The sequence below is a fragment of the Streptomyces sp. NPDC107538 genome (assembly GCF_055657445.1).
The window spans coordinates 456,337-513,106 of the sequence record NZ_JBVKAY010000003.1 but is presented as its reverse complement, the minus strand read 5'-3'; the positions used below and the strand labels follow the sequence as shown (position 1 = coordinate 513,106).

Below are 56,770 nucleotides of genomic sequence, written 5' to 3'. Positions count from 1 at the left end.
CGTGCTGCGCACCACCGCGGAGTGGTCACCGGCGTTGCTGCTGCTGATCGCCTCGCTGACCATCCTCGTGCCGGGCGCGCTGCTCTCCGCGGTGACGCCGATCGTCACGAAGCTGCGGCTCACCACGCTCGCCGAGACCGGGACGGTCGTCGGCCGGCTGTCCGGTGTCGGCACCGCCGGCGCCATCGTCGGCACCGTCCTCACCGGCTTCGTCCTGGTGTCACGGCTGCCGGTCAGCGGCATCCTGATCGGCCTCGGCTCCCTGCTGGTGGCCGGCTCGGCGCTGGTCGAGTGGCGCACCCGCGGCTGGCGCGGCACCCCCGCCCTGACCCTGGTGGTCGTCGCCGGAGGCCTCGGCACCGTGGTCGCGCCCGGTGCCTGCGACGCGGAGACCAGGTACCACTGCGCACGGGTCGTCACGGACCCCGACCGGAAGAGCGGCCGCACGCTCGTCCTGGACGGCCTGCGGCACTCCTACGTCGACCTCGACGACCCGACCCACCTGGAGTTCGCGTACGTACGCGCCATCGCCTCGGTGGTCGACAGCGCCTTCCCCGAGGCTGAACCCCTCGACGCCCACCATGTGGGCGGCGGCGGACTCACCTTTCCCCGCTACCTCGCCGCCACCCGGCCCGGGACACACAGCCTCGTGTCCGAGATCGACGGCGGGGTCGTACGCATCGACCGTGAGCGGCTCGGTCTGACCCCGGGGGCCGGGATCGACGTACGCGTCGAGGACGGCAGGCTCGGACTGCGGCGGCTGGACGACGGCAGCCGCGACCTGGTCGTCGGCGACGCCTTCGGAGGCGTGAGCGTGCCGTGGCACCTCACCACCGTGGAGGCGATGACGGACGTACGGCGGGTGCTCGACGAGGACGGGGTGTACGTCGCCAACCTCATCGACCACGGCCGTCTGGACTTCGCCCGTGCCGAAGTGGCCACCCTCGGCGAGACGTTCGACCATGTCGCCCTCCTCGGCGACCCCGACGACCTCGGGTTCGGCCCCGACCCGGACGCCACCCCCGTGGGCGGCAACCTGGTGGTGCTCGCCTCCGACCGGGCCGTCGACCTGCGCGCGGCACAGGAGGCGCTGGACGCCCGGCACACCGGCTGGCGGATCGCCACCGGCGACGACCTGACCTCCTGGATCGACGGCGCCCGACCGCTCACCGACGACTACGCCCCCGTCGACCAGCTCCTCCAGCCGTCCGCCACACGGCGCTGACCGGGCGGGCCGACGGTGACCGGGGGCGCCGTCAGAAGCGCGGGGCCCCGTAGCCCGTCGCGGTCAGGATGAACTGGGCGTAGGAGTCGGCGTTCATCAGGGCGCGCTTGCCGAGCATGGCCGCCTCGCGCTCCGCCGCCACATCGGGCCCGCATCGCGGGCGCTGTACCGGGACGGCGCGTCGCTGGGGGCGTGCGCCCCGGCTCACTGCGATGGCTCTTCCCATACAGGTGATTTATGTCAAGTAAGTCACTTCATGGGACCTACCATCCCCTCTCGTGACAGACAGTCAGACCCGCGGGACGGCCGACGTGGTCATCCTCGGCGCCGGACCGGCCGGGCTCGTGCTCGGCAATCTTCTTCAGGACAGTGGGATCGATTGTGTGGTGCTGGAGCGCGCCGAGCGGACGTACGTCCAGACGCGGGCGCGGGCCGGGTTCCTGGCGGCCAACACCGTACGGATCCTGGAGCGGCACGGGCTGGCCGAGGGGCTGCGGCGGCGGGGGCAGCCGCACAGCGTGTGCGAGTTCCGCGGCGCGGACGGCCGGTTCCGGCTCGACTACGGCCGACTCGGGCGAGGCGAGCGGCACACCGTCTACCCCCAACAGCTCCTGGTCACCGACCTGTTGACAAGGTTCCTCGCCGCCGGCGGACGTATCGCGTTCGGCACCGAGGCGGTGGCCGTCCTCGACGCCGACACCGACCGCCCCTCGGTGTCCGTGCGCGAGGCGGACGGGCGGCCCGGCCGCTGGGGCGCGCGGTACGTCGCCGGGTGCGACGGGCGGCACGGCGCGGCCCGGCGGTCACTGCCGGCCGGCTCGGTACGCCGGCACCACTGCGACCACGGGGTGACCTGGCTCGGCCTGCTCGCCGAGGCGCCGCCCAGCCTGGACGCCGTCGGCTACGCGGTGCACGAGCGGGGGTTCGCCGGGCACATGGCGCGCAGCAGCGAGATCACCCGCTACTACGCGCAGTGCGCGCGCGGCACCCCGGCCGACGCCTGGTCCGAGGAACGCGTCTGGGACGAGCTGGATCTGCGGATGCGGGGAGCGGAGTACGGCCCGCTGCGCCGCGGCCGGATCGTACGGCGGGCCGTCGTCGACCTGGAGTCCGATGTGCTCGAACCGCTGCGGCACGGTGCGCTGTTCCTGGCCGGCGACGCCGCCGGGCTGATCAGTCCCGCCGCGGCGAAGGGCGCCAACCTCGCGGTCCTGGAGGCGGAGATCCTCGCCGAAGCGCTCGTCGACGACCTCGTGCGTAACAACTCCGCGGGGCTCGACGCGTACTCCGCGCGGTGTCTGGCGTACATCTGGCGTGCGCAGGAGTTCTCGCACTGGATGATCCGGCTCCTGCACGGCGGACACGGCTCACCCGACACCGCCTCTCCCTTCCATGACTCCCTGCGGCGTTCCCGCATGGACTCGCTGCGGACCTCGCGCAGCCACCAGGACTGGTTCGCCGAGCACTACGTCGGCGTCTGACGTCCTGTTCTTCCGCCTTGTACTGATTGCTTGTACCGATGGAGAGTTCCCTCAATGATCACGACGTTGTCCCGCGACACGTCCCGCCTGCTCGCGACGGTCGACTTCGTCAAGGAGCAGGACACCGCCGCCCTGCTGCCGCTGCTGTTCCCCGGGCTCGACGGCCCGGAGCTGCGGACCCTCGTGGGGCACTGCCGTTTCTCGCACGCCGCGCTGCTCGTCTTCCCGTCGGGCGAGGCGGAGTTGCGGGCCCTGCTCGGCGACTGCGGACTGGACACGGTCGCGCCGCCGCGCCCCAGTGTCGTCGTACGGGAACGGCTGGCCGTACGGCACCGGCGGCAGGCGGCCGAGCTGGACGTCGGCATCCTGCGCCCCTCGGTGACCGGGGCGGACGGGGAGCGCCGTACGGTCGAGGTGTTCGCGCTGACGGTGGCGCCGGGATCGGGGCTGGACGCGATCGCCGCGGACGAGCGGGAGCGGGAGCACGAGACCCACGTGGCCTTCGACGTCGTGGCGCCCGACCCGCTGGTGCTGCGGGGCCTGTGCGCGACCTTCGCGCGCTACGGGGCCACCCCGGACGGCGGTGGCTACAACCCGCACGAGAACGGCACGGTCTTCTACTTCGGCGCCGCCCCGGAGGCCAAGGTCGGGTACCGGCGCGTGGAGCTGTACGTGCCCGGCGACCACCGGGACGTCCTGGCCGCCCACCTCGACGAGCATCGCGCCCGACAGCCTGCCGAAACGCTCCTGCGCCTGCTGACCGGGGCCTGGACGACCCAGGCACTGGCCGTGTTCGCGCAGCTGGGGGTGCCCGACGCCATGGACCGCGAGCGCGGGGCCGACGTGGCGGAACTGGCACGCGAGGTCGGCGCGGAGCCGCTGAACCTGGCGACGCTGCTGCGCTATCTCGCGATGCTGGGCACGGTGACGGAGGGCCGCGACGGCTTCCGGCTCACCGAGGTGGGCGCGCTGCTGCGGGAGGGTGCGCCGGGGTCGATGCGGGCGCTGGCGCTGATGTACGGCGGCCCGTTCTACGAGTCCTTCGCCGGGCTCGGGCACACCGTGCGCACGGGGGAGGTCGCGTTCGAGCATCTCTTCGGCGAGAACCACTTCGACCGCTTCGCGCGTGACCCCCGCCTCGCCGAGCTCTTCGACCGGTCCATGGCCGCCGGGGCCGCCATGTTCGACCCGGTGCCCACGCATCCGGTGCTCACCGCGGCGGCCGAGGCTCCCGGCGGGGGCACGGTGGTCGATGTCGCGGGCGGCAACGGGGAACTGCTCGGCCGAGTCCTCGCCGCGCATCCGCGCCTGAACGGGGTGCTGTTGGAACGTCCGCACGCCGTCGAGGCGGCCCGCCTGCGGCTGGGGGAGGCCGGTCTCGGCGCCCGTTGCGCCTTCCTGACCGGCGACTTCGCGGACGTACCGGCGGGCGGGGACGTCTATGTCCTCTCCCGCGTCCTGCACGACTGGGACGACGAGCGCTGCCGCGAGATCCTGCGCCACTGCGCCCGCGCGATGCCCGGGCACGCCGATCTGCTCGTCGTCGAACGCGTCCTGCCGTCCGACGGCTCGGTCTCGCTGGCGACCGCCTGGGACCTCCACATGATGTGCAACGTCGGCGGACGCGAGCGGCGGATCGGCCACTACGCCGACCTGTTCACCGACGCCGGCCTCACCCTGGTGGACCGCTCACCGCTGCCGCTGGACGGCCATGTGCTGCATGTCAGGAAGGCGGGAGCGGGAGCGGGAGCGGGTGCAGGTTCGGCTTCGACTTCGGTGTGACGGGGGGCGGGTACGGTTGGAGCCGGTTGGAGCCGGTTGGCACCCGTCGGGGCGCCAACCACCCCCGCCCGCTCCGGTGTTGCTGTGTCACCACTTTGCAACAGTGGTGTGCTGACGGGCGGACGGGTGTGACCTCGGGGCACCATTGCCCCTCTTGATCATCGCAAGACCGGGAGCCGGCGGAATCACCGCGGCCCCCACCACCCCCCTCGCACCCCCATTCACCCCCTCGGAAGGAACCACCCCGTGATCAACCGCCACCTGCGCAAGGCCATCGTCGTCACCGCCGCGCTCACCGCCGGACTGCTGATGACCGCATGCCAGAACGGCGACACCGACGCGTCGTCCGGCTCGTCCGGGTCGGGTGGTTCGGACAAGGCCGCGACCGCGGACAAGGCGTCGAACGCCAAGAACGCCAAGGGCGTCACCGGCTCGTTCGACAACGGCCAGGTCAGCTATCTGGCCCCGGGCAAGTACATCGTGTCCGTGCCCGGCAAGGACGACCAGCAGTTCTGGACCGCCGACGACACCAAGGTCTACGGCACCGGCACCATCTGCGGCGAGGCCGGGTCCAAGGTGGACGCGCCCTGCACGCTGGACCAGTTGGAGGCCGCCACCAAGAAGGCCGCCGTGAACGCCGACGTGGACATGAAGGACGGCATAGCGACCGTGGTGACCGAACGGCGCGCCGACCAGCAGGGCTCCGGCTCGGGGTCGTCGTCCGGGTCGACCGGCTCCTCGGGTTCCTCCGGCTCCTCCAGCTCCGGATCGAACTCGGATGAGCCCCCCGTCGACGAGGTCGACCAGGACAAGCTCGTCAACGGAACCTGGTTCGGGAACGTCTCCTACCTCGCCCCGGGCAAGTACACGGTCTCCGACTCCAAGGGCACCGAGCAGCAGTTCTTCACCTCCGAGGACACCAAGATCATCGGCTACGACGACATCTGCGAGGCCGTGAACACCGGCCCGGGCGGCGAGGGCGGCAAGGAGTGCACCGAAGCCGAACTGGAGGCCGCCGCCAAGAAGGGCTTCACCGCGGAGGTCGTCATCAGCAACGGCATCGCGACCAGCATCCGCGACGACAACTGAGCCTTGACATGCTCCTCGCCTGAAGGGCGAGGATTCTGGCCTTCCTTGACCGGTTGCTGTGCCGCTACGCGGCACAGTTTCCGGTCGGGAATCCATGGCTTCCTGTTTCTTCGCGCTGTGCCAGAACGGGTTCTGGTCTTACCGGCGCTCCGCAGGCCGTCACCGCCAGTCCGGCGGCCGTTTTGATGTTGAGTGCGGCGTTGGTGTCCCGGTCGTGGACGGTGCCGCAGGCGGTACAGGTCCATTCCCGCACGTTCAGGGGTTTGGGGCCATCCTTGACGCCGCAGGCGGAGCAGGTCTGGGAAGTCGGCTCGAACCTGCCGATCTTGACCAGGGTGCGTCCGTACCGTTCTGCCTTGTACGCCAGCATGCCGATGAACTGAGCCCATCCGGCGTCATGCACGGACTTGGCCAGCCTGGTGCGGGCCAGTCCCGCCACCGACAGGCCCTCCACGGCGATCCCTTGGTTCTCGGAGATCAGCTTCGTGGAGAGCTGGTGGTGGAACTCACGGCGGGCGTCAGCAACTTTGGCGTGGGCGCGGGCGACCTTGAGGCGGGCCTTGACGCGGTTCTTGGATCCCTTCTGCTTGCGGGACAGTTCCTTCTGGGCCTTCTTCAGCTTCTTCTCCGCGCGCCGCAAGAAGCGGGGGGAGTCGATCTTCGTGCCGTCGGAGAGAACCGCGAAGTGGGTGAGGCCGAGGTCGATGCCGATGGTGTTCTCGGTCTGCGGCATCCGTGCCGCGTCGGCGGCGGGGTCGGTGTCGATGACGAAGGAGGCGAAGTACCGCCCGGCCGCGTCCTTGATGACGGTGACGGAGGTGGGGGTGGCAGGCAGGGTGCGGGACCATTTCGCCTTCACCGCGCCGATCTTCGGCAGGTTGAGCCGTCCCCGGTCGGTGATGCTCCAGCGGGCGTTGGCGGTGAACCGGATCGACTGCCTGCTGTCCTTGCGGGACTTGAACCGGGGCGGGCCCAGTTTCGAACCCTTCCGAGTGCCCTTGAGGGAGGCGAAGAAGTTCTTGTAGGCGGCCTCGGCGTCCCGCAGGGACTGCTGGAGGATGACTGCGGACACTTCACCGAGCCAGGCGCGCTCCGGCGTCTGTTTCGCCTGGGTGATCAGGCGGGTGGACAGCTGGCCGGCCGTCGGGAGCGGCTGCCTGGCCTTACGGGCATCCTCGCGGGCCCGCACGGCGTCGTTGAACACGACGCGTGCGCACCCGAACGCCCTGGCCAGCGCGGCCTGCTGAGCGGCGTCGGGGTACAACCTGAAGGCGTACCGGAGCTGCATGACGATCACACTAGGCACATCGAACCTGCGTCGCCACCGGGAACATGTGAACGACCCGTCACCGTCACGAAGCGGGGTCCGGCTCCGCCGGAACGACACCGCGACGCTCCGCGCCGCGGCCACAAGATTCGCTCCACCTCCGGCCTGAAGGCCGGAGCACTACGAATGATTGCCGGTAGCCTCACGGGGCCCTGGTGCGGTCCCCGGGGCGGGAGTGCGGCCCCGGGGCGAGGGTGCGGTCCCCCGGGGCCGCACGGCGTCGCCGTCACCATCGGCCCATGACGTCAGGGCGGGCGAATGCCGCGTAGGGCGCCCCGCGCGGTGCGGGCCGGTGGGTCCGGCGGGCAGGGCGAGGGCGCGGTGAGCAACCTGCTCATCGGCGCCTGTCCCGGGCCTCCGGCGTGCGCCGCCGTCCACACGTACCTCTTCGTCGACGGCCTCGACCTGATCACGCGCAGCCACAGCGGCATGGCCGGTCTCGCTCCTGGGCGGCTGCTCCGCCCGGGCGGGCCGCTCCACCCGACGGACACGCCGCGCACGGTGGACGTGGCGACCCGGGTGCGGCCCGAGCCGGCCCCGGACACCCTGACCGTCCGGATCCGGCTCCGGGGGCACACGGTCGTCTGGTCCGGCCTGGCGTACCCGGGCCCCGACGGCGGGCCCGTCGAGGAGGTCCGCTTCCGCCTGGAGCGGTACTTGGGCGAGATCGAGCGGGCGTACGCGGCGCTGGTGGCCCGGCCCTGAACTCCGGGCACGGGTAGGGCCGTACCACCGCGGTCGGCCGGTTGCACGGCCGAACTACGATCGCCGGTCATGGACTGGATCGAGCGGGTCGCGAAGCTCAGGCAGTGGACCAGGAGTGGGACGCGAGCCCCGCACAAGCCGCTGCTGCTTCTGCACGCCCTGGGCCGGTTCCAGCAGGACCCCGGCGGTGAACTGCCGTACAGCGCTGTGGAGGAGGACCTCCAGCGGCTGCTGACCGAGTACGGCCCGCCCCATCGGACGTCGCCCGCCTATCCCTTCCACCATCTGGTCAGCGACGGCGTGTGGGAGGTGCGGACCGACCGCGGACCCGGCAGCCCCGGGACCGGGGTGCGGGACCTCCGGGAGTCGGGTGCCACCGGCCGGCTCGTACCGGAACTCAGAGCGGCGCTGCGCGACGAGCCGGAACTGCTGGGCCGGATGACGCGGTTGCTGCTGGATCTGCACTTCCCGCCCTCCTTCCACGCGGAGTTGTGCGAGGCCGTCGGTCTGGAACCGGAGCCGGCGGACACCCCGCGTCTCTCGGCCGCGCGGAAGCAGCGGGACCGGCGGATGCGCGAACTGGTGCTGACCGCCTACGAGTACCGGTGCGCCTTCTGCGGCTACGACGGCAGGATCGGCACCGTCCCGGTCGGGCTGGAGGCCGCACATGTGCACTGGTGGGCGTTGGGCGGGCCGGACGACGTCGACAACGGGCTGTGCCTGTGCTCGCTGCATCACAAGCTGTTCGACAAGGGGGTCCTCGGGGTCGACGGCGACCACCGCGTCCTCGTCTCCCAGCGCTTCGTCGGCCACAGCCCCGCCGCCCGCGAGCAGGTCCTCGCGCTGGCGGGCCGTGCGCTGACCGGTCCCCAGCCCGGCGTCCGCCCCGTCGCGGCCCGTCACCTCGACTGGCACCTCGACCAGGTCTTCCACGGCTCACCACGCCCCGCCGGCGCCGCATGACCGCTCCGGCCCCATGGCGTCAACCGCAGTGTCAACTACCGGGAGATGTACGGCAGTTGACCCCCGGATGTGGCGACGGCGACGACTCGGACGGGAGTGAGTGGAGAGGGCGTCCGGGGCCTCGTGCGTGCGTAGGTTGCCCTCGTGTGGGCGAAGCGGCAGGCAGGGAACGGTAGGGGCGGCGCTCGGGAGGGCACCCGGGGGCCGGAGGGGTCCGGGAGCGGGCTGCCTCCGCAGGCGTTGCTCGCGCTGCAGCGGACCGCGGGGAACGCGGCGACCACGCGGGCGTTGCGGCGTGGGGACGGGGCGGGGCGGCCGGCGGGCGGGCGGGCGCCGTTGTCCGGGCCGCCGCCCCGGATCGAGGAGGAGCACACCGACCCGGGGCTCGTGCTGCCGCCGTATCTGCTGGGGCTGGAGGCCGCCGGGCTGTCCACGGCGTACGGGCTGACCGGGCACGAGTTCGTACGGAACGCGGTGGCCGCGGTCGTCGGGCACGGGGACGGCACGGTCGCCGACATCGGCGCCGAGCTGGCCGGGCGGCCGGAGACCTTCTTCGGGCAGGGCCGCGCCTTCGCCGTCCGGGGGAAGGGGCCGAAGGGGGGCGAGGGGGGCGACGAGTGGTTCGACATCACGGTCACCGTGTCGCCCGCCGCCGACGACCTGCCTCCCGTCTTCCATCCCGGGGCCGCGCTCGCGAACACCGTGCCGGACCCGGGCGGGGCGCCGCTCGCCGAGGTGGACGACGCCGAGGGCAAGGAGACCAAGGTCGACGCCCAGCACAACTCCGCCGCGACCGTGTCGACCACCGCCGGCGGCTCGTCGACCAAGGGCCTGGGCGGCCTGGCCTTCGGGTTGGCCCCGGTGGCGCCCGGGTTCTGGATGGGCGCCGCGGGCATGGCCAACGCCCAGCCCTGGCAGTCCTCCCGGGAGTCCCGCGGCCAGCGCAACATCGCCGAACCGCGCGTGCTGCGCAGCGACAAGGGCTCGGTCGAGGTGCCGCGCAAGGTGCGGTACGGCGTACGGGTCGCCAAGCGCGGCGCCGGAGACGCGCGGGACGCACAGGGCGCGCGGGACGTGCGGGCCTTCGCCGGGTCGGGCACCCTCACCCAGCGGGTCCCGACCGAGCACCTCGTCCCGGCCGGGACCCGGGCACCCGGCGCGCCGGGGCCCGTGGCGGCCGACACCGCCCGGCGGGTCTCGCTCGCCGACTCCCTGGCCCCGGTCGCCGTCAGCGACACCGCCGCCCCGCACCAGGGCGGCGGCGGCCTCTTCGACACCGTCGCCTCCGTCCTGCACCCCTCGCTCACCGCGCCCGGCGCGCCCGGCCTCGCCCGGCTGTACGAGGCGACGTCCACGACGACCGTCCTGGAGGACATGCCCCGGCTGCTCGGCGACGGTGTCATGGGCGAGGATCTGCGGTCCAAGGACGGGAGCAGTGTGGGGAGTTACCGCATGCGGGCCGCCCTCACCGGGCTGTCGCCCGCCTGGAGCACCGGCAACACCCAGCTGCGCACCCATCAGCAGACCCAGCACTCGGTCACCGAGAGCGCGGGCAAGGGGCGTTCCGTCGCGGCCGGGGTGGGCCCCGCGGTCGGGGTCGGAGCCGCCGCGAACGCCGCAGTCGTCCGGGCCACGGCCATGCCGGTCGCGGCGGCCCGCAAGGCACGGTTCACGGTGACCGAGCAGACCGTGTCGAGCCGGCAGGGCGCGGAGGTCCGGGGCGAGAAGGCGCTCTATCTCGGGACCGTGAAGTTCACCGTGGAGGGGACGGGACCCCGGTCGGCGCGGCAGCTCCTGCGCCCCGGCACCCGGGCCGCCGAGCACTCGATGACGGTGTGGATGAGCCTGCGGGCCGACGAGGCCGCGTCCCTCGGACTGCCGGTGCCGCCCGGTGTCACGGCCGGGGAGTTCATCGAGAAGCCGAAGCGGACGGACGAGAACGGCGACGAGGTGGACGTCGAGCGGCATCTTCCCTTCGGCGCCATGGGGAACAGCGTCGCCCTCAGCCAGCTCGACACCGGGCCCATGGTGAAGGCCGTGGAGGAGCTGTTCGCGACCGACCCTCGGCTGGCCGGCTATCTGCCCGGCTTCGGCGCGGCCCCGCTCGGGACGCTCGTGAGCAAGGAGGAGGCGGAGGCCCAGCGGCGCAACTACCGCGAGCTGATGGCCGCCCTGTCGGAGACCAACCTCCGCGTCAACAAGGACCAGTTGCTGTCCACCGGCATCCGTGTGCGGCTGCGCCGCAAGACCACGATGCACGCCCACGACGTCCAGCTACGGGTCAAGGGCGCGCTCCGGGAGACCGGCTACCTCGGCGACACCGACGACTGGCTGGTGCGCAGCCACTCCGGCGTCGGCGCCAACGCGCAGAGCGGGCGCGGCAGTTCGCGCTCGGTCGGCGGGCTGGTCCTCGCCCAGGCCCGGCTGGTCCCGGGCATCCTGGCCGCCTCGGCCCGCCACGAGCGGCACAGCACCGGCACCCGCCGCAACCAGGCGGGCCCCACCACCCGTACGGACGTCCTCACCAACGGCTCCGAGAAGGCCGCCAACTTCGGGGCCGCCCTGCGGCTCGACGTGGACGTCACCATGACCTCCCGGCAGCGCAAGCTCGCCCGCGGTCTCACCCCCGGCTCCCCCGGCCGGGACACACCGGAGGCGGCCCTGGTGGGCGGGCTGCACCTGGACGAGCAGGACGTACGGCTCGTCACGCCCGCGGAGTTCACCCTCGACGAGGAGGGCAGGCAGCGCAACGACGCGGTGGTCGACCGGCGCCGGGGGCAGGCCGCGCGGCCCGAGCACGCGGTCACCGCCGAGGGCATCGGCGATCTGGCCACGCTCGTCCCCCGGCCGTCCACCGGGCGGGTGCTGCGGGACTGGCAGCTGGTGGAGACCGTCGGCGACGGCCAGGCCGTCCGCGACCTCGCCCTCCAGCTGCTCTCCCGGGCCGCCGCCCGCAACAAGGGTCTGCGCGAGGATCCCGCCCTGGCCACGGAGGGGCTCGCGCCGCGCCTGGCCGTCGAGGAACGGTTCAGCCCGCAGGCCGTCACCGCGTCGCTGCGGCAGGCCGCGTCCGCCGGGTGGGTGGTGAAGAACCTCCGCTACCCGCGCCGGCTCGCCGCACTGAACGGCGCGGTCGGCACCCGGCTCACCCTCGCCAACCCGAAGTACGTGCACACGGGCTCGGGCCCCGGTACGGAGACCTTCGTGCTCGGCGGCCACCAGTCCGCCGGACAGCGGGGGCACGGCACCACCCGTACGACACAGGTCGGGGTCATCGGCACGGAGAACGCCGCCGAGTGGCGCCTCGCCCAGGGCGTGTCCGGGAGCCGTACCCGGAGCGAGGGCGACGCCGGGTCCGCCGCGCTGTCCGGCACGGTCGAGCGCAACGCCCACACCCCCCGGAAGGCACCGCTCCACCTGGTCCGCTGCGATCTGCTGGTCACCATGGTCGCCGAGGTCAAGGTCACCGGCGGCGGTCCGTACGTGGCGAAGGCCGCGCGGACCCTCCCGGCGGAGGCGGCGGTGTGGCTGACCGAGGAGCAGCTGCCGGCGTCGATACGACGGCAGCTCGGCCTCGACGCCGCCGAGCCGGACGTGATGTCGCCGGGCCGGAAGGAGCCCACGCCCAAGGCAGAGACCAGGGCGGAGAGCTCCCGGATGGGCGCCGAGCGCGGCGAACGGGAGCGGGCCGCCGCCCGTGGTGCGGATACGGCCGGGTCCTCCTCGTCCACGCCCGGTGGTCCGGCGCCGTCCCTCGACCGTGGGCTTCCGCTCGGCTTCGGCGTGATCGAGAACCTGCCCGACTTCGTGCCGCTGCTGGAGCGGCTGCGCACACGCCTCGCGCGGAACGGACAGCAGTCGCTCGCCGAGGACCTGCTGCCCCGGCGGCAGTTGGCGGACCGCAACGACAACGTGCAGCGGCTGCTGCGGGTCCTGGACCGGGACGGTTCCGCCGGGCTGCTGTCCGGCGCGATGGACGGCGGGGTCACCGTCGAGCTGTTCGACGGCCGCAAAACCCCGTACTGGGCGGTGTTCAAGGTGAACCGCGTGGGCGACGCCACCTCCGGCGGGGCGGCGGGCGACGGCCGGGACATGGAGTACATCACCTCGGCCGTCGCCCAGCGGGGCACCTCCCACGACGAGGGCGTGACGACGGGCGCGGAGGGCGTGTTCGGCGGTTCCGGCAAACCGGAGGGCGGGATCGGCCAATTGAAGAGCACGGGCGGCTCGGCGGGCCTCGGCGGCGCGTCGAGCAAGTCGCGGCGCGACGGGACCGCCGGCCGTGGCCAGCTGGGCATGAAGACGGTCGCGGAGGCGAAGACCGCCAGGTCGACGAAGATGCGGGTGCCGATCGAGGCGACCCTCGAACTGCACCGGGGCGGCCGCCGGGTGGAGATCGTCTCCCTGGGCCGTCAGGCGCTGACCCATCGCGTCCTGGACAAGGATCTCGCCGCCCTCGCCCGGGTGACCGCGCCCCACGGGAACGCGCCCGCCCCCACCCCCGGTCCGCGGGGCGACGGCTCCTCCGCCGCCGGGCTGGGCGCCTGGCGCTCCGCCGGGGTGCGGCTGCCGATGGAGGCACAGGTCAACGGCTTCCAAGGGGCGCCGCAGGTAAGGGAGTTGGTGAACTCGGCGGTGCGCGAGGCGGGCGGCGGCGACCGTTTCCGGGAGAAGGGCCAGGCCGCCGCGTACGCCCTGAACGAGGCCGTCTCCACCGAGTGGATGATCGCCGCGCTGCCCCTGCTGACCTCCGCCGGCGCGGAACTGCCCCCGGTGCACGCCTCCGGCGCGGAGGGGCAGGATCTGCGCGCCTCCCTGCACGCGCGGCTGCGCGCCGGGCGGGTCCTGGGGGTGGGCGACAAGATGACCTTCGAGACGGTCGGCCAGAGCCACCTGGACGCGCCCCGGCCCACCCAGACGGACGGCCAGAGCTCCGCCGACCACGGCAGATCGGCGTACGGTCTGGCGGGCGCGGGACTGCTCAACGCCGACCAGTTCCGCCTGAACCAGCTGATGGGCAACGCGGGCGGCGCGGGCGGCGCGGCCGACGGCGCGGTGAACGCCTCCGGCACGATGCCCCTGCACAAGCCCAAGCTCGACTCGGCCCTCGTCCAGTTCACCCTGGACGTCCGGGTGGTGGCCCAGGTGACCAACCGGGTGCGCACCGGCCGCACCGGAACGGCCACCCGCGAACTCACCCTGCGCCGCCCGGTGGTGATCCGTATGCCCGCCCCGACCGTCCGCCGCATGCTGACGGCCCAGGGAGCCCAACTCCAGGACCCGGACGACCACTTGGGGCTGAGGGGGCGGGGGAAGGCGGTACCGCCACCGAACTTCTGACGACGACGGTGAACGGTGACGGCGAACGGTGGCACGGCGTTGACGCCACACGAGCCTCACCGAGCAGCGCCGGGCGTCCCGTCGGCGGGCGAGCCGTCTCCCCGGTCGGACGACGGCCAGACGTACGGCAGATCGTCCGGCACACCGGGGAACAGCGGCGCATAGACGGCCGGATCCTTGCGCACCAGCGCCGACCGGTGGCTGCGGTGGAAGTCCTCGTCGCCGAGCCAGGGCGGCAGTTCCCCGGCGGCCGCCAGGCGCGGCTGGTCGCGTACCGGCTCGTCGGGGCGGACCACGGCGAGGTCGGCGACCAGCGTGGCCGCGCAGCTGTCCCGGTGCCCCTGCTCGCACCACACCGCGCAGACGTCCAGGCCGTACCGGACCAGCGCCTCCTCGTATCCCGCCCACATCCGCACGGCCGGGTGCCGACGCCACCCGTAGCCCGGCACGACGAGGCCGCGCAGGACCTGCAGGGCCTCGACCCGCTGCTTGCCGAGCCGGCGCCGGTCCAGGAGCAGCGCGGACTCCCTGAAGCCGGGACAGGGCAGGAAGGTCTGCATACCGTCGCCACCTCCGTACGCCTGGTGGGCCTCGGTCCGCCTTCGCTCGTCGCGTCCACCGCCGGGTACCCGCGCTCGGCGGCACGCAGACACCGGCACCGGCTGCGGCTCCGGCAGGGGTCCAGCCTGCGGGTGCGGTGCGGCGGGGGCTGGGCAAGACTGGACGGAGGCATGACCTCATCAGGGGCGCGTGAGGAGGGTCCGGCGTGGGCTTCGACCGGCTGCCGCTCAAGTGGCTCTTCGCAGGCGCTGAGGACATGCTGCTGTCCGCCGTGGCGGACGCGCCCGGCGAGGTGCTGGAACAGGCCCACGAGTACGGCATCCTGCGCCGCGTCCTGGACGGTACGCCCGCCGCGGTGGCGGTCATGGACGAGCGGTTGCGCTACCGCTATGTCAACCCGGCCATGGCGCGGATGAGCGGGGTGCCCGCCGCGTCGTTCCACGGCCGGACCATGGGCGAGGTACTGCCGGGTATCCATCGCTCGGAGGAGATCCTGCGCATGGTCCTCGACGACGGCCGCCCCCGCGAGCTGTCCGTCACGGGCCGGACCCTGGCGGGCTCGCCGTTCCCGAACCGGCAGTGGAGCGCGGTCTACCACCGGCTGGAGGAGAACGGGCGGGTGACCGGCCTGTGCGGCATCGCGGTGGAGGTGAGCGGGCTGCGGCAGTCCATGGACGACCTGGAGCGGACGCAGCAACGCCTCGCCCTGCTGGACACGGCCACCACCCGCATCGGTACGACGCTCGGGGTGGAGGAGACCTGCGCCGAGCTGGCCGAGTTCGTGGTGCCGAGCCTGGCGGACCGGGCCAGCGTCTGCACGCTGGAGGAGGAGTCCGATGACGCCCCGCCCCCGGCTCCCGGGATCGTACGGCTGCGTGTCGTCGCCGTCGCCGGAGGCTCGGACGCCGACAGCAGCCTGGGCGCGATCAGGAACGTCGGGGAGTACTTCGACGCCCCCCGTGGCACACAGCCCAGGCTGTGCCTGGACGCCGGCCGGCCGTGGGTGGGAAACCTCGTCACGGACGACGTACTGCTCGACATGCATGTGCCGCCGTCCAAGGTGAAGGCGATGCGCGCCGCGGAGGTCCACTCCCTCCTCTGCGTGCCGCTGCCGACGAAGGGGCATCCGGTCGGCCTCGTCTCCCTGTTCAGGGCCGGGGACTCCGCGCCCTTCACCGACGAGGACGTCATCGTCGCGCAGGATCTCGCCGGCCGGGCCGCCGCCGCGATCGACAACGCCCGGCAGTACTCCTTCGAGCACGACATGGCCCTGGAACTGCAGCGCGCGCTGCTGTCGGAGCCCGGTAGCCCCCACCCGGACGTCGAGGTCGCCTCCCGGTATCTGCCGGCGGGGCGGCACGCGCTGGTCGGCGGCGACTGGTGCGACTCGATCGCGCTGCCGTCGGGGCAGACGCTCCAGGTCGTGGGGGATGTGATGGGCCACGGTTTCACCGCGGCCGTCGCCATGAGCCACTACCGCTCGCTGCTGCGCACCCTCGCCGTGTCCGGCGCCCCCGTCGAACGCGTCCTGGACGAGGCCGACCACCGGGTGGCCAGCATCGGCGTCGACCGGGTCGCCACCTGCCTGCTGGCCCTCGTCGACCCCGGCTCCGGCACCTGCACGATCTCCAGCGCGGGCCATCCCCCGCCCGTGCTGCTGCGCCGGCAGGGCCGTACCGATCTGGTGCCGGTCCCGGCGGGCCCGCCCCTCGGCACCGACCTGGGCGGGCACGAGGCGTCGACCGTGCCGCTGCCGCCCGGAGACGTGCTCCTGCTGTACACCGACGGGCTGGTCGAGCAGCGCCGGGTCGACATCGACGCCTCGCTGCGCCGCCTGACCGGCCTCGGCCTCCGCGTGGACGGCCCCCTGGAGGGCGTCCTCGACACCCTGCTCGCGCGCCTGGTCCACGGCCCCGCCGAGGACGACGTCACCCTGCTCGCGGCGCGCAGGGAAGCGGCCTGACACCGACGGGACGCCCTCAGGTGTCGTGGCGTGTGTCCTGGCGTGTGTCGTGGCACGTGTCCTGGCGTGTGTCGTCGTGGCGTGTGTCGAGGCCCCGGCGGCGGGCCAGCCACACCACGGCCGCCGCGTAGAGGGCGACCAGGGGGACATCGAGGGCCAGCATCATCCAGTCCATGTCGGCGGCGGTCCCGTCGATGCCGAGGCCGTCGACGGTGGCCGACAGGATGCCCAGGGGGAGCAGGTTGTTGAGGACGTGCAGGGCGATCGCCGCTTCGAGGCCGCCCGTACGAATGGTCAGCAGGCCCGTGATCAGGCCGAAGGCCACCAGGTCGGCGAAGCCCCAGGGGGTTCCCCAGCCGTGCGCGGCGGCGAAGAGCACGGCCTGCGGCACGACCGCGATCCAGGGTGAGCGGCACCACGCTCCGACCGTCTGCGTCAGCCAGCCCCGGAACACGTACTCCTCGGCCGCGGCCTGGAACGGCACCAGCAGACAGACCGTCGCGAGGCCGAGCAGGAACGGGGTCGCGCCGGCCCACGTCCATTCCGGCGCGCCGGTGTCGGCCCCGGGGAGGAGCAGGGAGAGGCCCAGGGTGGCCGCGGCCACGGGCAGGGCCACCACGAGGCACAGCCCGAGCCAGCGCCATCGCAGGGCGCCCGCCACCGACGCGAGGGTGCCGGGCGGGCGGCGCTGCGTCCAGCGCGCGGCCAGCAGCACCACCGGGATGCACAGGCCGATGGAGAGCAACAGCAGGGCGGTGTCGCCGATCGGGCCCCAGACCACGACGCCGTCGGCGTCCCGGGGGCGGTCGAGGACGGCGCCGGCAATCTCGCCCCCGCCGAACACCACCAGCGCGGCCAGTACCGCCCCGAGGAACACCACCCCGGTCCCCACCAGCGGCCGCCACCACCGGTGCCGTCCGTCCGCCAGCGCGAGCCGGTGGTACGGGAGGGGTGGCACGGGCGGCGGCGGGGCGGCGGTCCGCTGCCAGGGCGGGCCGGGTGGTTGGTGCGGCTGGTAGGGGTAGTAGGGCAGTTGCTGGTACGGCCCGCCGAGGGCGTGCGGCGCACCGACGCTGTGCGGTCCGCTCGCGCTGTGCGGTCCGCTCGCGCTGTGCGGTCCGCTCGCGCTGTGCGGTCCGCTCGCGCTGTGCGGTCCGCTCGCGCTGTGCGGTCCGCTCGCGGCGAGCGGCCCGTACGCGGCATGCGGCCCGTACGGCCCTCCCGTGGTGGGTGGTTGGGGCGGCAGCGGCTCTCCGGCCGGGTGTGTCGTCGTCATGCGCCTCAGCATCCCGGGGTGCGTACGGCCGTGGCGTCGGCCCTGCGCACGACCGGTATCTGCAACCCGGGATAGGGACGGCCCCGGCGGCGGGCCGAAAGTATGATCGGCGCCATCATGGAGCGCATACGGGACTGGCTGCTGCCCGCGCTGTTGGCGGTCGTCCAGCTGTCCGTCTGGCCGGGGTACACGCTGCTGCGCGGCGGGACGGCGGAGGCGCCGCAGCTCGTCGTGGGCCTGGCCACGACCGTGGCGGCCACGGCCGTGCTGGGGGTGCGCCGGCGCTCCCCCGTCCTCGCCGCGCTCACCATCGACGCGCTGACAGTGGCCGCGCAGTTCGTCGTACCGGACGAAGGGCTGCTGGCCGTCGCGGTGGCGGGCGTGGTCGCGCTGTACTCGGTCGCGATACGGCGGCCGGGCCGGACGGCCGTCCTCGTGGCGGCCGTACTGATCGGATCGGCGGTGCTCGGGGCGCTCGCGGTGTACGACTCGGCCGTGGACATCGGCGGGGAGGCGCTGGCGAGCCTCGCGGTGTTCGCGGGCACGGTGGGTGCGGGCCGCAGCCGCCGTCAGTGGCTCGCTGGCCGCCGCGCCGCCGAACGGGAGCTGGCGCGGGCCGAGGCGGTACGCGGCAGCGCGGCCACCACCGAACGGGACCGGCTCGCCCGGGAGTTGCACGATGTCAGCGCGCACCACCTCACGTCGGTCGTGGTCACGGCGGAGGCGGCCCGCCGTCTCGGTGACCGCAGACCGGAACTGACCGCCGACGCGCTGCGGTTGGCGGCGGAGGGCGGACGGGCGACCGTGGAGGCGCTGCACCGGCTCGTGACGGTGCTGCGGACCTCGGCGGCCGACGAGGAGAGCCCGCTCGAAGAACGCGTCGCCGAACTCGCCGCGGGGTTCGTACGCCTGGGCCAGCACGTGACCCTGGACATCGCCCCCGACCCGGCCACCCTGACCGGACCGGTCGCCGACACCGCCTTCGCCCTCACCCGCGAGTCCCTCACCAACTCCCTGCGCTACGCCCCCGGCACCACCGTCCACGTCACCCTCCACGACACGGAGGAGTCCCTGACCCTCCTGGTCGAAGACACGGGCCCAGACGGCCCCCCACTCCTCCCGGCAACGCCACACACCCCGCCCACGCCTCCCCACCCGCCGGCAGCCTCCACCCCAACCACGGCGGGAGGCCGGGCCCTGGCCTCCGTCCCGACCCCGGTCACCCACCCGGCCACAGCCCCCGTCCCGACCCCGGTCCCCCACCCGACCGCAGCCACCGACGCCCCGGCTGCGCTCCCCCACCCGGCGACAGCCTCGCGCCCGGCAGCTCCTTCCCACCCCGCCGCCTTCTCCGGCCCGCCCCCAGTCACCCACCCGACCGCGCCCCCCGGCCCCACCTCAGCCCCCACCCCCACCACGCCTCCCCACCCGACCCCGGCTCCCCACGCACCCTCGGCCCTCGTCGCCCCTCCCCCCGTCCCGGCCCCCCGGCAAAGGCTCGGCTCCGGGCGCGGGACCGTGGGGATGCGGGAGCGGGCGGCTGGGCTCGGGGGCAGTGTCGACGTGGGGCCGCGTGTGGAGGGGCCGGGGTGGGTCGTGCGGGCGCGGCTGCCGTATCCGCGTGCGGCCGGGCGGCGTAATGCGGCGCTCCCGCACGCGAGTTGGGCCGACCTGGCGACCGTGCTCGCCGTCGCCGCGCTGCCCGTCGTGGCCGTACTGATCGAGCGGCCGGCCGCCACCGCCACGGCCGTCCTGCCCGCCGTCCTGCACGCCCTGCCGCTGCTGTGGCGGCGCCGGGCCCCCTGGACCACCCTCCTCCTGGTGCTGGCCACCGCCTGGATCCCCCCGCTCGCCCTGGCCCAAGGGCTGCTGCCGTCGGACGCGGCCTGGGCGCTGACCCTGGCGGGGGCGGGCGCGGAATGCGTCGCCCTGCGCGCGGTGGCGGCCTACGCCGGACCCCCCGGCCGCACCTGGCCGGCGATCCCCCTGGTCGCGACCGCGCTCGCGGCGGCGACGGTCGCCCTCGACCTGCTGAGCGGCGGCTCCCTCGCACCCGGGGTAGAGGCCGGAAGCTCCCTGTTCCTCGTCCTCCTCGGGTTCTTCGCCACGTTCGTCACGCTGTTCCTGGCCGTGCCGACGACCGGCGTCTGGGGCCTGGGCGTCTTCGTCCGCCGGCGCCGCGAACGCGTCACCCGGCGCGAGGACGGCGCGCTGTCGGCGGCGGCGTGGTCCGCGGTCGTCGAGGCGTACGAGGAACGGCAGCGTATCGCCGCCGAGTTGCGCCAGGCGGTGCTCCGGCACGCCGACGCGGTGGTGGCCCACGCCGAGCGCGAGGACCTCGACGGCGCCGCCGAACAGGCCAGAGCAGCCCTCACCGCCATGCGCGAACTCCTGGCCGTGCTAAGACAAGGAGCGGCGACCGCCCCCGGAACGCCGCAGCCCACCGGGACGGCGCAGCCCACCGATACAGCTCAGGTCATCGGAACGACCCGAACCACCGGAACGGCTCGAACCACCGGAACGACGCGGACCACCGGAACGACGCGGACCGACCCCACGGCGCAGCCCACCGAACCGGCCGCGCCTCCGGCCGAGCCCCCCGCCAGGCCGTGACCCGGAAAGCCCCCGACAGACCCCCGACAGACCCCCGACGGACCCCGAGGAGGTGCCTCCCATCGAAACCCCGACCCCGCCCCCGACCCCCGCCTCAGCCTCAGCCTCAGCCCCGACCCCAGCCCAAGTCCCCGCCCAAGTCCCCTCCCCTGCCGCCGAAGTCACCCCCGCTCCCCCCGTCCGCGTGATGGTGGTCGACGACCAGGCCGTGGTCCGTGCCGGGTTCGCCGCCATCGTCGACGCTGAGCCGGACCTGACGGTCGTCGCGGAGGCGGGCGACGGCGCCCACGCCGTGGAACTGGCGCGGCGTCTCGCGCCCGCCGTCGTCCTGATGGACATCCGGATGCCGGGCATGGACGGCCTGACCGCCACCCGGCTGCTCACCGCGTGGGAGGACGCCCCGCGCGTCCTCGTGCTGACCACCTTCGACCAGGACGCGTACGTCCATGACGCGCTGCGCGCGGGCGCCTCCGGGTTCCTCCTCAAGGACGCCCGGCCGGAGGAACTGCTCAGCGGCATCCGGGCCGTGGCGTCCGGGGACGGCATCCTCGCCCCGGCCGTCACCCGCCGCCTGATCGAGACCTTCGCGCACTCCGCGCCCGCACCGGGCCCCGCGCCCCTCGCCACCCTCACCCCGCGCGAGCGCGAGATCCTGACGCTGGTGGCGGCGGGACTCGCCAACGCCGAGATCGCGGACACCCTGGGCGTCACGACGGGCACCGTGAAATCCCATGTCAACGCGCTGCTCCGCAAGTTGGGGCTGCGCGACCGCGTCCAGGCCACGATCTTCGCGTACGACACCGGCCTGACCCGGCCGCGCGGGGCGTGACCCGGCGGGGGACTCCGGCCGCCACGACTGCTACGGCTTGAGGTCCTCGGGGGTGTAGAGGTCGCTCACGGCCAGCACGGACTCGTAGTTGGTCTTGTCGACGCTGATCGGCTGCAGCAGATACGCGGGGACGGCCTTGACGCCGTTCTTGTAGGACCGGCGGTTGTTCAGCTCCGGCGTATCGCCGTTGAGGATGTCGTCGGCCATGGTCGAGGCCATCTGGGCGAGTTGGCGGAGGTCCTTGAAGACGGTCTGCGACTGCTCACCCGCGATGATCGACTTCACCGAGGCCAGTTCGGCGTCCTGGCCGGTGACGACCGGGAGGGGTTTGGCCGCGGTGCCGTAACCGTCCGCCTTCACCGCGTTCAGGACGCCGATGGAGATCCCGTCGTACGGCGAGAGGACCGCGTCGAGCTGCTCGCCGCTGCCGTACGACTCGGCGAGGACCTTGTTCATCCGCTTCTCCGCGGTGGGTCCGTCCCAGCGCAGGGTGGTGATCTGGTCCATCTCGGTCTCGCCGGACGGGACGACGAGCTGCTTGTTGTCCAGGTACGGCTGCAGCAGGTGCATCGCGCCGTCGTAGAAGAACTTGGTGTTGTTGTCGTCGGGCGAGCCGGCGAACAGTTCGATGTTGAACGGGCCCTTGCCGTCCTCCAGGCCGAGTTTCTCGATGATGTGGCGGGCCTGGAGGCGGCCGACCTGCTCGTTGTCGAAGGAGACGTAGTAGTCGACGTTCCTGGTGCCGAGGATGAGCCGGTCGTAGGAGATCACCGGGATGTCCGCGGTGGCGGCCTGCTGGAGCACGCCGTTCAGGGACTTGTTGTCGATGGCCGCGATGATCAGCGCGTCTACGCCCTGTGCGATCAGCTTGCCTATCTGGTCGACCTGGGCCTTCGGATCGTCGTCGCCGTAGACCAGCTTGGTCTTGTAGCCCTTGCCTTCCAGGTCCTCGACGACGCTCTTGCCGTCGGTGAGCCAGCGCTCGGACGCCCGGGTCGGCATCGCGACACCGATGGTGCCGCGCTCGGTGCTGGCCCCGGTGGTCTCGCCCCCGCAGGCGGACACGGTGAGGGCGAGGGAGGCCACCCCGGCGAAGGTCGCGAGAGCGGCTCTTCGGTTGGGCCTGCTGGTCGATCCGGTGCGCACTGGAACCCCGTTGTTCGAAATCTCGTCGCTTGGTCGGAAGGTGGGCGCGAGACTAGGAGGAGATGTGCGGGGTGTCAACGGAACGCACACAATCGGTTCCAGAAAGCAGTCGAAATCGCGTTCGGCCCGGCGGCGGTATTGAGTGACGCGGACGGGCGGGGGGGCGGGGCGTGTGGGAGCGAGGCGGGGACGGGGGTGGGCGCGGGGCCGGATGGCACGGGGATGGGGCGGGCTCGGGGCCGGCGCGGCACGGGGACGGGGCGGACGCGGCACGGGACGGGGTCGGCGCGGCACGGGGACGGGGCAGGCGGGACGGGCGCGGGGCGGTCGCGGGGGCAGGGCAGGCGGGGGGGGGCGGACGCTGGGCGGGTACGGGGACGCTGGGCGGGGCGCGGGGCAGGCGGGGGGCGGACGCGGCACGGGGACGGGGCGGACGCGGCACGGGGACGGGGCGGACGCTGGACAGCGCGGGGCGTGGGGCGGGCGCGGCACGAGCTAGGGGCAGGCGCGAGGCAGGCGGGACGAGCGCGGGGCAGGCGCGGCACGGGGACGGGGAAGCTCCGGGGAGCTGGGCCTGGCCGGCGCGGCACGAGCTAGGGCCAGGCGCGAGGCAGGCGGGACGAGCGCGGGGCAGCCGGGGCAGGCGTGGGCGGCGAGGATGATGGGTGGTATGCGTATCCGCATCGACGCCGTCGACCTGCCCGGCCTCACCCGCCCCGTGTCCGCCGACGGCAGGGTTCCCGCGCCCGGCGTCCTCCACGTCGCCGTACAACGCCGTGACCGGCCGGCCGAACTCCTGGAGCCGCGGCCGGGCGACGCGCCTTCCGCGACCTGGACCCTGGAGTGCACCGCGAGCACCTCCCCGGCCGGCACCGACATCCAGGGCCCCTATGTGCAGGACCGGCTGGGCCGGCGCTTCGTCTATCTGTCGTGGGGCACGGTCGACGAGTCGGGCACCTTCACGATGTTCCGCCGCGCCAAACTCATGCTGGACGTCGTCCCCGCCGACATCCTCGCCGCCGCCGCACGCGACGGACTGCTGGTCGGCCACCTCGGCCTCACCGACGCCCGGGGCGGCCCCCTGTGCGGACGGGTCGAGCCCCCGCACATCACCTGGACCGCACCTCGCCGCGCGGAACAATATCTATATTCGCGAGAGGAAGAATAGGTCGGGGACGCCGCAAGCATTCCTCGACCTCCCGACGGAACGAAATCATCTATCCCGCAGGGCCGCCGACATCGTGCTAACGTCGATGCCAGTTGCAGGTGTGGTTGCCAGAAGGTTCATTTTTCCGACGGGTAAATCAGCACGGCGACACGGAATCCACACAGGGTGAATTCCGTACATCGTCTCCGAAGGAGAAATGACATGGCGAACGGCACCGTGAAGTGGTTCAACGCGGAAAAGGGCTTCGGCTTCATCGAGCAGGACGGCGGCGGCCCCGACGTCTTCGCCCACTACTCGAACATCGCCACCCAGGGCTTCCGCGAGCTGCAGGAGGGCCAGAAGGTCTCCTTCGACATCGCGCAGGGCCAGAAGGGCCCGACGGCCGAGAACATCGTTCCCGCCTGACGCCTGCGGCAACGCATTCTTCGCAGCTGGGCCCGCACCTTTTGGTGCGGGCCCAGCTCGCTGTATTTCCGGGCGCGCTCCCATAATCCCCGGCTCGTTCTCGCGCTACTCCGCGCCATTCATTCCCGCCGCGGAAATACCGGCGGCCCAGACGCACGGGTGAGCTGCGACCCAGACGCGCAGGTGAGCCAGGGCGGAGGGCCGCCCGCCAGAACCACAGTGAGGGCCTGCCGACATCAGTCGGCAGGCCCTCACGTCGTCCCTCCGCCCCGTCAGGGCCACCGCCCATGACCGCCGACGCCGCATCGCCGCATCCCTACATCTCCACATCGCCGCATCGCCGCAGGTGACAGGCTTCCTCCTCCCCCAGAGGAGGTAAATCTACTCTGGCAACAGTAGACATTGGGCCTCGACGCGACTAGTCTCCTTCTCATCAAGACGGTCTGGACAGCCCGGCAGACACGAACTGCCGGGAGTCGCGGCACACGCGGCACGCAGGTCAGTACGGCTCAGAAGCCGTTGGTTCGGAGAAAGGACGGAGGAGCGGACGCCATCAGGATCGCCCGGCCCGAGCGGCACAACACTCGGCCGGGTACCGCAAGACCCCGGATTGGAAGGTGGTCCCCGGTCACGCAGCCGCGATCCCCGCACCCCCTGACACAGGGCCGGTGACGGAGGCAGAAGGTCGGCAGAGCATCAAGGCCGACAGATGGTGTTGAATTTCCTTCGGGGCCCTGGTGCCGTACGGCGCCAGGGCCCCTCGACGCGTTGCACTACGAGGTGACATGACAGCAGACAACCCGCTCAGTGATCGTCTGGACGACGACGACTACCCCGCCTACACGATGGGCCGTGCCGCCGAGATGCTCGGCACCACCCCGGCCTTCCTGCGCGCCATCGGTGAGGCCCGCCTGATCACTCCGCTGCGCTCGGAGGGCGGACACCGCCGGTACTCCCGCTACCAACTGCGGATCGCCGCGCGCGCCCGCGAACTCGTCGACCGGGGCACACCGATCGACGCCGCCTGCCGCATCGTCATCCTTGAGGACCAGTTGGAGGACGCGCAGCGCATCAACGCCGAGTACCGCCGCCGCGCCGGGCACGCAGCACCCGACAGTTCCGCTCCCGGCCCCCACGACTCAGGCTCCGGCTCCGGCTGACCGGGAGACCCCCGCTCCCGCCGTCGCGCCTACACGGCCGTACTCCTGGTCACGGCCGGTACGCGGCACGGTTGTGATAAGTCACCTTCCCGCTCGGCAGCTTGGCCGGGGCGAAGAGCTGGTCGACGGTCACGAAGTGGAAGCCGCGCGCCTTGAGGGCCTTGATGATGCCGGGCACCGCGTCGACCGTCGTCCGGTGGATGTCGTGCATGAGGACGATGTCCCCGGGCTTGGTGTTGGCGTTGACGTACTTGATGAGCCGGGCCGTGTCGCGGTACTTCCAGTCGAGGGTGTCGACGCTCCAGTGCACCAGCGGCCGTGCGGCGGCCGAGCGGACGGCCGCGTTGTGGGCGCCGTAGGGGGCGCGGACGGTGGTGGGCTTCTTGCCCGTCGCCTGCTGGATCGCCGTGTCCGTACGGGAGAACTGCGACTTGATCTTCGCGGCGCTGAGCTTGGTCAGATCCGCGTGATCCCAGCTGTGGTTGCCTATCTGGTGACCGGCCTTCGCCGCGGCCTTCACCGTCGCCGGGTTCTTCTGCACGTTCGAGCCGACGGCGTAGAAGGTGGCTCTGGTGTCGCCGCCCGCCTTCAGGAGGTTCAGCAGCCGCTGGGTGTCCTTGACCGGCCCGTCGTCGAAGGTGAGCGCCACGCACTTCACTTTGCGGCAGTCCACGGCCTTGGGCGCGGCGGAGGCGGTGGTGGCGGTACCGACGAGCGTGCCGGCGCAGAGCGCGGCGACGGTGGCGGCAGAGATGACGAGGCGTCGTTGCATCGGATCCTCCGGTGGCGGTGATCTGCGGTGATCTTCGGTGGTCCACGGCGTCCACGGCGGTCTTCGCCGCTCTGCCCTCCCGGGCAGCCGAACTTCCCTCGCGGGCAGCGGACTTGCCTGTAAGACGCACACGACGCGGCCTTGGATGTGCGCGGCGGGCGGAGAGATTCGCTCCGGTTGGGGACGTTCTGGCCGCGCTCGGCCCAGCGGCCGGCAGCACAGCCGGCGGGCACCCTCATCACGTACTGCGGCACGCGGCAAGTGGCCGACCGCGTGGGCGAGATCCGGCGCGGCCGTCACACGGCCGAATGCCGCCTTGCCCCACGCAGACCGGGCTGGTCATTGTCGGTGGCCTGCCCACACGGTGACTACCTCGTCCGGAGACCGCTATGTTGCGGGTGCACTTCACTGCTGGGGACCTCGCGCGACTGCGTGTCGCGGCCACGCCCGACCCTCTGTGGGAGATCGCGAACAGCTTCCAGATCCTGACCGGCGGGGAGAGCCTGCTGGTGTTCGGCCAGTGGCGCAGCCGAGTCGGGCCACGACTGATCCGCGGCGGCGCCGCGCTGCTCGCCGCGCTCCTTCCGCCCCGCGGCTACTCCCCTGACTTCCTCACTCCCGACCTGGGCGGCTACCCGGACCTGGAGAGCGCAGTCGACACCGTGCTCCGCACCCCGAAGACCACCCTGCGGGGCGACTTGACCAAGCTCGTCGCGTCGCCCGTCAGGCCGAAGCCGCCGTCGTCGTCGACGGCCACAGGTCTGCGTGCCCTGGCGGGCGGGGAGCCCGAAGCGCTGCACGGCCTGGGCATCGCCCTGCACGGTTACTACCGGCGGGCGCTCGACGAGTTCTGGCCGCACATCCGCGCTCAGGTGGCCGCCGACGGCGCGCTGCGTGCCAGGGCGGTCCTCAGAGGTGGCGTCGAGGAACTGCTGGCGAGTTTCGAGCCGGTCATGCGATGGCGGCCGCCCGTGCTGGAGGTCGACTACCCGGTCGACCGCGAACTGCGGCTCGACGAGCGGGGACTGTTGCTGCAGCCGTCCTTCTACTGCGTCCGGAGGCCGGTCATGCTCGCCGCGTCCTCGCCCGGCCGGACGCCGGTCCTCGTCTATCCGATCCAGCACGTCCTCGGCTGGGCCCAGGGACGCGATGCGGCCTCCGCCGAGGTGCGCCTGGGCGGCCTGATGGGCCGGACCCGTGCCGCCATCCTGGAGGAAGTCGTGACCGGCCGCACGACCGGCGAACTCGCGGAACGGTTCGGCATCTCGGGTTCTGCCGTGAGCCAGCACACGGCCGTCCTGCGCGGAGTCGGACTGCTGCTGAGCATAAGGCGCGGCAAGTACGTGCTGCACACGATCACCCCCACGGGGCTCGCTCTCCTCAACGGCGCGTTGCGCACACCGGTTCACGACCACTGGGCGGATTCCGTTTAAGGCAGGGCTTCAACGTGTGGCGCCGGTGTCCCGCCTGTTCCAACCTGGAGCGGCCACATCGGCTGCGATTGCGGAGGAGTTCACATGGGACTGACGAACATCAGGAATCGGGCGGCCACATGGGTCACGACGGTGATCGCCGCGGCGGTCCTTGTTCCCCTGGCGGCGCAGGCACCGGCACATGCGGCACCCGACGCCGCGGCCGAGCCGGCCGCGTGGACACCGGGGATCTCCCCGCTGTACTCGGGCGAGTGGGTGCAGCGGAACGTGTCGAGTGCCGATCGCAACGCGGCGCTGGTCACGTGCTCCCTGGCATCCGGAATCGCCTGTGTGTCGGTCGGTCAGGGCGACGGCATGCACAGCGTCTTCCACCTGTTCAGGTGCGAGACGCGGTCGCTCTCGAACTTCATCGACGCGCTCGCTGTGCGCAACAACCAGACCGGCGGAGCCCAAGTCCAGTTCTGGGGGCCCAGGTACCGGGTCTCCATCCCCGCGAACGGCACGATCACCACGGTCCCGGACTACGCGACGTACGACTTCAACCGCCTCGATCTCTGCTGAGGCTCCGCGCGGGGCAGAGAACGCCGAGGCGCGACCGCCACTGACCGCCGGAGCGCGGCGGAGCCCGGAGCGCGGCGGCGGGCACCCGATCGTGTCCTACTCGGCCGAGATCACCGCCGCGCCCCACGTGCCCAGGGAGAACGAGCTGCCGCCGCCCCTGCGCGACCTCGCCTTCGACCCGTCGGCCGGGGCCACGACCGTGCCCCCGTCCCCGCGCGGCGAGACGCAGACCACACCCGTCCTGGCCACCCAGCTCGCCGAGTGCGTCCTCGCCCTGCTGCACAGCCCCGGGCCCGGACGGTGCCGCCGCGGCCGGTCTGCTGGGGCTGGAGGCGCACTACCTGTCCGCCTCGGCCTCCCGCGCCCGGGCGACGCTCACGCGCTCCGATTCCACCTGTCGGCGGCACCTGGGCGCGGCTGCTCCTCGCCCTGATCCCCGCGTACGAGAGCGGCCCGGGCGCGGCGACCGGCAAGGATCTGCGGGGCCGGCTCGCCGACACCGCCGTACGGCGCCGGGCTCCAGCCGTTCACCACGCACGACGGCGCGCCCCGCCACCTGGTCGAGGAGGGCGAAACCCTCACCGGGCGCGGCCCCGATGAGCGGGTCTCGCCGACATCGCCCCGGATGCCGCACACTGGACCCCGACGCCGGACGCCCGACGCCCGACGCCAGACACCGGACATACGTGCAGGACACACCCTTGCGGTGAAACTTAGGCCAGCCTTACTATGTCCAGTCGCACCACATCGCGCCACAATCACATCGCACACCACATCGCACCACCCAGGGCCCCGCCCGTCCCAAGGGACACGGGTCGCCCGCGGCGAGCGCTCCACCGACGCAGCCTGGCCGTTCCTCCCCCAGCTCCTTCGGGCCCCCGTGCCTGCGGGGCCTGGGAGGCGCCCCCTGCCGGACCCGCTGCCTCAGGACCCGCCACGTGACTCACTCCCCCCAAGGTCTCTACGACGCTGCCCTCGACCACAGTGACTGCGGCGTCGGCTTCCTCACCCGTCTCGACGGGACGCCCAGCCATGACGTCGTCCGCAAGGGCGACGAGGCGCTCCGCGCCATCCCGCACCGCGGCGGCAAGTCCGCCGAGGGTGTCGGCGACGGCGCGGGCGTGAGCATCGACCTGTCCGTGGAGTTCTTCGGCGCGCTCACCGGCGCGCAGCTGCGCGCCGGGCACTTCGGCGTCGCGAACTGCTTCGTGCCGACCGACGCCGGCCGCCGCGACACGGCCGTGGACCTCGTGGCCCGCAGCATCGCCGAGCAGGGCTTCGAGCTGCTCCTCGTCCGTGACGTGCCCGTCGACCACACCGTCGCCCCGCCCGCGGCCGAGCAGTACCAGCTGCCGATCGTGCAGTGGGTGTTCCGGGCCCCCGAGGGCTGGGCGCGCGCCGAGGTCGACTCGGCCGCGAACCGCGCCCTGCTCGCCGTCGAGGCCGTCGCCTACGCCGACACCGACACGTACGCCGGGCTGTACCCGCTCTCCCTCAGCGCGCGGACGCAGGTGCTCAAGGGGCGGCTCAACTCCGGTGAGATCGTGGGGTACTTCCGCGACCTCACCGACCCCCGGCACTCGGTCCGCTCGCTCTACTTCCACACCCGGTTCTCCACCAACACCGAGCCGCACCCGACCATGGCGCAGCCGTTCCGGCTCATGGCGCACAACGGCGAGCTGAACACGGACCGCAAGAACCGGCTCTCCGACGAGGCCCTCGCGCGCGCCCGCACCCGCAGCATCGTGCGCCCGCCGGGCCAGTCCGACTCCAGCCGCCTCGACCAGACCCTGCAGAGCCGGGTCTTCGACGACGGGCTCGACATCGTCGAGGCGGTCGTGACGCTCATGCCTCCCGCCTGGGAGAACGACCGCACCCTGCCCGCGCCCGTCCGCGACATGCTGGAGTACTTCTCCCTCTACGAGGAGAAGAACGACGGCCCGGCCGCCCTCATCTTCAGCGACGGCGACGTGGTCGGCGCCCGGCTCGACCGGCTCGGGCTGCGCCCGCTGCGGACCGTCGAGACCGCCGAGTACCTGATGGTGGCGTCGGAGGCCGGCCAGGTCGCGTTCCCCGACGACGAGGTCGTGCACCGGGGCCGTATCGAGGCGGGCGGCATGCTCGTCGTCGACCACCGCACCGGCCGTGTGCTGCGCACCCGGGACGTCCTGGACGCGCTCGCGTCCCGCCGCCCGTACTCCGAACTGCTCGACGCGGCCCGGGTCAACCTCGACGACCTGCCCGCCCCCGACTACTACCGGGGCACGACGACCCTCGGCTACGACGGCGACCTGAGCCTCGCGGGCCGGTACGTGGCGTACGCGCTGAACCAGGAGAGCTTCCGGTTCATGCTCGACCCGATGCTCGCCACCGGCTCGGAGCGGATCTCCGCGATGGGTTACGGCAACGCCATCAACGCGCTCAGCGACACCGAGGGCGGTATGGCGAAGTACTTCTCGCAGCGCTTCGCCCAGGTCACCAACCCGCCGCTGGACAGCATCCGCGAGGCCGACGGCATGAGCATGCGCGTCGCGCTCGGCCCGAAGCCCGACGGCACCCACCAGACGAGCGGACGGCAGCTCGTCGTCTCCTCGCCCGTGCTCGGACATCTCGACATGGTCCGGCTGCGCGACCAGCGGATCGTTCCGCTGGAGCGGTTCGCCATGCTCTACGAGCCGGTCGCCGGGGACGAGACCGCGAACGCCGACGCGCTCCGGACGGCTCTGCACCGGCTCTGCGACGACGTCGAGCGGTTCGCCGCCGAGCAGGGCGGTATCGCGCTGCTCACCGACCGCGCGGTGTCGTCGACGCGGGCGCCCCTGCCCGTCATCCTCGCCGTCGCCGCCGTCAACCAGCGGCTCATCGAGACCGGGCTGCGGCTGCGCGTCTCCCTCGTCGCGGAGAGCGGCCAGCTGGCCTCCTCGCACCATGTCGCGACCGCGCTCGGTTTCGGCGCCTCCGCCGTCTACAGCCTCAGCGCCCGGCTGCGCGCCGAGGAGAAGTTCCCGAGCGCGCCCGCCCCCGCCGGGGAGATGACCGAGACCGACCGGGCGCTGAAGAAGTTCCGCAAGGCCGCCGAGAAGTCCCTCGCCAAGACGATGGGCCGGGTCGGGCTGTGCACCGCCGAGAGCTACATCGGCGGCGAGTTCTTCGAGCCGAACTACCTCGACACCCGCGACGACGTCTTCGCCCGGGCCTTCCCGCACATGGAGGCCCCGGTCGGCGGTGTCGGCTTCGCCCGGATCGCCCAGGCCGCGACCGACTGGCACGAGCGGGCCCGGACCGTGGAGACCGAGGGGCAGGTCCCGCTGCTCGGGCTGTTCAAGGAACGCTCGGACGGCGCGGGGCACTCCTTCGGTGTCACGGCCGTCCGCGGCTTCGGCGACATGGTCGAGGAGCGGCCCGAGTTCGGCAAGCCCGAGGACTCCGACGCCCTGCGGCTGCTCACCCTCGGCCAGCTCGACGACGCGTTCGGCATCACCGACGCCGCGTACCGCAACACCGGGTACGACGCGCTCAGCGAGGCCGAGATCGACTCGTTCCGGATCACGCCGGGGTACCGGGCCTTCCTGCGGACCACGCACGAGGAGCGCTCGCGCCGCCCGGCCGCGCTCCGGGACGTCCTCGCGCTGCCCGCCGACGTGACGGGACTCCGTACGCCGGAGGACTTCGCCCGCGAGCTGGGCCGCTTCTCCACGGACGGCAACGCGAGCGTGACGGTGCGCGGGGTGACCGTCACGGTCACGGAGGACGGCGTACGGCTGTGCCTCACCGCCCCCGGCCCCGACGCCGCCGAGCGGCACGCGGCCCTCGCCGAAGGCCTCGCCCGCCTCGGTGACGTACGTACCCTGGCCGCGGACGCCGACGGCGTCACCGTCTCCGCCACCGGGGCCGCCGCCCACCTCCTCGCGCTCCTCGACAGCGCCCCCGACAGCGTCCCGCTGGACGAGGTGCAGCCCGCGCACGAGATCACCCGCTCCCTCGCCTCCGGCGCGATGAGCCACGGCGCGCTCGTGGCCACCGCGCACGAGGCCGTCGCGCACGGCACCAACATGGTCGGCGCGATGTCCAACAGCGGTGAGGGCGGCGAGCACCACACCCGGTACGGCACCATCCGGGGCTCCCGGATCAAGCAGTTCGCGTCCGGCCGGTTCGGGATCTGGGCGGGCTATCTCGCCGACCCGATGCTGGAGGAGCTGGAGATCAAGATCGGGCAGGGCGCGAAGCCGGGTGAGGGCGGCCAGCTGCCCGCGCCGAAGGTGACGGTGGACATCGCCGCCGCCCGCGGCGGCACCCCGGGCATCGAGCTGATCTCCCCGCCCCCGCACCACGACACGTACTCCATCGAGGACCTCGCCCAGCTCATCCACGACTGCAAGGCCGCCCGCGTCCGCGTCATCGTCAAGCTGGTCTCCTCGGAGGGCATCGGCACCATCGCGGTCGGTGTCGCCAAGGCCGGCGCGGACGTCATCAACGTCGCCGGGAACACCGGCGGCACGGGCGCCGCCGCCGTCACCAGCCTCAAGTACGCCGGGCGTTCGGCGGAGATCGGCGTCGCCGAGGTCCACCAGGCGCTCGTCGCCAACGGCCTCCGCCAGAAGGTCGTGCTGCGCTGCTCCGGCGCCCACCAGACCGGCGGCGACGTCGTCACCTCGGCGCTCCTCGGCGGCGACAGCTTCGAGTTCGGCACGACGGCCCTCATGATGCTCGGCTGCGTCATGGCGAAGAACTGCAACGTCAAGTGTCCCGCCGGGCTCACCACGAACCCGGAGGTCTTCGAGGGCGACCCGCGCGCCCTGGCCCAGTACCTCCTCAACATCGCGCACGACGTCCGCCAGATCCTCGCCCGGCTGGGACTGCGGTCGCTCCGCGAGGCGCGAGGGCGTACGGATCTCCTCCAGCTCCTCGACCACCCGGCGAGCGTCGGTCGTCTCGACGTCCGCCGCCTCCTCGCGCGCGTGCCCGAGAAGATCGTCGAGAACCCGGAGTACCTGGAGAAGGACTTCACCACCGACGACGCCCTCATCGAGCGGGTGCGGGCCACGCTCCTCGACCGCCGCGAGCCGTCCCTGCTCGTCGAGGGCGTCCACCTCGGCAACAGCGACAAGTCGGTGGGCGGCCAGCTCGGCATCGACATCGAGCGGCTGCTCAACCACCAGGACGACTCCGCCGTCCCGGCCGTCACGACCGACGACCGCGGCCGCCGCCGTCTGGTCGACGACGCGGTGACCGTCCGCACCACCGGATCGGCCGGGCAGTCGTACGGCGTCTTCTGCAACGACGGCATCACCCTCGAACACACCGGCACCGCCAACGACGGCGTCGGCAAGAGCCAGAGCGGCGGCCGGATCGTCGTCCGCGCCCCCGGCGGCGGCAGCACCGAACGCGGCGGGAACGTCCTCGTCGGCAACTTCGCGCTGTTCGGCGCGACCGGCGGCCGGACCTTCGTGCAGGGCGAGGCGGGCGACCGGTTCGCCGTGCGCAACTCCGGCGCGACGGCGGTCGTCGAGGGCCTCGGCGACTTCGGCTGCGAGTACATGACCGGCGGCACGGTCCTCAACCTCGGCGGCTTCGGCAAGGGCCTCGGCAACGGTATGAGCGGCGGTTTCCTCTACCAGTACGACCCCTCCGGCGACCTCCGCGACCGGGTGAGCGCCGACTCGCTCCTCGTCTTCCCGGTGACGGACACCGCGCACGGTGCCTTCCACGAGGAGGCTGTACGGCTGCTGCTGGCCTGGCACGTGGAGGCGACGGGGTCGCCCTTCGCGGCCCGCCTCCTGGAGAACTGGTCCGCCGAGCGGGAGCACGTGTACTGCGGGATGCCGCGCGCGCTGCTCCTCTACCAGGACGCCGGGGAGATCCTCGCGGCCGCGACCCGCAACGAACTCCTGGACGAGCTGGCGACCTCGATCGCGACGGACAAGCTCCGCGCGTTCAAGGTGGACTACCGCGACCGCCGTACCGTCCTCGGCGGCCGGGCCCCGGCCTTCGGCGACCAGGGCGGCGACGACATGTTCTCGCTGCTGTCGTCGTACACCGTGCTCGGCGTCGCGCAGGACCTCGCGCTCCAGCGGGTGCCCGGCGCGACCGGCCCGACCGACCCGAAGGTCACCGAGGCCGTCCGGAACCTGATCCTCACCGAGGACTTCTTCGTCAAGCAGCGCGTGGTGAAGTACCTGCGCGGCACGCTGGACCGCTTCGACGACGGCGAACTCGCCACCCTCATCGCGATCAAGCGCCTCGACGACTACAAGCGCGCCCTGAAGCAGCGCAACAACCTGAGCGTGGACGCGCCCGGCACCTACGGCTGGATCGTCCACCAGACCATCAAGAACGCCGGCCGCGCCCGCGCCGCCCGGTTCGACGAACTGCTCGCGAACGCGGCCCTGGAGGACATCGCCTCCCGCCGCGCCCCGCAGGCCCCGACCGAGGCGGTGACCGCATGACCGTGATGCCCCCGAACACACCCCTGACCGCGCCCCTTGCCGCGGCCCCGCACCTGCCCCCGACCGGCACTCTCATCCCGGCCGACGCGCCCTTCTCCGCCCAGCAGGAGTCCTGGCTCGCCGGGTTCATCGCCGGCATCGCGGCCGCCGGACGCCGGGAGGGCGCGAAGGACGGGGCGCCCGCCGCGACGATCGACGTCCTCATCGGCACCCAGACCGGCAACGCCGAACTGGTGGCCGAGGACATCGTCGCCGGTGCCCGCGCCCGGGGCCTCGGCGGCCGGACCACCGCGCTCGACGACGTGACCCCGGACGCGCTCGCCGCGATGTCCCACGTCATCGTCGTGACGTCGACGTACGGCGAGGGCGAGATGCCCGACAACGCCGGCCTCTTCTGGGAGGCCCTCCAGTCCGACACGGCCCCCCGCCTGGAGACCGTGCGCTACGCGGTCCTCGGCCTCGGCGACCGCGGCTACGACGACTTCTGCCAGGCGGCGAAGCTCATCGACACCCGGCTGGAGCAGCTCGGCGCGACCCGGGTGCACGACCGCGTGGACTGCGACGTGGACTTCGAGGAGCCGGCGGCCGGGTGGACGGCGGCGGTCCTGGACCTGGTGGCGGCGGAGACGGGCGCCACCGGAGCGGGAACGGAAACGGGCGCGCCCGTGTCGGAGGCCCCCGCGCGCCCCCGCTCCCAGTGGAACAAGCGCACCCCGTACCCCTCCCGGCTGTCCGTGAACCGGCGGATCTCCTCCCCGCACAGCGCGAAGGAGATCCGCCACTACGAGTTCGACCTCGCCGACAGTGGCATCACGTACGAGGCGGGCGACGCGCTGGCCGTCGTACCGCTGAACGACGAGCAGCTGGTGACCGACCTCCTGGAGCACCTGGGGGCGGGCGAGGACCAGTCGGCCGCCGAACTCCTGCGCACGGAACGCGAGATCCGCACCCCGTCGAAGGAACTGATCGCGGACCTCGTCGAACGCGCCCCGGAGAGCGAGCTGGCCGCGGTCGTCGCGCACGGCGACCGCTCGGACCTGGACTCCTGGCTCTGGGGCAGAGACGTACTGGACCTGCTGCGGGACGCGGGCCCCAAGGCCCCCGCGCTCCCCGAACTCCTGCCCCTGCTCCGCCCGTTGCAGGCCCGCCAGTACTCGATCTCGTCGAGCCCGCTGGCCCACCCGGGCAGCGTCCACCTCACGATCGCGTCGGTCCGCTACGACTCCGGGCAGCGGACGTACGGCGGCGTGGCGTCGACGTACCTCGCGGACCGCATCGGCGAGTCCCCGGTAGGCGTCTACGTCCAGCCGAACGCCGCCTTCGGCGTCCCGGCCGACGACGACGCACCCGTGATCATGATCGGCCCCGGCACGGGCATCGCCCCCTTCCGCGGCTTCCTGCACGAGCGGGCCGCGCGGGGCGCCTCCGGCCGCAACTGGCTGTTCTTCGGCGACCGCCACCGCGAGACGGACTACGTCTACGAGGACGAACTGACCCTGCTGCGGGAACAGGGCGTCCTCACCGAACTCGACCTCGCCTTCTCCCGCGACCAGACCGAGAAGGTGTACGTCCAGACCCGGATGCGGGAGCGGTCGCGCGAGCTGTACGCGTGGCTGGAGGAGGGCGCGCACGTCTACGTCTGCGGCGACGCCTCCCGGATGGCGAAGGACGTGGAGACGGCCCTGCTGGGCGTCATCGCCGAGCAGCGCGGACGCGGCGACGACGACGCGGCGGAGTACCTGTCGACTCTGCGGCGGGCTAAGCGCTACGTACGGGACGTGTACTGACAATGTCCGACCCCAAGCGCTGCGTACGGAACGTGTACTGACGATGACCGACCACCACGGCTGCGGCTTCGAGGCCTGCCGCGGCCGACGGACCGGCACCGCACGCCTGATCGACCCCCGTATGCCGCACCTGGCACGCAGCCTGACCCTCTTCCGGTACGTCCAGGCCGTCACCGGGGGCCCGGTCGCCCGGCTCGACCAGGTCGGCGGCTACGCGGTCCCGACCCTGCGCGGGGAGGCGTTCACCGTCCCCCCGGGCGCGATCACGCTCCGCCTGGACCCGGCCGGGGTGGACACGGCGGTGGTCGCCCGCGACACCGAGGACGCGGTCACCGTCCGCCTCCTCTCCCCCTCCGGCCGAACCGTGCACGAGGGCCGGCTCCTGTCGGAGGGGGACCGCCTGCTGGCGGGGCTGGCGGGGACGGTCGAGGCGGGGGCGATCGAGGCGGGGGCGGGGGCGGTACCGGCCCCCTCGCCCCCCGTCCCCTCCTGGGAGAACGGCGACCAACTCGCCCAGCTGGACGCGATCCTGACGGACGGCGGGGCGACCCGGCGCACGGCACTCACCCACCACGGCGCCGAGCACCGAGAGGTGGACGTGGGTGCCCTCCCCTCCCTCCTCGACCACCTCCGCTCGACCGGCCTGCCCATCGGCGTGGCGGTCTTCGCCCCGTCGGCGATGCAGGCCTGCGCGGGCCCGGTCCACGTCACCGACCACACGGTGGGAGGACGGCTGTTCGCGGCGATCGCGAACGCCTCCGTGGAGATCGACCTCGCGCACGTACGCCACTGCCGCCTGACCCGCTCCCCCGCCGCCCACGGCCCGACCTCGTCCCTCGAACTGGACGACGAGAACGGCCACTGCGTCGCGGTCGTCACCCAGTTCGGGATCGTGGGAGAGCAGGTGCACGAGGCGTGGGAACACCTGGCGGCATCGCTGCCGGACACGTAGGACCGCCAGGTCAGGACAACTTGTCAGTACAGCTTGTTGACGGCCGTGGTCGTGGTCTTCTTGAAGGCGGCCACGGGCGCGCCGGTGAAGTCGCCCATCTGCTGCCACTGCACGACGGTGACGGTCCTGCCGTCCCGCCCGACCGACATCAGGGCGACGTCGTTGGCACCCCAGGACGTCTCGGTGTTCACGCCACGGACATGGGCCCCCTCCTCGACCGGCAGCGTGCCGTAGTCCCGGCCCTCGGCGTCGATGTCGGGCGAGCCCGCCTCCAGGCGGTCGGCGCAGGTGCGGAACAGGTCGTCGTAGTGCTTCGCCAGGCCCTTGGCCAGAGCGGGCGTGGTCGCTACGACGGTCAACTGCACGGCGCCGGTGTCCACGTCGGTCCGGAACTCCCGGTGCCGGTACTCGTAGTCGAGCACGTTCTCCGTGTGGAAGCAGAGGTCGAGCGCCGCCGGGACCCCCTCGGCGACCGGCCCCGCGGTCCAGGACGACGTCGGATGCGGCGGCAGCTGGGACGCCGACAGAAACTTGGGCGCGGCGGCCTTCGCCGCGGCGCCGGCGGCCGGCGCCGTCAGCACCGAGCCCGCCGCGAGGGCGGCGACGGCGAGTGCGGTGAGAGCGCTCGATCGAATGCGCATGGACATGGGTGTTCCCCCGTGTGAATGAGATGGATGAGTACATGAACCTGAACGCCCCGGCAGGCCCGGCTGGTCGACCCGGCCCTGCTCGGTGCAACACCAAGAGCATCAGCGCTCCCAACGACCGACCGCAACACCCACCACCCGATCGACCACCCTGGAACCATCCCACCCCACCTGACCTGCGGATACGCGGGTACCTGGGATACCGTCCCCGGCACTGAGCCCCCACCGCCTCCCTCCGGACAGGAGGGCCGGGGTCTCTCTCCGGTGTTGCGGGCTCGCGATCAACTGGTGCATGGCCCTCTCCTCTCTGCGGGTTTACAGGCCAGGCCCGTACGAAGTCTTCTCCGCCGGTCAGAAGGCGACCGACTGCCGTCAGCCGCGCTCGCCCCCACCGCGCTCTCCACTTGGTCGGCGGGGAACAGCAGTTCAGCCCGGACGGCTCAGCCCCTGACCGTGCCCCTCCGCCCCTCCCGTGGCCGGCCTCGACGACTCCGCCTGAACCGGCCGGATGCGAGTCAAGGGCACCTCCCACTCGACCCCGCCGCCCCGTGGCCGCACGTACGCGGTTCGGCTGAGGAGCTTGCCCGACTCCTTGAGGCGTTCTTCGATCACGCCGACGAGTTCGCCGGTCCGCTCGTGCTGCGTGTCCTCGACGAGCGTTCCGCGCGGGTACGGCAGTTCGCCGTGACTCAGCATCGTCGGTGGCTTCTCAGTCGCCGCCATCACTGTCGCCCCCTCGCTGGAGCGCCTGGGCCAGGTGCACGGCCACATCGGCGCGCACACGCCCCAGCTCGACGAGCCGCAGATGTGGGGACGCGACGTCAACCGCGAGGGAGGGCAGGACGATCCCGACCTCGGTGAGTGCTGTTCTCAGGGACTCGGCAGCCGTGTGCGCGTCGATGTCCGTTGTCTTCGTAGGCATGCACAGGACGCTAAGGACGAGGAGTTAGAGCACACGAGGGCGTTTTCTCAAGTTTTCTCGGGTTCCCTCTTGCTTGGCTCGGTTTTTCTCACGAGGGTGGTGGAAACCCATAGCCCGAGGTGGGCAGCCTGGCGATGCTGGGGTGATCGGCTCTGGCGAAGGGACTCTGATCATGGCTCGACGACTGCGCTTCAACGGTACGGGCAGCGGCGAGGGAAGCTGCCCGGCCATTCACGAAGACCTCGACACGGGAGAGGTCATCGTGCACGGGCCACGCCTCACCGACCCGCAGGCCCTCGCGCAGCTCCAGCACATCGACGAGGACGAGATCCCGATCGTCATGCCCCGCAACACGCTGATCGACTTCGGCCCGAAGAGCCGCGACACCGAACCGCGCATCTTCACCCCGGAGCAGTTCGCCCGGCTGTTCGAGAACTTCCAGCACAGCGCGTGGCACCTGGAGATGCGCAAGCGCTACGCGGTCGACGAGGCCACCGACACCTACGCCCAGTTCACCCGCGGCGAGGCCCCCACCTGGGATCTCAGCACACCGTGGAGCCAGGGCATCCGCGCGAAGACCCAGGACGGCGTCAGCGTCGGTCGGGTGCGGATCGTGGACAACCCTCCGACCGAGGGTCAGCTATACCTGTTGGCGCACGCCGAGAAGAACGCCGCGCTGGGCGAAGACGTACGCAACATGTGGCGCGAGGACGCCGAGCGCGTCAACCTGCCCGACGAAGACTTCTGGATCTTCGACTCACACATCGTCGCCGTGTGCCTCTTCGACGATGATGACAACCTCACGGGTGCCGAGCTGATCACGGAACCGGCACGTGTGAACCAGTACAACCGACTGCGGGACGTCGCCCAGCACTACGGCGTTCCGTTCAGGCAGTTCGCGGCGAACATGCCCGCGAAGGAGGCGTAAAGCAGGTGGGTGCCGGTGAGCACGGATTATCAGCAAGCCCGCGAAGGGCTCGGAGTGCGCCTGAGGGAACTTCGGCTCACGGCTTCTGATGGTCGGCTTACCGGCACCGCACTCGCCCATCGGCTCGGCTGGCCCAACTCGAAGGTCTCGAAACTGGAGTTGGGCAAGCAGACGGCCACCCCCGAGGATCTCCGGGCATGGGCAACGGCATGCGGTCAGCCAGCCGCGTACGAGGAACTGCGGTCCAGGCTGGCGGGATTCGAGTCGCATATCCGCTCCTGGCGCAGGCAGCTTGTCGGCGGACACAAGCCCGTCCAGGACGTTCACAACGAGGCTCAGGCCGGCTCGAAGGTACTGCGCGCCTGGGAGTCGTCGTGGATCGTAGGAGTCCTCCAGACACCCGACTACGCACGCGCCGTACTCACCCGCTCTGCCGAGCTGCACCGGTCACCCAGGGACATCGAGGCAGCCGTGAGAGCCCGTATGAAGCGTCAGGAGCTTCTGTATTCCGGAGGCAGGCGTTACCACGTCATCCTCTGGGAACCAGTCCTGCGGTCGCTGATCTGCTCACCCTCGGTGCTGGCCGTCCAGCTCGACCGCCTCGCGGGGATCATCGGCATGGACACCGTGGAACTCGGCATCGTGCCGCTCACCGCGTCACTCAAGGTTCCGCCCGGTCTGGGGTTCTGGATCTACGACGACCGCCAGGTGGTCACCGAGGCATGGCACGCGGAACTGTGGTTGGACGACGCCGACAGCGTCGCCCTCTACCTGCGCACCTGGAACACCTTGCGCGAGTCCGCCGTGTACGGCGCCGACGCCCACAACGTCATCAACGCGGCCCGCCGCGCGCTGAACCCCCGTTGATGAACCTCGCGCTGTTCTTCCGACGTCAGTCAGTGGTTGCGCCATCCTCGGCGCTGCCAGCCGCAGCCTCCGGCACCCCGATGACGTACGTCCCCTTCGCGGGCAAGGTGGCGACCAGCCCCCGCTTCCGTAGCTCCACGACGGCGCGACGCACCGTGCCGATGCTGACGCTGTGCAGCTCCGTCATGGCCCGCTCACCAGGCAGGGCAGCCCCTTGGGGCAGCTTGCCGGAGGCGATGTCGGCTGCGATGGCGTCCGCGAGCTTCACGTACTCGTAGCGCGGCAGATCAGTCATACCTCCACCGTGCCGCAACCCTACGCACACCGCAGAGAGTTCGGCCGGGGTGTCACGGAGGGGGCCAGTGTCAGTCGTCACCGGCCAGGGCTTGCCGGTCCTGAGAGGAGCCACAGGTCCAGCGCGCTCTGGCCCGCTGTCTGGCCTGAAGTGTCGGCCAAGGGCTGCGGCACGTCAGCCGGTGGCCGTGTCCTCACCAGAGGCACCGGCTAACGGCTGCTCGGCTCGGACGAACGTGCCCTTGATGGGGACCGTGATGACAAGGCCCTGGTCACGGAGGTCCCGGACCGCCCGCCGGACCGTGTTGACGGCCACGCCGTACTGCTCGGCGAGATCGCGCTCGGCGGGGAGCCGCGCCCCCACGGGCAGGCGCCCCGTACGGATCTGTTCGGCAATGTGGTGCACAACCTGGAGATACACGTAGACGTGGCTCGCCGGGTCGGGCCTCCAGTCGTGGTCATCAGCCATGGATGCACGCTAAGGCGGCTCTTAGCGACGCACCACATGAGGGAACATCAGCATGCAACCGTATGCTTCCTATTGCTACCTAACGCTTCCAGGTGCAACACTGCGCGAAACGCCGAAAACCCCGGCGAGGTGGCTAGACCTCCCGGGGCGCGGCCGATCTGACTTGACTTGGAGCAGACCGACATGACGCAGCTTATCCGCCGTGCCGCCCACAGGCTGAGCCTTCTGTTCGCCCCCGGTACCGGCACCCGCCGGGCGGGCGCCGACAACACCCGGCCCCCGTCCTCCGCCCCCACCTCCAGCCCCACCGCCGTACGACGACGACCCCCCGCCCGCTGCCCACGTCCCACCCTCCCTCCTCACCGTTCTCCGTACTGCAGGCACCTCCCCCTCGACGGCTCCGAGAACCGGCTCGTCCGCCCCTACCTCGCCGCCCATGAGCGCACGTACGACCACGCACACGAGCGCGACCGGCAGGCGCACCGTCGTCTCGCGCTCGTGCTCGCCGCCGACTTCGGGATCGACCTCGACCGGCACCTCATCGGCATGGGCGAGGCGGCCGTCTGATGGAGCCCACCCCCTCGCCCCTCACCACCCTCCGCCTCCTGCCGTGGCTGTCGCCGGAAGGCAAGCCATGCTTTCTCTCCACCAGCAGCCGGGGCGGGTACGTGTCGCGGCTGGCGGATACGACGGAGACCCGGCAACTCACCACAGGCGCCGACGTACTCGCCCGCGCCCGCCGACTCCTGGACGACCCGATGTCACCGAACCCCGAGGTGCGGTACGCCGCGATCCGTCTCACCGAATGCCTCGCTGACGCCCTGCGCGTGGCCGAGTCACGAGGCATGCGATTGCCCGTGCCAGATACGGACAGCGACCTGCCCGCGACAAGGTAGGCACACGCCCCGCAGCCCGCAGCCGAGACCATCGCCCCCGGACCTCCCGTCAGCGCGCAGTACGGGCCGGGGCGGGGGCCGTGGTCCCGGCGTCGGCCGCACCACTCTCCGCCGCCGCAGCGATATTCCGCGCCATCCCCCCGAAGACAGCCGCATGGAAGGGAGCCACGCCCCACCAATACGCGTGCCCGGCCAGCCCATGCGGATGGAACAGCGCCCGCTGCCGATAGACCGTCCGCCCCTCCCCATCCCGGCCCACGGTCATCTCCAGCCATGCCAGCCCCGGCAGCCGCATCTCCGCGCGGAGGCGGAGCAGCCGGCCCGGCTCGATCTCCTCCACTCGCCAGAAATCCAGGCTGTCACCGATCCGCAGCCGCGCGGCGTCCCGGCGCCCCCGGCGGAGCCCGACCCCGCCGACCAGCCGGTCCGCCCAGCCGCGCAGGGACCAGGCCAGGGGCGAGGAGTACCAGCCGTTCTCGCCGCCGATCGCCTCGACGACCCGCCACAGCGCGGACGGCGACGCCGCCACCACGCGCTCCCGGCGATCCTCGTACAGGCTGCCGCCCGCCCAGTCGGGATCGGTCGGCAGCGGGTCGCTCGGGGCGCGCGGCGTCGCGGCGGAGGACCATCGCGTCGCCACGTCCGCGTCCCGTACGCGCCGCAGCGCCAGCCCGATCGCCCGGTCCAGGCCCACCGGCCCCTCCGGCGGGTCCGGTACGTACTCGACGATGTCCCGCTCGGCACACACCACCTCGTGCCGCAGCGACTCGACGAGGGGGCGCGCGAGACCGCCCGGGACGGGGGTGACCAGCCCCACCCACAGGCTGGACAACCAGGGCGTCAGCGGCGGCACCGGCACGATCACCCGCTTCGGCAGCTCCGCGACGGCCGCGTACCGCCGCATCATCTCCTCGTACGTGACGACGTCCGGACCGCCGATGTCGAAGGTCCGGTTCACGTCGGTCGGCAGCCCCGCGCAGCCGACCAGAAGCCGGAGCACGTCCCGTACGGCGATCGGCTGGATCCGGGTGCGCACCCAGCTCGGGGTCACCATCACGGGCAGCCGCTCGGTGAGATGGCGCAGCATCTCGAACGAGGCCGAGCCCGACCCGATGATCACGGCGGCCCGGAGTACGGCGGTGGGGACGCCCGAGGCCAGCAGCACCCGGCCCACCTCGGCCCGGGAACGCAGATGCGGCGACAGTTCGGACTCCGGCACGCCGGCCGGGGTCAGTCCGCCGAGGTACACGATCCGGTGTACGCCCGCCGCACGCGCCCGCTCCCCGAAGATCCGCGCCGCCCGCCGGTCGGTCTCCTCGAACCCCCGCCCGGTCCCCAGCGCGTGCACCAGGTAGTACGCGACGTCCACACCCTCCATGGCCGCCCCCACGGACTCCGCGTCCGTCACATCCCCCCGCACCACCTCCACCCGCCCGGCCCACGGGTGGTCCCGCAGTTTCCCGGGCGACCGAGCCAGACACCGCACGCCGTACCCGGCCTCCAGCAGCTCCGGCACCAGCCTGCCGCCGAGGTATCCGGTGGCACCGGTGACCAGGCAGCGGAGGGGGCGGTCATCGCCGGACGCACGGTTCGTATGGGTCGGACGGGTCGTGCTCATACGGCTACCGGCCTTCGTCAGGGCTCCCCCGGCCCATGCTCAGCGCGACACCCAGGCACCGCAACCTCGGCAGGAAGCTGCTGCGCCGCAGGGTCTCAGGGTCTACAGAACTTGGCGGTAGATCTCGCGACGGTTGCCGACGGCCAGGACCCACACAATCAACTGGCCGTCTTCGACGGTGTAGACGACGCGGTAGTCGCCGACCCTGAGCCGCCAGCGGGCACTGTGCCCCTGCAGGGCTTTGACGTCGAACGACGCGGTGTCCCCCGCGTCCATCGCCTTCTGCAACTCAGCAAGGCGGTACAGAATGCGCAGCGCGTCAGGACGCGGAACCTTCGACAGGTCCCGCTGAGCGTGCGGCGTAAAACGCGTGACATACCCCATGAGGTCAGCCCTGAGGGGTGCGCAGCAAGGCGGCCATCTCTTCGAGCGAGACGGACCCCTCCGTGCCCTCGGACTCGGCTTCGTCGGCCAGTTGGTTGAGCCACGCCTCTTCGGCGTTCTCGGCGATCTCACGCAGGCGCTGGTACTCCTGGATGTCGATCACGACGGCTTCCTGCTTGCCACGACGCGTGATGATCGTCGGGGTTTCTTCCCGGCGGGCGCGATCGATGACGTCGGCAAGGTGGCTGCGGACTTCGGCCATGGATTCGATCACCGGCTCACTCATGTAACGAATGTAGCAGATGTACATGAGAGCGGGAATCGATCGCCAGACAGCGGCCGAGCGAAGATCTCCCGGCCGCCGACACGGCGGCGGCGCTGAAGTTTCAGTCGTTCGCGGCGTTCACCCCGGGGCCGAAGATGCTGCCCACCCCAACGACCCCACGCCCCCGGGAACACGGAACCCCACACCTCGCCCCACCCCTTCCCACCCTCTTGACTACGCTGGACGAGAGACATCCATAACAGGGCAAGAGACCGCAAGGGAACTCAAGAGGACGCAAGAGAAGACAAGAGCCAGCAAGATCGGGCAAATGTTCTAAGGAACCGACCATGGGTCTCGGCGTCGGCCGTACGGCCGTGAAACGTAGGTCCCTCAGCCGGGCGGGCGCGGCGTTCGTGGTCGCGGCCGGTCTGGTGCTGACCGGGGCATGTGGCGGGGGCGGGGGCAGTGGAAGCGGGGGCGGGGAGGACAGTCCCACTGTCGGGGTGCTGCTCCCGGGCGGTGGAGCCTCCCGCTTCGGGCAGTTCGACCGGCCCCTGATCGAGAAGAAGCTGAAGGAGCTGTGCCCGGACTGCCCCGCGGCCAGCGTCGCCGCCACGGCCGAACCGGCGGTCCAGCGCCAGCAGCTCGACGCGATGATCACCCGGGGCGTCGACGTCCTGATCGTCGCCGCCATCGACCCCAAGGCACTGCGCTCCTCCGTCGAGGCCGCCGAGCGGGCCGGTATCCCGGTCGTCGCCTACGACCGGCTCGCCCAGGGCCCCATCTCCGGTTACGTCACCTTCGACGGCGACACCGTCGGCAAGCTCCAGGCCGAGGAGCTCCTGAAGGCCATGGGCGACAAGGCGGACGGCGGCCAGATCGTCATGATGAACGGCGCCACGACCGACCCCAACGCCGGCTGGTACAAACGCGGCGCGCTCTCCGTCCTGGAGGGCAAGGTGAAGATCGGAAAGTCGTACGACACCGTCGGCTGGCGCCCGGAGAACGGCTACGTCAACATGAGCGGCGCCATCTCCGCCCTCGGCGCGAACAACATCGACGGCGTCCTCGCCGCCAACGACAGCCTCGCCGGCGCCGTCGTCTCCGCCCTCAACGCCAGCGCCGTACGGCCGCTGCCGCCGGTCACCGGCCAGGACGCGGACCTCGTGGCGATCCAGCGCATCGTGCAGGGCAGCCAGCACATGACCATCTACAAGCCGTTCAAGCCGGCGGCCGACGCCGCCGCCGAGATGGCCGTCGCCCTGGGGCGCGGCGAGTCGGTCGACTCCATCGCCACCGGCACCGTCGACAGCCCCACGGACGAGGACATCCCGGCGGTCCTCCTCCCGTCGGTCTCGGTGACGGCCGACAACATCGAGGAGACTCTGGTCAAGGACGGTATGTACACGATCGACCAGATATGCACCCCGAAGGTCCGCCCCGCCTGCGACAAGGCCGGACTCACCCCATGAGTCTCAGCCGCCCCGCCCGTCCCGTCCGCCCATCCAGGAGGTGCCCCGGTGGTTCAGCCCTTGCTGGCGTTGCGCGGCGTCTCCAAGCGCTTCGCGGCCGTCCAGGCGCTGGTGGACGTCGAGCTGGAGATCAGGGCCGGGGAGGTGGTCGCCCTGGTCGGTGACAACGCGGCCGGGAAGTCCACCCTGGTCAAGGTGATCTCGGGGGTCGGTCCCCCCGACCGGGGCGTCATCGAGTGGGAGGGCGAGCCCGTCCACATCCGACGCCCCCAGGACGCCCAGCTCCTCGGTATCGCGGCCGTCTACCAGGACCTCGCGATGTGCGGGAACCTCGACGTCGTCGGCAACCTCTTCCTCGGCCGGGAGATCCACCGCTTCGGCGTCCTCGACGAGGTGGAGATGGAACGCCGCACCCGCGAACTGCTGCGCACCCTCTCCATCCGCATCCCCGACGTCCGCGTCCCCCTCGCCACCCTCTCCGGCGGGCAGCGCCAGGTCGTCGCGATCACCCGCTCTTTCGTCACCGCGCCCCGGCTGCTCCTGCTGGACGAGCCCACCGCCTCCCTCGGCCTCGAACAGACCAACCAGCTCCTCGACCTCATCGAGGAACTCCGCGACCGGGGCACCGGGGTGCTCCTCATCAGCCACAACATGGGGGACATCAAGGCCGTCGCCGACCGGATCGCCGTACTCCGCCTCGGCCGCAACAACGGCCTGTTCGACGTCAGCACGACCTCCCAGGAACAGATCATCTCCTCCATCACCGGCGCGGTGGACAACACCGCCGGCCACCACCCGACCGACCCGGAGGAGACATGGCCGTGAGGGGGAAGGGAGAGGAAGGCCCTCGGAACGACAGGGGCCGTCAGAACCACGCGCACCGGTCGCACGCCGCACACGGGTCGCACGCAGCACACCGGTGGTACGGCGAGCGCCCCCGCGCGTACGCCCACGCCGTGCGCCGGAGGGTGCGCGAGGGGGAGCTGGGCCCGGCACCCGCGCTGCTCGCCCTCGCCGTGACCTGGATCGTCTTCCAGAGCCTCAACGAGAACTTCCTCTCCCCCCGCAATCTGTCCGTCCTCAGCGTGGAGATCGTCGGCACCGGCATGGTCGCGGTCGGCGTCGTCTTCGTGCTGCTGATCGGCGAGATCGACCTGTCGGTGGGCTCGCTGGCCGGCCTCTCCGGCGCGATGTTCGCGGCGCTGAACGTGAACCAGGGCATGCCGGAAGGGCTCGCCGTGCTCGTCGCGGTGTCCTGCGGCGCGGCGGCCGGGGCGCTCCACGGCTTCGTGTTCACCAAGATCGGCGTACCCGCGTTCGTCGTCACCCTCGCGGGCCTGCTGGCCTGGAACGGCCTGATGCTCTACCTCCTCGGCCCGGAGAGCTCCATCAGCTTCGGCGGCGACGGCCTGGTGGCCGAGCTGACCAGCCGCTCCTTCAGCTCCCCCGCCGTCACCTACGGCCTGGCCGCGCTCGGCCCGGTCGTCTACGTCCTCCTCTGCCTCCGCGACCGAGCCCGCCGGGCCGCCGCCGGGATGCCGTACCGGGCGCGGGGCGAGATCTGGGTGCGTACGGCGCTGCTCGCGGCGGTCTCGTTCGCCACGGTCGCCGTCCTGGGCCGGTTCGAGGGCCTGCCGCTGGCGCTGCTGATCTTCCTCGTGGTCCTCGTCGTCTCGGACCTCTTCCTGCGCCGTACGGTCCACGGCCGGCGGGTCCTCGCACTGGGCAGCGGGGTGGAGGCGGCCCGGCGGTCCGGCGTGGACGTGTCGCGCGTACGGATCTGGGTGTTCGTGGTGTCGGGGACGCTGGCGGCGGTCGGCGGACTGTTCGTCGCCTCGCGGCTCACCTCGGCGACCCAGGTCCCGGGCTCCGGGATGCTGCTGATCAACGCCATCGCCGCCGCCGTCATCGGCGGCACCAGCCTCTTCGGCGGCCGGGGCTCGACCTGGTCCGCGCTGCTGGGCGTCCTCATCATCCAGTCCATCGCCTCGGGCATGGCCCTCCTCGGCGTCCAGCCCGCCGTCCAGTTCATGATCACCGGAGGCGTCCTGCTCGTCGCGGTGGTCTTCGACTCCCTGGCCCGGCGGGCGGCGGAGTCGCGGGGGCGGGCCTGAACCACCCGGCCACTCGTCCACCCGGCCGCTCGTTCGCCCGGTTACCCGGTCACTCGTCGCCCATCCGCAGCACCAGCCGCAACGTCTCCGTCAGCACGGCCGTCGGCACGCTCGGGTCGGCCACGCGCTGGACGCCGAGCCCTATGCCCAGGCTGAGGAGGGTCATCGCGGCGCGGTCGGCGGGCATGGCCGGGGTGACGCCCAGCTCCAGGGCGAGCGCGTCGAGGAGTTGGGCGAGGGCGTCCCGGATCACCGCGACCCGTACGGCGATCTCGCCCCGCAGTTCCTCGTCGTGCCGCGCGCTGGTGAGGAACTCGACCTCCAGCGTGGTCCAGGCCTCGTCGCCGATGTGCGCCTCGGCCCACGCGGCGAAGGCGGTCAGCCGGTCCTCGATCCCGGCCTCGCCCATGACCGCGTCCGTGAGCAGCCCCAGCTGTTCGGCCCGGATGTCGTCCAGCGCGGCGAGGCAGAGATGGTCCTTGCTGCGGAAGTTGGAGTAGACGGCGCCCTTGGAGTAGCCGGCCGTCTCCGCGACATCGCTGAGCGAGGTGGCGGCGTAGCCGTGGGAGAGGAACAGCTGCCGCGCGGTCGCGACGAGCCGCTCGCGCGTACGTCCCTGACTCTCGGCGCGGCTGAGGCGGGCGGCCATCTCTCGCTCCCTCTCCAGGTGGCTCTCGGAGTTCCCGGATCTTATCTCCGACAGGGGCTGTCCAAGCATTTCGGATACCACTAGTATCCGGATCTCCTTGGTATCCGGATCCCCCGAGTACCCCAGTGTCTGGATGTGAACGCGGTGACCGTCCGAAGCACAGCCACGAGCACGCGCACGCGCACCACCCCTTCCCGAGGCCTCGTCCTCGGCTGCGGCGGCACCCTCGGCGCGGCCTGGACGATCGCCGCCCTGCACTCCCTCCAGCGGGCCACGCACTGGGACCCGCGCGAGGCCGAGGTGCTGGTGGGCACCTCCGCCGGGGCCGAGGTGGCGGCCCTGCTCGGCGCGGGCGTCGGCGTCGAGGACCTGCTCGCCGCCCAGCTGGGCCGCGAGGACGCCCGCCCCGAACTCCTCCGGCACCTCGCCTCCGCACCCCGGGCCCTCCCACCCCGGCCCGCCGTCTTCCCCGGCTCCCCCGGGCTGGCCCGCCGCGCCCTGCGCCGCACCGCCCCCACCCTGGCCGGGCTCTCCGGTCTGCTCCCCCAGGGCCGCGGCGACGCCCGATGGCTGGCGGCCCTCGCGGACTCCCTCGCCCCCGCCGGGCAATGGGTCCCGCATCCGGCGACCTGGCTGGTGGCGACCGACTTCGACACGGGACGCCGTACCGTCTTCGGCCATCCCGACACCCGCCCGGCCGCCCTGCGGGACGCGCTCCGGGCGTCCTGGGCGGTGCCGGGCTGGTTCCCGCCCGTACGCATCGACGGCCGGCGGTACGCCGACGGCGGCATCCTCTCCACCGCCTCCGCCGACCTGCTGGTCCCGAGCGGGCTCGACGAGGTGTACGTGATCGCGCCGATGAGTTCCCGCACCCCCGGGCCGCGCCGGGGCCTCGGCCGGGCGGAGGCGCTGCTGCGCCGCGTCATGACCCGCACCCTCGACGCGGAGTGCGCCGCGCTGCGGGCGACGGGCACCCGCGTCGTCCGCATCGAGCCCACCCCCGCCGACCTCGTGGTGATGGGCGGCAACTTCATGAACCCCGACCGCCGCCTCACCGTCCTGGAAACCGCCCTACGCACCACCCGGGCCCTCGCCCGCGAGGCCGTGGACGAGCCCGCCCCCACCACCGACGCCCGTACAGGAGCCTGAGATGCCGCGGCCCAAGAGCACCGGGAGCACCGGGAGCACCGGGAGCACCGGGAGCACCGAGACCCGCCACACCGACGCCCTGATCATCGGCAGTGGCCTCTCCGGCATCGGTGCGGCGATCAAGCTCCGCGAGGCGGGCGTGCGCGATCTGGTGATCGTCGAGAAGGCGGCCGAGCTGGGCGGCACCTGGCGGGACAACACCTACCCGGGGTGCGCCTGCGACGTGCCGTCCGCCCTCTACTCGTACTCCTTCGCACCCAACCCGGAGTGGACCCGGGCCTTCGCCGGCCAGCCCGAGATCCGGTCCTACCTCCGGAGCACGGCCGCCGCGTACGGCATCACGCCGCTCATCCGCTACGGCACCGAGGTCACCCGGGCGCAGTGGGACCCGGCCGAGTCCCACTGGCGCGTCGAGACCACCCGCGACACCTACACCGCCCGCATCCTGATCTCGGCGGCCGGACCCTGGCACGAGCCTCTGCTCCCCGACCTACCCGGCCTCGCCGACTTCCCCGGCGAGGTCTTCCACTCCTCGCGCTGGCGCCACGACGTCGACCTCACCGGCGCCCGCGTCGCCGTCGTCGGCAGCGGCGCCTCGGCCGTGCAGTTCGTGCCCGCGATCCAGCCGCGCGTCGGCCGGCTCCACCTCTTCCAGCGCACCGCCCAGTGGGTGCTGCCCAAGCCCGACCACCCGGTGCCGCGCGCCGAACGCCGGCTGCTGCGGACCGTCCCCGGCGCCCAACGGGCCCTGCGCACAGCGGAGTACGCGGCCCTGGAGGCCCTCGGCGTCGGCTTCCGCCACCCGGCCCTGCTGCGGGCCGTGCAGAAGATCGGCACCCTGCACCTCCGGGCCACCGTCAAGGACCGGGCCCTGCGGCGGGCACTGACCCCCGACTACACCCTGGGCTGCAAGCGCCTCCTCCTCTCCAACACCTACTATCCGGCCCTGACCAGGCCCAACGTCACCGTGCACGCGACGGCGGTGAAGGCCGTCGAGGGCCGCCGGATCATCGGCGCCGACGGCAGCCGCGCGGACGTCGACACGATCGTCCTGGGCACCGGCTTCCACATCCTCGACATGCCCATCGCCCAGCGGGTGTTCGACGCCGACGGCACCAGCCTCGACGACCACTGGAAGGGCAGCCCGGACGCCTACCTCGGCACCACCGTCACCGGCTTCCCCAACGCCTTCGTCCTCCTCGGGCCACACCTCGGCACCGGCCACTCCTCCGCGTACGCGGTCCTCGAAGCCCAACTGGCGTACGTGGCGGGCGCGATACGCCACTTCCGCACGGCGGGCTGGACCAGCATGGACGTACGCCCCGAAGTCCAGGCCGCGTTCCAGGCGGAGGTCCAGCAGGCGCTCCCCTCCACCGTCTACAACGCGGGCGGCTGCTCCAGCTACTACCTCGACGTCAACGGCGTCAACAGCTTCAGCTGGCCCTGGTCGACCGGCCGTATGCGCCGCCGCCTGTCCCACTTCGACCCGGAGGCCTACGAAGCCCGCTAGCTCCTACGACAGCCGCTGACTCCTACGCCGCCACGGGTGCCGTCGGCCGAGGCCGGTCCCCGATGGCCGCGATCAGGAACGAGAGCCCCGTGGTGACCGCGACGCTCCCCAGCATCACCATCGTGACGCCGACCATGTAGAGGCCGCTGGCGTCGTCCGACCAGTCGTAGAAGGAGGCCGCGGTCAGGCCGATCGTGGTGCCGGCGACCGCGCCGAGGACGTGCCCTCGGGACGCCGCCCAGTAGACCGGGAGCAGCAGCGTCAGCACCAGGCCGACGACCTGCCATGCCTCGTACGGGCCGGTCGACGAACCGTCAGGATGCAGGTCGCGGTGCTGGTCCCAGCCCAGCCAGACGGCCCAGAGGGTCAGCGAGGCGACGGTCGTCACGAGGGCCGACAGCAGCTGGGGGACGGTTCCGAGGAGTCGTTGTCTCATGAACCCAGCCTCCCGGCACGCCCCTTCTCCGCCCAGAGCACAAGTACTCAGCTCCATCCGAGTACATGAGCGGCCCGCCCCTAAGCGGGTGAAGCCCGGTCCCGTTCTCCCGGTGCGGGGCACGTGCGGGGCATGGATGAAGCCCCCGGCCCTACCCGGCCGAGTCGGCGGACACGACGCGCTGGAGCTGAGCGATGAACGCGATGAACCCGATGAGACCGATGAAACCGATGCGGCAGAGCCCTGATCGGACCGACCCCACCGGCACCCCCACCCCCCACGTCCCGGTCCTCATCGTCGGCGGTTCCCTCGTCGGCCTGTCGACCTCGGTGTTCCTGGGCCGCCTCGGGGTGCCGCACACCCTGGTCGAACGGCACACCGGCACCTCCATCCATCCACGCGGCCGGGGCAACAACGTCCGCACGATGGAGCTGTTCCGGACCGCCGGTGTCGAGCCGGGCATCCGGAAGGCCGCCGCCACCCTCGCCGACAACCACGGCATCCTGCAGGCGCCCACCCTGGTCGGCGACGCGGGCGAGTGGCTGTTCAAGGAGATCGACGCGGGCGGCGGCCTCGCCCGCTTCAGCCCCAGCTCCTGGTGCCTGTGCAGCCAGAACGACCTGGAGCCGGTGCTGCTGGAGCACGCCGAACGGCTCGGCGGCGATCTGCGCTACGGCACCGAACTGCTGTCCTTCGAGACCGACGCCTCCGGTGTCACCGCGCTCGTCAAGAGCCGGGAGACCGGCGAGCACACCACGATCCGCGCCGACTACCTCGTCGCCGCCGACGGCCCCCGCTCCCCGATCCGCGAACAGCTCGGCATCGGCCAGAGCGGCCCCGGCGACCTGTTCCACAACGTCAGCGTCACCTTCCGCTCCCGCGCCCTCGCCGGTGTCGTGGGCGACCGCCGGTTCATCGTCTGCTATCTGACGAACCCGGACGCCGACGGGGCGCTGCTGCCCGTGGACAACAAGGAGAACTGGGTCTTCCACCTGCCCTGGCACCCCGAACACGGCGAATCCCTGGAGGAGTTCACCGAGGAGCGGTGCGTCGAGCACATCCGCCGGGCGGTCGGGGTGCCGGATCTCGACGTCGAGATCACCGGCAAGGCCCCCTGGCACGCCGCCCAGCGCGTCGCCCGCAGCTACCGCTCGGGGCGGGTCTTCCTGGCCGGCGACTCGGCCCACGAGATGTCCCCGACCGGCGCCTTCGGCTCCAACACCGGTATCCAGGACGCCCACAACCTCGCCTGGAAGCTGGCGGCCGTGCTCGGCGGCTGGGCGGGCGAGGGCCTGCTCGACTCGTACGACGCCGAGCGCCGCCCGGTGGCGGAGGCGACCAGCGCCCGTGCCGCAGCCCGCTCGGTCGAGCACAGCCACCCCGGCTTCGCCCCGGCCCCCGGCGTCGGCGGGGGCGGCGGCCCGCAGCGCGGCATCCTCGACGTGGCCCTCGGCTACCGGTACCCGCGCGGCGCGGTCCTCGGCGCCGACCCCGCGACCCCGGTCGTCCCCGAACGCCTCGACCTCTCCGCCGAACCCGGCAGCCGGGCGCCCCACATGGCGGTACGTCACCAGGGGAAACCCGTCTCCACGCTGGACCTCTACGAGCGCTCACTCGTCCTGCTCAGCGACGCGGGCGCCGACACCGGCAACAGCGGCAGCGCCTGGCACGCCGCCGCGCTCCGCCTCGCCGAGGCCATGCCCGTCCCCCTCACCCCGTACCGCTTCGGCACCGGGCCCGACGCCGAGCTGACGCCCGAGGACGGCGGCGCGGACTGGGCGGCCGTGCACGGGACGACGGCCGGTGGCGCCGTGCTCGTCCGGCCCGACGGGTTCGTGGCGTGGCGGTCGCCGGGCCCGGTCCCGGACGCCGAGGCCACCCTGCGCGAGGTGCTGACCACGCTGCTGGCAGGCGGATCGCCCGAGTGATCACCCGAGTGATCGCCTTGAGTGGTGACGGGGAGTCGGCTGGCTGACGGTGGATCACGTCGGGGGCGGGTCACCTCAGCTGACGCAACGCCAGCTGCCCGCCCCGTCGACGGAAGGATCGTCAGATGCGCTCTGCTCGCACGCTCATGGTCACTGCGGCGGCCTCGGCCGTCCTCGTACTCGGCGCGCCCGGCGCGTACGCCTCCGGGGGCTGGGACGAGGCGGACTCCTCGTACAGCAAGGAGCAGGAGAAGGGACAGGGGAACGGCGCCGACGGCCCCGCCCGGCAGGACGACAGCGCCGGCGCGGTGCGGCAGGACCCGGCCGCCGGTGCCGTGAAGCAGGAGGAGAACTCCTGGAGCGGCAAGCAGGAGGCCGGCTCCGGCACCGTCAAGCAGGAGGAGAACTCCTGGAGCGGGAAGCAGGACGAGGAGTCCTGGGGCGGCGGTCACGAGAAGCCCCGCGGTGGGGTGCACACCGGTGGCGGCGGCCTCGCCTCGCCGGCCGTGACCGCCGGTGGCCTGGCCGTCCTGGCCGTCGCCGGGACCGGGCTGTACGCGGCGCGCCGCAGGAAGACCGCCGGAAGCGTGGCCTGACCCGTGCCGGGCGCGATAACCACCGTGACCGGCCGCGCCCCCGAAGGCCCGGCCGGTCACCCGAAGACCCGGCCGTTCACCCGAAGCCCCACCACTGCCCCGGCACACCGGTCACCCACCCGACGCCTCGGTCGTCCACGCCCCGGCCACCCGCCCGATACCCCGACCAGCCACCCAGCCGCCACGGCCACCCGCCCAGCGCCTCGGTCATCCACCCGACGCCCCGGTCACCCGCGCAGTGCATACGAGTCGCGCGTCGGAAGGGGCGGGCTCAAGATCGAGGCACGCCGACGTGACGTCACGCCGCCCCGGCCGACGCCCCGTTTCGTCTCTGCCCCCCACCGAGGAGATGTGCGCAGCATGACCACCACGTCCGAACGGCTTACCCAGACGCTGAAGCGACAGGTGTCGCAGCGTGTCTCCCAGTCCGTCTTCGACGGCTCCCGGCTCCGGGTCGTCCTCCTCGTGGACGTCTACGACGGGGCCCAGCAGCAGTTCCTGGAGGCGTACGAGCAGCTGTGCAACCAGGTCGCGTCCGTCCCCGGGCACGTCAGCGACCAGCTGTGCCAGTCCATCGAGAACCCCTCCCAATGGCTGATCACCAGCGAGTGGGAGAGCGCCCCGCCGTTCCTCACCTGGGTGAACAGCGAGGAGCACGTGCAGATGGTGCGCCCGCTGCACGACTGCGTCCGGGACACCCGTTCGCTGCGCTTCCACATCGTCCGCGAGACCGGCGGCCCGGCCGAGGTGGCCGAGGCGGGCGAGCGCCGGCTGCAGAGCTCGCCCCGCATCGGTGACGGTCTGATCCGGCACGCGCTCACCTTCACGGTGAAGCCGGGCAGCGAGGAGATCGTCGCGAAGATCCTCGCCGACTACGCCGCGCCGGAGCCGAAGGTCGACGACTCGACCCGGCTGTGCCGCACCTCCCTGTTCATGCACGGCAACCGGGTCGTGCGGGCCGTCGAGGTGCGGGGCGACCTGCTCGCCGCGCTGCGGCACGTGGCCCGGCAGCCCGAGGTGCGGGCCGTCGAGGAGGCCCTCAACCCCCATCTGGAGCAGGACCGGGACCTCGACGACCCCGATTCGGCCCGGGTGTTCTTCACCCGCGCGGCGCTGCCCGCCGTGCACCATGTCACGGCCGGTCAGGAGAGCCCGGACGCCGAGCGGCACGCCCTGTACTACCCGGCCCGCGAGGGCTGCGGGCTGCGGCTGGCGGAGCTGCTGGCCCGGCAGGACGAGGCGGCGGCGGACGACCCGCAGGGCCCGGTGCTGCGCAGCACGATCTTCCAGCGCGACGACATCGTGGTGCGCCTGGTCGACGTACGCGGCGGCATCGACAACGACCCCGGCCCCGTCCTCGGTCTCACCGACCGGGCCCGCGCGGCCGAGCTGACGGACCTCCTCGACGGCGGCGCGCTCGGCGCGGACGGCTCGCCGAAGGACGGCGCGCCGGCCCGGCTGCTGACGGTCGCCCGCATGGACCTCGTCACCGACCGCCGGGCGCCCGACGCCTGACGACCCGGCACCCCCTCAGCCATCCCCTCCCGTCCTCACGTTCGGAGGAACGTCGTGATCAATCGCCATCCCGGCATCGTGGATGTCAGCGAGGTCGAGCCCAACACCCGGCGCGGCGGCGATCTGCGCGCCATGCTCACCCCCACCACGGTCGGCTCCACCAGCGGTTTCATGGGCGTGGCCATCGTGGCGCCCGGCGACCGCATCGCTGAGCACTACCACCCGTACTCCGAGGAGTTCATCTACGTCATCTGCGGGCAGCTGGAGGTGGACCTCGACGGCGAGGCCCATGAACTCCGGCCCGAGCAGGGGCTGTTGATCCCCGCCCATATGCGGCACCGGTTCCGCAACGTGGGCAAGGTGGAGGCCCGGATGGTCTTCCACCTCGGCCCGCTGGCCCCGAGCCCGCCGCTCGGCCATGTCGACACCGAGGACGCGAACGGCGTACCGATCCCGGTGGAGGCGGCGCACGCCGGGCGGGCTGCCGAGCGACCTCAGGTCCGCTCATGACCAGGCGCGTGGCGGTCACCGGCATAGGCATCGTCGCCCCAGGCGGCATCGGTGTCCCGGCGTTCTGGGACCTCCTGGCCGACGGTCGTACGGCGACACGTGGCATCACCTTCTTCGACCCGTCCGGGCTGCGTTCGCGGATCGCCGCCGAGTGCGACTTCGACCCGGCGGCCCACGGACTGGACGCGGAGCAGGTCGCCCGCTGCGACCGGTACATCCAGTTCGCCCTGGTGGCCGGCGAGGAGGCGGTACGGGACTCCGGTCTCGACCTCGCGGCGGAGAACCCCTGGCGGGTCGGGGTCTCCCTCGGCACCGCGGTCGGCGGCACCACCCGGCTGGAGCACGACTACGTGCTGGTCAGCCATGGCGGGGAGCGCTGGGACGTGGACCACCGGGAGGCCGGGCGGCATCTGCACCGGGCGTTCGCGCCCAGCACGCTCGCCTCGACGGTCGCGGAACGCTTCGAGGCGCGCGGGCCGGTGCAGACCGTGTCCACCGGCTGCACCTCGGGCCTGGACGCCGTCGGGTACGCCTTCCACACGATCGAGGAGGGCCGGGCCGACATCTGCATAGCCGGGGCGTCGGACTCGCCGATCTCCCCGATCACCATGGCCTGC

At 72.4% G+C, this 56,770-nt stretch carries 49 protein-coding genes (2 of these 49 running past the window's edge); 33 read left to right on the top strand and 16 right to left on the bottom strand.

All coding sequences use genetic code 11. From position 1 onward, the window contains the following. Positions 1-1,225, top strand: the 3' portion of a protein-coding gene (locus tag ACZ7MG_RS12790; protein WP_471381921.1) for a fused MFS/spermidine synthase. Its footprint begins 320 nt before the window's first position; 1,225 of the gene's 1,545 nt are visible here — the last part of the coding sequence; its start codon lies off the left edge, out of view; its stop codon occupies positions 1,223-1,225. A gap of 31 nt (positions 1,226-1,256) precedes the next feature. On the opposite strand, the gene ACZ7MG_RS12785 is transcribed toward ACZ7MG_RS12790, so the two are convergent. Continuing rightward, a complete protein-coding gene (locus ACZ7MG_RS12785; RefSeq protein ID WP_471381923.1) occupies positions 1,257-1,451 on the bottom strand; it encodes a hypothetical protein in 195 nt (64 codons plus the stop codon). 52 nt (positions 1,452-1,503) lie between these two features. Between ACZ7MG_RS12785 and ACZ7MG_RS12780 the strand changes: the two genes are divergently transcribed. From ACZ7MG_RS12780 to ACZ7MG_RS12770, 3 genes are all read left to right on the top strand, one after another. Beyond that, positions 1,504-2,706 carry a 4-hydroxybenzoate 3-monooxygenase gene (locus ACZ7MG_RS12780; RefSeq protein WP_471381926.1) on the top strand — a complete coding sequence of 401 codons (1,203 nt, stop codon included), beginning with the start codon at positions 1,504-1,506 and terminating at the stop codon, positions 2,704-2,706. Between the two features lie 54 nt (positions 2,707-2,760). After that, positions 2,761-4,488, top strand: a complete 1,728-nt coding sequence (locus tag ACZ7MG_RS12775) for a methyltransferase (RefSeq protein WP_471381928.1) — start codon at positions 2,761-2,763, stop codon at positions 4,486-4,488. Positions 4,489-4,734: 246 nt separating this feature from the next. Next, a complete protein-coding gene (locus ACZ7MG_RS12770) occupies positions 4,735-5,577 on the top strand; it encodes a hypothetical protein (RefSeq protein WP_471381931.1) in 843 nt (280 codons plus the stop codon). Between the two features lie 64 nt (positions 5,578-5,641). On the opposite strand, the gene ACZ7MG_RS12765 is transcribed toward ACZ7MG_RS12770, so the two are convergent. Further along, a complete protein-coding gene (locus ACZ7MG_RS12765) occupies positions 5,642-6,865 on the bottom strand; it encodes an RNA-guided endonuclease InsQ/TnpB family protein (protein ID WP_471381932.1) in 1,224 nt (407 codons plus the stop codon). 297 nt (positions 6,866-7,162) lie between these two features. On the opposite strand from ACZ7MG_RS12765, the gene ACZ7MG_RS12760 reads away from it, so the two are divergent. From ACZ7MG_RS12760 to ACZ7MG_RS12750, 3 genes are all read left to right on the top strand, one after another. Continuing rightward, on the top strand, positions 7,163-7,609 hold the full coding sequence (locus tag ACZ7MG_RS12760; protein ID WP_471381934.1) for a hypothetical protein: 447 nt from the start codon (positions 7,163-7,165) through the stop codon (positions 7,607-7,609). Between the two features lie 69 nt (positions 7,610-7,678). Beyond that, complete coding sequence (locus tag ACZ7MG_RS12755) at positions 7,679-8,572, top strand: phosphorothioated DNA-binding restriction endonuclease (RefSeq protein WP_471381936.1); 894 nt, start codon at positions 7,679-7,681, stop codon at positions 8,570-8,572. Between the two features lie 240 nt (positions 8,573-8,812). Further along, on the top strand, positions 8,813-13,912 hold the full coding sequence (locus tag ACZ7MG_RS12750) for a hypothetical protein (protein WP_471381938.1): 5,100 nt from the start codon (positions 8,813-8,815) through the stop codon (positions 13,910-13,912). A 56-nt stretch (positions 13,913-13,968) separates the two neighbouring features. On the opposite strand, the gene ACZ7MG_RS12745 is transcribed toward ACZ7MG_RS12750, so the two are convergent. Continuing rightward, on the bottom strand, positions 13,969-14,472 hold the full coding sequence (locus ACZ7MG_RS12745) for an MSMEG_6728 family protein (protein WP_471381940.1): 504 nt from the start codon (positions 14,470-14,472) through the stop codon (positions 13,969-13,971). Between the two features lie 206 nt (positions 14,473-14,678). Between ACZ7MG_RS12745 and ACZ7MG_RS12740 the strand changes: the two genes are divergently transcribed. Beyond that, positions 14,679-16,436 carry a SpoIIE family protein phosphatase gene (locus ACZ7MG_RS12740; protein ID WP_471381942.1) on the top strand — a complete coding sequence of 586 codons (1,758 nt, stop codon included), beginning with the start codon at positions 14,679-14,681 and terminating at the stop codon, positions 16,434-16,436. 16 nt (positions 16,437-16,452) lie between these two features. Here ACZ7MG_RS12740 and ACZ7MG_RS12735 read toward each other — a convergent pair whose 3' ends face one another. Continuing rightward, positions 16,453-17,712 carry a lysostaphin resistance A-like protein gene (locus ACZ7MG_RS12735; protein WP_471381945.1) on the bottom strand — a complete coding sequence of 420 codons (1,260 nt, stop codon included), beginning with the start codon at positions 17,710-17,712 and terminating at the stop codon, positions 16,453-16,455. A 117-nt stretch (positions 17,713-17,829) separates the two neighbouring features. On the opposite strand from ACZ7MG_RS12735, the gene ACZ7MG_RS12730 reads away from it, so the two are divergent. Together ACZ7MG_RS12730 and ACZ7MG_RS12725 are read left to right on the top strand one after the other, a co-directional pair. After that, the gene (locus ACZ7MG_RS12730; RefSeq protein WP_471381948.1) at positions 17,830-20,325 is read left to right on the top strand and encodes a sensor histidine kinase; all 2,496 of its coding nucleotides are present in this window, start codon (positions 17,830-17,832) and stop codon (positions 20,323-20,325) included. Between the two features lie 187 nt (positions 20,326-20,512). Then, positions 20,513-21,154, top strand: a complete 642-nt coding sequence (locus ACZ7MG_RS12725; protein ID WP_471381950.1) for a response regulator — start codon at positions 20,513-20,515, stop codon at positions 21,152-21,154. Between the two features lie 30 nt (positions 21,155-21,184). Here ACZ7MG_RS12725 and chvE read toward each other — a convergent pair whose 3' ends face one another. Beyond that, positions 21,185-22,300, bottom strand: coding sequence for a multiple monosaccharide ABC transporter substrate-binding protein (gene chvE, locus ACZ7MG_RS12720; RefSeq protein WP_471381953.1), 1,116 nt, complete (start codon positions 22,298-22,300; stop codon positions 21,185-21,187). Positions 22,301-22,970: 670 nt separating this feature from the next. Between chvE and ACZ7MG_RS12715 the strand changes: the two genes are divergently transcribed. The 3 genes from ACZ7MG_RS12715 to ACZ7MG_RS12705 all read left to right on the top strand — a co-directional run bounded on the left by ACZ7MG_RS12715 (position 22,971) and on the right by ACZ7MG_RS12705 (position 25,033). Then, complete coding sequence (locus ACZ7MG_RS12715) at positions 22,971-23,468, top strand: DUF5990 family protein (RefSeq protein ID WP_471381954.1); 498 nt, start codon at positions 22,971-22,973, stop codon at positions 23,466-23,468. 201 nt (positions 23,469-23,669) lie between these two features. Next, complete coding sequence (locus ACZ7MG_RS12710) at positions 23,670-23,873, top strand: cold-shock protein (RefSeq protein WP_111583937.1); 204 nt, start codon at positions 23,670-23,672, stop codon at positions 23,871-23,873. A 785-nt stretch (positions 23,874-24,658) separates the two neighbouring features. Then, positions 24,659-25,033 (top strand): helix-turn-helix domain-containing protein, encoded by a 375-nt coding sequence (locus tag ACZ7MG_RS12705; protein ID WP_471381957.1) that lies wholly within the window; start codon positions 24,659-24,661, stop codon positions 25,031-25,033. Between the two features lie 49 nt (positions 25,034-25,082). Here the strand turns inward: ACZ7MG_RS12705 and ACZ7MG_RS12700 are convergent, their stop codons facing one another. Then, positions 25,083-25,805, bottom strand: a complete 723-nt coding sequence (locus ACZ7MG_RS12700; protein ID WP_471381959.1) for a polysaccharide deacetylase family protein — start codon at positions 25,803-25,805, stop codon at positions 25,083-25,085. 389 nt (positions 25,806-26,194) lie between these two features. Between ACZ7MG_RS12700 and ACZ7MG_RS12695 the strand changes: the two genes are divergently transcribed. The 6 genes from ACZ7MG_RS12695 (at position 26,195) to ACZ7MG_RS12670 (ending at position 36,984) form a co-directional block, all read left to right on the top strand. Further along, complete coding sequence (locus ACZ7MG_RS12695) at positions 26,195-27,238, top strand: ArsR/SmtB family transcription factor (protein WP_471381960.1); 1,044 nt, start codon at positions 26,195-26,197, stop codon at positions 27,236-27,238. Between the two features lie 84 nt (positions 27,239-27,322). Continuing rightward, complete coding sequence (locus tag ACZ7MG_RS12690; RefSeq protein ID WP_471381962.1) at positions 27,323-27,799, top strand: hypothetical protein; 477 nt, start codon at positions 27,323-27,325, stop codon at positions 27,797-27,799. Positions 27,800-27,890: 91 nt separating this feature from the next. Beyond that, the gene (locus ACZ7MG_RS12685) at positions 27,891-28,232 is read left to right on the top strand and encodes a hypothetical protein (RefSeq protein WP_471381963.1); all 342 of its coding nucleotides are present in this window, start codon (positions 27,891-27,893) and stop codon (positions 28,230-28,232) included. Between the two features lie 505 nt (positions 28,233-28,737). Further along, positions 28,738-34,245: a glutamate synthase-related protein gene (locus ACZ7MG_RS12680; protein WP_471381964.1), complete on the top strand. Its 5,508-nt coding sequence runs from the start codon at positions 28,738-28,740 to the stop codon at positions 34,243-34,245. Beyond that, positions 34,242-36,032, top strand: a complete 1,791-nt coding sequence (locus ACZ7MG_RS12675) for a diflavin oxidoreductase (RefSeq protein WP_471381966.1) — start codon at positions 34,242-34,244, stop codon at positions 36,030-36,032. The genes ACZ7MG_RS12680 and ACZ7MG_RS12675 overlap by 4 nt, the downstream gene beginning before the upstream one ends. 43 nt (positions 36,033-36,075) lie before the next feature. Then, positions 36,076-36,984 (top strand): hypothetical protein, encoded by a 909-nt coding sequence (locus ACZ7MG_RS12670; RefSeq protein ID WP_471381968.1) that lies wholly within the window; start codon positions 36,076-36,078, stop codon positions 36,982-36,984. 23 nt (positions 36,985-37,007) lie between these two features. On the opposite strand, the gene ACZ7MG_RS12665 is transcribed toward ACZ7MG_RS12670, so the two are convergent. The 3 genes from ACZ7MG_RS12665 to ACZ7MG_RS12655 form a co-directional block, all read right to left on the bottom strand. Beyond that, positions 37,008-37,631, bottom strand: coding sequence for a hypothetical protein (locus ACZ7MG_RS12665; RefSeq protein WP_471381970.1), 624 nt, complete (start codon positions 37,629-37,631; stop codon positions 37,008-37,010). 426 nt (positions 37,632-38,057) lie between these two features. Beyond that, entirely contained in the window at positions 38,058-38,354 is a 297-nt protein-coding gene (locus ACZ7MG_RS12660; protein ID WP_471381972.1) for a hypothetical protein, read from the bottom strand. Beyond that, positions 38,341-38,553 (bottom strand): hypothetical protein, encoded by a 213-nt coding sequence (locus tag ACZ7MG_RS12655; protein ID WP_471381975.1) that lies wholly within the window; start codon positions 38,551-38,553, stop codon positions 38,341-38,343. The genes ACZ7MG_RS12660 and ACZ7MG_RS12655 overlap by 14 nt, the downstream gene beginning before the upstream one ends. Positions 38,554-38,725: 172 nt before the next feature. Here ACZ7MG_RS12655 and ACZ7MG_RS12650 point away from each other — a divergent pair, with 172 nt between their 5' ends. Both ACZ7MG_RS12650 and ACZ7MG_RS12645 read left to right on the top strand, forming a co-directional pair. Then, a complete protein-coding gene (locus ACZ7MG_RS12650) occupies positions 38,726-39,481 on the top strand; it encodes a DUF6879 family protein (protein ID WP_471381977.1) in 756 nt (251 codons plus the stop codon). A 15-nt stretch (positions 39,482-39,496) separates the two neighbouring features. Beyond that, positions 39,497-40,348 (top strand): helix-turn-helix domain-containing protein, encoded by an 852-nt coding sequence (locus ACZ7MG_RS12645; RefSeq protein ID WP_471382939.1) that lies wholly within the window; start codon positions 39,497-39,499, stop codon positions 40,346-40,348. 25 nt (positions 40,349-40,373) lie between these two features. Here the strand turns inward: ACZ7MG_RS12645 and ACZ7MG_RS12640 are convergent, their stop codons facing one another. Both ACZ7MG_RS12640 and ACZ7MG_RS12635 read right to left on the bottom strand, forming a co-directional pair. Beyond that, positions 40,374-40,643 carry a GntR family transcriptional regulator gene (locus ACZ7MG_RS12640; protein ID WP_471381980.1) on the bottom strand — a complete coding sequence of 90 codons (270 nt, stop codon included), beginning with the start codon at positions 40,641-40,643 and terminating at the stop codon, positions 40,374-40,376. A 174-nt stretch (positions 40,644-40,817) separates the two neighbouring features. Continuing rightward, positions 40,818-41,111 (bottom strand): GntR family transcriptional regulator, encoded by a 294-nt coding sequence (locus tag ACZ7MG_RS12635; RefSeq protein WP_471381982.1) that lies wholly within the window; start codon positions 41,109-41,111, stop codon positions 40,818-40,820. A 183-nt stretch (positions 41,112-41,294) separates the two neighbouring features. Between ACZ7MG_RS12635 and ACZ7MG_RS12630 the strand changes: the two genes are divergently transcribed. Together ACZ7MG_RS12630 and ACZ7MG_RS12625 are read left to right on the top strand one after the other, a co-directional pair. Beyond that, the gene (locus ACZ7MG_RS12630; RefSeq protein WP_471381983.1) at positions 41,295-41,678 is read left to right on the top strand and encodes a hypothetical protein; all 384 of its coding nucleotides are present in this window, start codon (positions 41,295-41,297) and stop codon (positions 41,676-41,678) included. Continuing rightward, on the top strand, positions 41,678-42,007 hold the full coding sequence (locus tag ACZ7MG_RS12625) for a hypothetical protein (RefSeq protein WP_471381985.1): 330 nt from the start codon (positions 41,678-41,680) through the stop codon (positions 42,005-42,007). The genes ACZ7MG_RS12630 and ACZ7MG_RS12625 overlap by 1 nt, the downstream gene beginning before the upstream one ends. 49 nt (positions 42,008-42,056) lie before the next feature. Here ACZ7MG_RS12625 and ACZ7MG_RS12620 read toward each other — a convergent pair whose 3' ends face one another. The 3 genes from ACZ7MG_RS12620 to ACZ7MG_RS12610 form a co-directional block, all read right to left on the bottom strand. After that, positions 42,057-43,625, bottom strand: a complete 1,569-nt coding sequence (locus tag ACZ7MG_RS12620) for an SDR family oxidoreductase (RefSeq protein ID WP_471381987.1) — start codon at positions 43,623-43,625, stop codon at positions 42,057-42,059. 102 nt (positions 43,626-43,727) lie between these two features. Then, complete coding sequence (locus tag ACZ7MG_RS12615; RefSeq protein ID WP_471381988.1) at positions 43,728-44,009, bottom strand: type II toxin-antitoxin system RelE family toxin; 282 nt, start codon at positions 44,007-44,009, stop codon at positions 43,728-43,730. A 4-nt stretch (positions 44,010-44,013) separates the two neighbouring features. Then, positions 44,014-44,295 carry a type II toxin-antitoxin system Phd/YefM family antitoxin gene (locus tag ACZ7MG_RS12610; protein WP_471381991.1) on the bottom strand — a complete coding sequence of 94 codons (282 nt, stop codon included), beginning with the start codon at positions 44,293-44,295 and terminating at the stop codon, positions 44,014-44,016. A gap of 326 nt (positions 44,296-44,621) precedes the next feature. On the opposite strand from ACZ7MG_RS12610, the gene ACZ7MG_RS12605 reads away from it, so the two are divergent. The 3 genes from ACZ7MG_RS12605 to ACZ7MG_RS12595 all read left to right on the top strand — a co-directional run bounded on the left by ACZ7MG_RS12605 (position 44,622) and on the right by ACZ7MG_RS12595 (position 47,860). After that, on the top strand, positions 44,622-45,746 hold the full coding sequence (locus ACZ7MG_RS12605; protein ID WP_471381994.1) for a sugar ABC transporter substrate-binding protein: 1,125 nt from the start codon (positions 44,622-44,624) through the stop codon (positions 45,744-45,746). 48 nt (positions 45,747-45,794) lie between these two features. Beyond that, positions 45,795-46,571, top strand: a complete 777-nt coding sequence (locus tag ACZ7MG_RS12600) for an ATP-binding cassette domain-containing protein (protein ID WP_471381997.1) — start codon at positions 45,795-45,797, stop codon at positions 46,569-46,571. Positions 46,572-46,702: 131 nt separating this feature from the next. Then, positions 46,703-47,860, top strand: coding sequence for a sugar ABC transporter permease (locus tag ACZ7MG_RS12595; protein ID WP_471381999.1), 1,158 nt, complete (start codon positions 46,703-46,705; stop codon positions 47,858-47,860). A 49-nt stretch (positions 47,861-47,909) separates the two neighbouring features. Here the strand turns inward: ACZ7MG_RS12595 and ACZ7MG_RS12590 are convergent, their stop codons facing one another. Beyond that, a complete protein-coding gene (locus tag ACZ7MG_RS12590; protein WP_471382002.1) occupies positions 47,910-48,509 on the bottom strand; it encodes a TetR/AcrR family transcriptional regulator in 600 nt (199 codons plus the stop codon). A gap of 144 nt (positions 48,510-48,653) precedes the next feature. Here ACZ7MG_RS12590 and ACZ7MG_RS12585 point away from each other — a divergent pair, with 144 nt between their 5' ends. Both ACZ7MG_RS12585 and ACZ7MG_RS12580 read left to right on the top strand, forming a co-directional pair. Next, a complete protein-coding gene (locus ACZ7MG_RS12585; RefSeq protein ID WP_471382004.1) occupies positions 48,654-49,658 on the top strand; it encodes a patatin-like phospholipase family protein in 1,005 nt (334 codons plus the stop codon). A gap of 1 nt (position 49,659) precedes the next feature. Then, a complete protein-coding gene (locus ACZ7MG_RS12580) occupies positions 49,660-51,168 on the top strand; it encodes a flavin-containing monooxygenase (protein ID WP_471382006.1) in 1,509 nt (502 codons plus the stop codon). A gap of 22 nt (positions 51,169-51,190) precedes the next feature. Here ACZ7MG_RS12580 and ACZ7MG_RS12575 read toward each other — a convergent pair whose 3' ends face one another. Then, a complete protein-coding gene (locus tag ACZ7MG_RS12575) occupies positions 51,191-51,604 on the bottom strand; it encodes a hypothetical protein (RefSeq protein ID WP_471382008.1) in 414 nt (137 codons plus the stop codon). A gap of 221 nt (positions 51,605-51,825) precedes the next feature. On the opposite strand from ACZ7MG_RS12575, the gene ACZ7MG_RS12570 reads away from it, so the two are divergent. The 5 genes from ACZ7MG_RS12570 to ACZ7MG_RS12550 form a co-directional block, all read left to right on the top strand. Then, positions 51,826-53,532, top strand: a complete 1,707-nt coding sequence (locus tag ACZ7MG_RS12570; protein ID WP_471382941.1) for an FAD-dependent oxidoreductase — start codon at positions 51,826-51,828, stop codon at positions 53,530-53,532. Between the two features lie 125 nt (positions 53,533-53,657). Then, the gene (locus ACZ7MG_RS12565) at positions 53,658-54,128 is read left to right on the top strand and encodes a hypothetical protein (RefSeq protein WP_471382010.1); all 471 of its coding nucleotides are present in this window, start codon (positions 53,658-53,660) and stop codon (positions 54,126-54,128) included. A 360-nt stretch (positions 54,129-54,488) separates the two neighbouring features. Continuing rightward, the gene (locus ACZ7MG_RS12560; protein WP_471382011.1) at positions 54,489-55,643 is read left to right on the top strand and encodes a SchA/CurD-like domain-containing protein; all 1,155 of its coding nucleotides are present in this window, start codon (positions 54,489-54,491) and stop codon (positions 55,641-55,643) included. Positions 55,644-55,775: 132 nt separating this feature from the next. Then, entirely contained in the window at positions 55,776-56,153 is a 378-nt protein-coding gene (locus tag ACZ7MG_RS12555; protein WP_471382943.1) for a cupin domain-containing protein, read from the top strand. Then, positions 56,150-56,770 carry the beginning of a beta-ketoacyl-[acyl-carrier-protein] synthase family protein gene (locus ACZ7MG_RS12550; RefSeq protein WP_471382013.1) on the top strand. Its footprint extends 648 nt past the window's final position, so the window shows 621 of its 1,269 coding nt (coding positions 1-621); it begins with the start codon at positions 56,150-56,152; its stop codon lies beyond the right edge, outside the window. The genes ACZ7MG_RS12555 and ACZ7MG_RS12550 overlap by 4 nt, the downstream gene beginning before the upstream one ends.

Bases quoted from the DNA above. Each gene is read 5' to 3' on its own strand.
- ACZ7MG_RS12775 (WP_471381928.1), top strand. From the start codon at position 2,761: ATGATCACGACGTTGTCCCGCGACACGTCCCGCCTGCTCGCGACGGTC.
- ACZ7MG_RS12650 (WP_471381977.1), top strand. From the start codon at position 38,726: ATGGCTCGACGACTGCGCTTCAACGGTACGGGCAGCGGCGAGGGAAGC.
- ACZ7MG_RS12615 (WP_471381988.1), bottom strand. From the start codon at position 44,009: ATGGGGTATGTCACGCGTTTTACGCCGCACGCTCAGCGGGACCTGTCG.
- ACZ7MG_RS12580 (WP_471382006.1), top strand. From the start codon at position 49,660: ATGCCGCGGCCCAAGAGCACCGGGAGCACCGGGAGCACCGGGAGCACC.
- ACZ7MG_RS12785 (WP_471381923.1), bottom strand. From the start codon at position 1,451: ATGGGAAGAGCCATCGCAGTGAGCCGGGGCGCACGCCCCCAGCGACGC.
- ACZ7MG_RS12640 (WP_471381980.1), bottom strand. From the start codon at position 40,643: ATGACTGATCTGCCGCGCTACGAGTACGTGAAGCTCGCGGACGCCATC.
- ACZ7MG_RS12575 (WP_471382008.1), bottom strand. From the start codon at position 51,604: ATGAGACAACGACTCCTCGGAACCGTCCCCCAGCTGCTGTCGGCCCTC.
- ACZ7MG_RS12745 (WP_471381940.1), bottom strand. From the start codon at position 14,472: ATGCAGACCTTCCTGCCCTGTCCCGGCTTCAGGGAGTCCGCGCTGCTC.
- ACZ7MG_RS12560 (WP_471382011.1), top strand. From the start codon at position 54,489: ATGACCACCACGTCCGAACGGCTTACCCAGACGCTGAAGCGACAGGTG.
- ACZ7MG_RS12655 (WP_471381975.1), bottom strand. From the start codon at position 38,553: ATGCCTACGAAGACAACGGACATCGACGCGCACACGGCTGCCGAGTCC.
- ACZ7MG_RS12690 (WP_471381962.1), top strand. From the start codon at position 27,323: ATGGGACTGACGAACATCAGGAATCGGGCGGCCACATGGGTCACGACG.
- ACZ7MG_RS12730 (WP_471381948.1), top strand. From the start codon at position 17,830: ATGGAGCGCATACGGGACTGGCTGCTGCCCGCGCTGTTGGCGGTCGTC.
- ACZ7MG_RS12590 (WP_471382002.1), bottom strand. From the start codon at position 48,509: ATGGCCGCCCGCCTCAGCCGCGCCGAGAGTCAGGGACGTACGCGCGAG.
- ACZ7MG_RS12635 (WP_471381982.1), bottom strand. From the start codon at position 41,111: ATGGCTGATGACCACGACTGGAGGCCCGACCCGGCGAGCCACGTCTAC.
- ACZ7MG_RS12555 (WP_471382943.1), top strand. From the start codon at position 55,776: ATGCTCACCCCCACCACGGTCGGCTCCACCAGCGGTTTCATGGGCGTG.
- ACZ7MG_RS12630 (WP_471381983.1), top strand. From the start codon at position 41,295: ATGACGCAGCTTATCCGCCGTGCCGCCCACAGGCTGAGCCTTCTGTTC.
- ACZ7MG_RS12705 (WP_471381957.1), top strand. From the start codon at position 24,659: ATGACAGCAGACAACCCGCTCAGTGATCGTCTGGACGACGACGACTAC.
- ACZ7MG_RS12610 (WP_471381991.1), bottom strand. From the start codon at position 44,295: ATGAGTGAGCCGGTGATCGAATCCATGGCCGAAGTCCGCAGCCACCTT.
- ACZ7MG_RS12665 (WP_471381970.1), bottom strand. From the start codon at position 37,631: ATGTCCATGCGCATTCGATCGAGCGCTCTCACCGCACTCGCCGTCGCC.
- ACZ7MG_RS12570 (WP_471382941.1), top strand. From the start codon at position 51,826: ATGAAACCGATGCGGCAGAGCCCTGATCGGACCGACCCCACCGGCACC.
- ACZ7MG_RS12755 (WP_471381936.1), top strand. From the start codon at position 7,679: ATGGACTGGATCGAGCGGGTCGCGAAGCTCAGGCAGTGGACCAGGAGT.
- ACZ7MG_RS12605 (WP_471381994.1), top strand. From the start codon at position 44,622: ATGGGTCTCGGCGTCGGCCGTACGGCCGTGAAACGTAGGTCCCTCAGC.
- ACZ7MG_RS12765 (WP_471381932.1), bottom strand. From the start codon at position 6,865: ATGCAGCTCCGGTACGCCTTCAGGTTGTACCCCGACGCCGCTCAGCAG.
- ACZ7MG_RS12670 (WP_471381968.1), top strand. From the start codon at position 36,076: ATGACCGACCACCACGGCTGCGGCTTCGAGGCCTGCCGCGGCCGACGG.
- ACZ7MG_RS12660 (WP_471381972.1), bottom strand. From the start codon at position 38,354: ATGGCGGCGACTGAGAAGCCACCGACGATGCTGAGTCACGGCGAACTG.
- ACZ7MG_RS12565 (WP_471382010.1), top strand. From the start codon at position 53,658: ATGCGCTCTGCTCGCACGCTCATGGTCACTGCGGCGGCCTCGGCCGTC.
- ACZ7MG_RS12715 (WP_471381954.1), top strand. From the start codon at position 22,971: ATGCGTATCCGCATCGACGCCGTCGACCTGCCCGGCCTCACCCGCCCC.
- ACZ7MG_RS12735 (WP_471381945.1), bottom strand. From the start codon at position 17,712: ATGACGACGACACACCCGGCCGGAGAGCCGCTGCCGCCCCAACCACCC.
- ACZ7MG_RS12760 (WP_471381934.1), top strand. From the start codon at position 7,163: ATGCCGCGTAGGGCGCCCCGCGCGGTGCGGGCCGGTGGGTCCGGCGGG.
- ACZ7MG_RS12710 (WP_111583937.1), top strand. From the start codon at position 23,670: ATGGCGAACGGCACCGTGAAGTGGTTCAACGCGGAAAAGGGCTTCGGC.
- ACZ7MG_RS12725 (WP_471381950.1), top strand. From the start codon at position 20,513: ATGGTGGTCGACGACCAGGCCGTGGTCCGTGCCGGGTTCGCCGCCATC.
- ACZ7MG_RS12625 (WP_471381985.1), top strand. From the start codon at position 41,678: ATGGAGCCCACCCCCTCGCCCCTCACCACCCTCCGCCTCCTGCCGTGG.
- ACZ7MG_RS12675 (WP_471381966.1), top strand. From the start codon at position 34,242: ATGACCGTGATGCCCCCGAACACACCCCTGACCGCGCCCCTTGCCGCG.
- ACZ7MG_RS12700 (WP_471381959.1), bottom strand. From the start codon at position 25,805: ATGCAACGACGCCTCGTCATCTCTGCCGCCACCGTCGCCGCGCTCTGC.
- ACZ7MG_RS12620 (WP_471381987.1), bottom strand. From the start codon at position 43,625: ATGAGCACGACCCGTCCGACCCATACGAACCGTGCGTCCGGCGATGAC.
- ACZ7MG_RS12695 (WP_471381960.1), top strand. From the start codon at position 26,195: ATGTTGCGGGTGCACTTCACTGCTGGGGACCTCGCGCGACTGCGTGTC.